Source organism: Pedococcus sp. P2_E5 (assembly GCF_056403895.1).
Map to the genome: position 1 here is coordinate 57,672 of NZ_JBFUEP010000003.1, position 57,266 is coordinate 114,937.

The 57,266-nt window shown below is 70.7% G+C and carries 55 protein-coding genes (2 of these 55 cut by a window edge); 36 read left to right on the plus strand and 19 right to left on the minus strand.

The genetic code is table 11. The annotated features are described in order from the left end of the window. The 3 genes in view from AC1DVZ_RS01640 to tkt are tightly spaced (at most 6 nt apart) and all read right to left on the minus strand, a layout consistent with a single transcriptional unit that may run on beyond the window. Positions 1-1,374, minus strand: the 5' portion of a protein-coding gene (locus AC1DVZ_RS01640) for a glucose-6-phosphate isomerase (protein WP_477616438.1). 297 nt of this gene lie to the left of the window's left edge; the window shows 1,374 of its 1,671 coding nt (coding positions 1-1,374); the start codon lies at positions 1,372-1,374; its stop codon lies beyond the left edge, outside the window. After that, entirely contained in the window at positions 1,371-2,516 is a 1,146-nt protein-coding gene (gene tal / locus AC1DVZ_RS01645) for a transaldolase (RefSeq protein ID WP_477616439.1), read from the minus strand. Before tal ends, AC1DVZ_RS01640 begins: the two co-directional genes overlap by 4 nt. A 6-nt stretch (positions 2,517-2,522) precedes the next feature. Beyond that, positions 2,523-4,682: a transketolase gene (gene tkt / locus AC1DVZ_RS01650; RefSeq protein ID WP_477616440.1), complete on the minus strand. Its 2,160-nt coding sequence runs from the start codon at positions 4,680-4,682 to the stop codon at positions 2,523-2,525. Positions 4,683-4,846: 164 nt separating this feature from the next. Between tkt and AC1DVZ_RS01655 the strand changes: the two genes are divergently transcribed. Further along, positions 4,847-5,797: a heme o synthase gene (locus AC1DVZ_RS01655; protein WP_477616441.1), complete on the plus strand. Its 951-nt coding sequence runs from the start codon at positions 4,847-4,849 to the stop codon at positions 5,795-5,797. Here the strand turns inward: AC1DVZ_RS01655 and AC1DVZ_RS01660 are convergent. The 5 genes from AC1DVZ_RS01660 to AC1DVZ_RS01680 form a co-directional block, all read right to left on the minus strand. Beyond that, the gene (locus tag AC1DVZ_RS01660; protein ID WP_477616442.1) at positions 5,784-7,100 is read right to left on the minus strand and encodes an MFS transporter; all 1,317 of its coding nucleotides are present in this window, start codon (positions 7,098-7,100) and stop codon (positions 5,784-5,786) included. The two genes, AC1DVZ_RS01655 and AC1DVZ_RS01660, sit on opposite strands and share 14 nt — an antisense overlap. After that, a complete protein-coding gene (locus AC1DVZ_RS01665; protein ID WP_477616443.1) occupies positions 7,097-7,678 on the minus strand; it encodes an ArsR/SmtB family transcription factor in 582 nt (193 codons plus the stop codon). The genes AC1DVZ_RS01660 and AC1DVZ_RS01665 overlap by 4 nt, the downstream gene beginning before the upstream one ends. 138 nt (positions 7,679-7,816) lie before the next feature. Then, positions 7,817-8,740 carry a COX15/CtaA family protein gene (locus tag AC1DVZ_RS01670; RefSeq protein WP_477616444.1) on the minus strand — a complete coding sequence of 308 codons (924 nt, stop codon included), beginning with the start codon at positions 8,738-8,740 and terminating at the stop codon, positions 7,817-7,819. Positions 8,741-8,976: 236 nt separating this feature from the next. Next, the gene (locus AC1DVZ_RS01675) at positions 8,977-9,732 is read right to left on the minus strand and encodes an ABC transporter permease (RefSeq protein ID WP_477616445.1); all 756 of its coding nucleotides are present in this window, start codon (positions 9,730-9,732) and stop codon (positions 8,977-8,979) included. Next, positions 9,729-10,439, minus strand: coding sequence for an ABC transporter ATP-binding protein (locus tag AC1DVZ_RS01680; protein ID WP_477616446.1), 711 nt, complete (start codon positions 10,437-10,439; stop codon positions 9,729-9,731). The genes AC1DVZ_RS01675 and AC1DVZ_RS01680 overlap by 4 nt, the downstream gene beginning before the upstream one ends. 168 nt (positions 10,440-10,607) lie before the next feature. Here AC1DVZ_RS01680 and AC1DVZ_RS01685 point away from each other — a divergent pair, with 168 nt between their 5' ends. From AC1DVZ_RS01685 to AC1DVZ_RS01745, 13 genes are all read left to right on the plus strand, one after another. Next, a complete protein-coding gene (locus AC1DVZ_RS01685) occupies positions 10,608-10,781 on the plus strand; it encodes a hypothetical protein (RefSeq protein WP_477616447.1) in 174 nt (57 codons plus the stop codon). Positions 10,782-10,894: 113 nt separating this feature from the next. Next, positions 10,895-11,089 carry a hypothetical protein gene (locus AC1DVZ_RS01690; RefSeq protein WP_477616448.1) on the plus strand — a complete coding sequence of 65 codons (195 nt, stop codon included), beginning with the start codon at positions 10,895-10,897 and terminating at the stop codon, positions 11,087-11,089. Between the two features lie 14 nt (positions 11,090-11,103). Then, the gene (locus AC1DVZ_RS01695; RefSeq protein ID WP_477616449.1) at positions 11,104-14,142 is read left to right on the plus strand and encodes a helix-turn-helix transcriptional regulator; all 3,039 of its coding nucleotides are present in this window, start codon (positions 11,104-11,106) and stop codon (positions 14,140-14,142) included. 151 nt (positions 14,143-14,293) lie between these two features. Next, the gene (locus AC1DVZ_RS01700; protein ID WP_477616450.1) at positions 14,294-15,109 is read left to right on the plus strand and encodes a helix-turn-helix transcriptional regulator; all 816 of its coding nucleotides are present in this window, start codon (positions 14,294-14,296) and stop codon (positions 15,107-15,109) included. Further along, complete coding sequence (gene sufB / locus AC1DVZ_RS01705; protein WP_477616451.1) at positions 15,106-16,527, plus strand: Fe-S cluster assembly protein SufB; 1,422 nt, start codon at positions 15,106-15,108, stop codon at positions 16,525-16,527. Before AC1DVZ_RS01700 ends, sufB begins: the two co-directional genes overlap by 4 nt. After that, complete coding sequence (gene sufD, locus AC1DVZ_RS01710) at positions 16,524-17,726, plus strand: Fe-S cluster assembly protein SufD (protein ID WP_477616452.1); 1,203 nt, start codon at positions 16,524-16,526, stop codon at positions 17,724-17,726. The genes sufB and sufD overlap by 4 nt, the downstream gene beginning before the upstream one ends. Then, entirely contained in the window at positions 17,723-18,079 is a 357-nt protein-coding gene (locus AC1DVZ_RS01715) for a non-heme iron oxygenase ferredoxin subunit (protein WP_477616453.1), read from the plus strand. Before sufD ends, AC1DVZ_RS01715 begins: the two co-directional genes overlap by 4 nt. 25 nt (positions 18,080-18,104) lie before the next feature. After that, the gene (gene sufC / locus AC1DVZ_RS01720; protein ID WP_477616454.1) at positions 18,105-18,863 is read left to right on the plus strand and encodes a Fe-S cluster assembly ATPase SufC; all 759 of its coding nucleotides are present in this window, start codon (positions 18,105-18,107) and stop codon (positions 18,861-18,863) included. A 29-nt stretch (positions 18,864-18,892) separates the two neighbouring features. After that, positions 18,893-20,191 carry a SufS family cysteine desulfurase gene (locus tag AC1DVZ_RS01725; RefSeq protein WP_477616455.1) on the plus strand — a complete coding sequence of 433 codons (1,299 nt, stop codon included), beginning with the start codon at positions 18,893-18,895 and terminating at the stop codon, positions 20,189-20,191. Continuing rightward, on the plus strand, positions 20,191-20,706 hold the full coding sequence (sufU, locus tag AC1DVZ_RS01730) for a Fe-S cluster assembly sulfur transfer protein SufU (RefSeq protein ID WP_477616456.1): 516 nt from the start codon (positions 20,191-20,193) through the stop codon (positions 20,704-20,706). The genes AC1DVZ_RS01725 and sufU overlap by 1 nt, the downstream gene beginning before the upstream one ends. After that, complete coding sequence (locus tag AC1DVZ_RS01735; protein WP_477616457.1) at positions 20,703-21,032, plus strand: metal-sulfur cluster assembly factor; 330 nt, start codon at positions 20,703-20,705, stop codon at positions 21,030-21,032. The genes sufU and AC1DVZ_RS01735 overlap by 4 nt, the downstream gene beginning before the upstream one ends. Next, a complete protein-coding gene (locus AC1DVZ_RS01740) occupies positions 20,966-21,577 on the plus strand; it encodes an acVLRF1 family peptidyl-tRNA hydrolase (protein ID WP_477616458.1) in 612 nt (203 codons plus the stop codon). The genes AC1DVZ_RS01735 and AC1DVZ_RS01740 overlap by 67 nt, the downstream gene beginning before the upstream one ends. Before the next feature lie 66 nt (positions 21,578-21,643). After that, positions 21,644-21,994: a hypothetical protein gene (locus tag AC1DVZ_RS01745; RefSeq protein ID WP_477616459.1), complete on the plus strand. Its 351-nt coding sequence runs from the start codon at positions 21,644-21,646 to the stop codon at positions 21,992-21,994. 67 nt (positions 21,995-22,061) lie between these two features. Here the strand turns inward: AC1DVZ_RS01745 and ypfJ are convergent, their stop codons facing one another. Then, on the minus strand, positions 22,062-22,988 hold the full coding sequence (gene ypfJ, locus AC1DVZ_RS01750; protein WP_477616460.1) for a KPN_02809 family neutral zinc metallopeptidase: 927 nt from the start codon (positions 22,986-22,988) through the stop codon (positions 22,062-22,064). 152 nt (positions 22,989-23,140) lie between these two features. Here ypfJ and AC1DVZ_RS01755 point away from each other — a divergent pair, with 152 nt between their 5' ends. From AC1DVZ_RS01755 to AC1DVZ_RS01800, 10 genes are all read left to right on the plus strand, one after another. Then, a complete protein-coding gene (locus AC1DVZ_RS01755; RefSeq protein WP_477616461.1) occupies positions 23,141-24,742 on the plus strand; it encodes an ABC-F family ATP-binding cassette domain-containing protein in 1,602 nt (533 codons plus the stop codon). 168 nt (positions 24,743-24,910) lie between these two features. Continuing rightward, the gene (locus AC1DVZ_RS01760) at positions 24,911-26,587 is read left to right on the plus strand and encodes a nitrite/sulfite reductase (RefSeq protein WP_477616462.1); all 1,677 of its coding nucleotides are present in this window, start codon (positions 24,911-24,913) and stop codon (positions 26,585-26,587) included. Next, positions 26,584-26,787 (plus strand): hypothetical protein, encoded by a 204-nt coding sequence (locus AC1DVZ_RS01765; protein WP_477616463.1) that lies wholly within the window; start codon positions 26,584-26,586, stop codon positions 26,785-26,787. Before AC1DVZ_RS01760 ends, AC1DVZ_RS01765 begins: the two co-directional genes overlap by 4 nt. Next, entirely contained in the window at positions 26,784-27,551 is a 768-nt protein-coding gene (locus AC1DVZ_RS01770; protein WP_477616464.1) for a phosphoadenylyl-sulfate reductase, read from the plus strand. The genes AC1DVZ_RS01765 and AC1DVZ_RS01770 overlap by 4 nt, the downstream gene beginning before the upstream one ends. Further along, the gene (gene cysD / locus AC1DVZ_RS01775; protein ID WP_477616465.1) at positions 27,548-28,480 is read left to right on the plus strand and encodes a sulfate adenylyltransferase subunit CysD; all 933 of its coding nucleotides are present in this window, start codon (positions 27,548-27,550) and stop codon (positions 28,478-28,480) included. Before AC1DVZ_RS01770 ends, cysD begins: the two co-directional genes overlap by 4 nt. Continuing rightward, on the plus strand, positions 28,480-29,832 hold the full coding sequence (locus AC1DVZ_RS01780; RefSeq protein ID WP_477616466.1) for a sulfate adenylyltransferase subunit 1: 1,353 nt from the start codon (positions 28,480-28,482) through the stop codon (positions 29,830-29,832). Before cysD ends, AC1DVZ_RS01780 begins: the two co-directional genes overlap by 1 nt. Continuing rightward, positions 29,829-31,160: a uroporphyrinogen-III C-methyltransferase gene (gene cobA, locus AC1DVZ_RS01785; RefSeq protein ID WP_477616500.1), complete on the plus strand. Its 1,332-nt coding sequence runs from the start codon at positions 29,829-29,831 to the stop codon at positions 31,158-31,160. The genes AC1DVZ_RS01780 and cobA overlap by 4 nt, the downstream gene beginning before the upstream one ends. Before the next feature lie 10 nt (positions 31,161-31,170). Then, on the plus strand, positions 31,171-31,896 hold the full coding sequence (locus tag AC1DVZ_RS01790; protein WP_477616467.1) for a sirohydrochlorin chelatase: 726 nt from the start codon (positions 31,171-31,173) through the stop codon (positions 31,894-31,896). Then, entirely contained in the window at positions 31,893-32,681 is a 789-nt protein-coding gene (locus tag AC1DVZ_RS01795) for an enoyl-CoA hydratase/isomerase family protein (RefSeq protein ID WP_477616468.1), read from the plus strand. Before AC1DVZ_RS01790 ends, AC1DVZ_RS01795 begins: the two co-directional genes overlap by 4 nt. Before the next feature lie 186 nt (positions 32,682-32,867). Continuing rightward, complete coding sequence (locus AC1DVZ_RS01800; RefSeq protein WP_477616501.1) at positions 32,868-34,736, plus strand: ABC transporter ATP-binding protein; 1,869 nt, start codon at positions 32,868-32,870, stop codon at positions 34,734-34,736. Between the two features lie 10 nt (positions 34,737-34,746). On the opposite strand, the gene AC1DVZ_RS01805 is transcribed toward AC1DVZ_RS01800, so the two are convergent. After that, positions 34,747-35,541: an SURF1 family cytochrome oxidase biogenesis protein gene (locus tag AC1DVZ_RS01805; protein ID WP_477616469.1), complete on the minus strand. Its 795-nt coding sequence runs from the start codon at positions 35,539-35,541 to the stop codon at positions 34,747-34,749. 32 nt (positions 35,542-35,573) lie between these two features. Here AC1DVZ_RS01805 and moaA point away from each other — a divergent pair, with 32 nt between their 5' ends. Then, positions 35,574-36,620, plus strand: a complete 1,047-nt coding sequence (gene moaA / locus AC1DVZ_RS01810) for a GTP 3',8-cyclase MoaA (RefSeq protein WP_477616470.1) — start codon at positions 35,574-35,576, stop codon at positions 36,618-36,620. 44 nt (positions 36,621-36,664) lie between these two features. Here the strand turns inward: moaA and AC1DVZ_RS01815 are convergent, their stop codons facing one another. After that, positions 36,665-36,874, minus strand: coding sequence for a hypothetical protein (locus AC1DVZ_RS01815; RefSeq protein WP_477616471.1), 210 nt, complete (start codon positions 36,872-36,874; stop codon positions 36,665-36,667). After that, positions 36,874-37,194, minus strand: a complete 321-nt coding sequence (locus tag AC1DVZ_RS01820) for a DUF3099 domain-containing protein (RefSeq protein WP_477616472.1) — start codon at positions 37,192-37,194, stop codon at positions 36,874-36,876. Before AC1DVZ_RS01820 ends, AC1DVZ_RS01815 begins: the two co-directional genes overlap by 1 nt. A gap of 121 nt (positions 37,195-37,315) precedes the next feature. On the opposite strand from AC1DVZ_RS01820, the gene fabG reads away from it, so the two are divergent. The 3 genes from fabG to AC1DVZ_RS01835 all read left to right on the plus strand — a co-directional run bounded on the left by fabG (position 37,316) and on the right by AC1DVZ_RS01835 (position 41,166). Continuing rightward, entirely contained in the window at positions 37,316-38,026 is a 711-nt protein-coding gene (fabG, locus tag AC1DVZ_RS01825) for a 3-oxoacyl-[acyl-carrier-protein] reductase (RefSeq protein WP_477616473.1), read from the plus strand. Positions 38,027-38,103: 77 nt separating this feature from the next. Continuing rightward, positions 38,104-38,862, plus strand: coding sequence for an enoyl-ACP reductase FabI (gene fabI / locus AC1DVZ_RS01830; protein WP_477616474.1), 759 nt, complete (start codon positions 38,104-38,106; stop codon positions 38,860-38,862). A gap of 45 nt (positions 38,863-38,907) precedes the next feature. Further along, positions 38,908-41,166 carry a tetratricopeptide repeat protein gene (locus tag AC1DVZ_RS01835; RefSeq protein WP_477616475.1) on the plus strand — a complete coding sequence of 753 codons (2,259 nt, stop codon included), beginning with the start codon at positions 38,908-38,910 and terminating at the stop codon, positions 41,164-41,166. Between the two features lie 22 nt (positions 41,167-41,188). On the opposite strand, the gene cphA is transcribed toward AC1DVZ_RS01835, so the two are convergent. Genes cphA through glgC form a run of 5 tightly spaced genes read right to left on the minus strand, consistent with a single transcriptional unit; the run spans position 41,189 to position 48,282 of the window. Beyond that, complete coding sequence (gene cphA, locus AC1DVZ_RS01840; protein ID WP_477616476.1) at positions 41,189-44,044, minus strand: cyanophycin synthetase; 2,856 nt, start codon at positions 44,042-44,044, stop codon at positions 41,189-41,191. Positions 44,045-44,082: 38 nt separating this feature from the next. Next, positions 44,083-44,952 (minus strand): cyanophycinase, encoded by an 870-nt coding sequence (locus tag AC1DVZ_RS01845; RefSeq protein WP_477616477.1) that lies wholly within the window; start codon positions 44,950-44,952, stop codon positions 44,083-44,085. Positions 44,953-44,968: 16 nt separating this feature from the next. Beyond that, a complete protein-coding gene (serB, locus tag AC1DVZ_RS01850; RefSeq protein ID WP_477616478.1) occupies positions 44,969-46,192 on the minus strand; it encodes a phosphoserine phosphatase SerB in 1,224 nt (407 codons plus the stop codon). A 9-nt stretch (positions 46,193-46,201) separates the two neighbouring features. Next, entirely contained in the window at positions 46,202-47,032 is an 831-nt protein-coding gene (locus tag AC1DVZ_RS01855) for an LLM class F420-dependent oxidoreductase (protein WP_477616479.1), read from the minus strand. Beyond that, the gene (gene glgC / locus AC1DVZ_RS01860) at positions 47,029-48,282 is read right to left on the minus strand and encodes a glucose-1-phosphate adenylyltransferase (protein ID WP_477616480.1); all 1,254 of its coding nucleotides are present in this window, start codon (positions 48,280-48,282) and stop codon (positions 47,029-47,031) included. Before glgC ends, AC1DVZ_RS01855 begins: the two co-directional genes overlap by 4 nt. 90 nt (positions 48,283-48,372) lie before the next feature. On the opposite strand from glgC, the gene glgA reads away from it, so the two are divergent. Further along, entirely contained in the window at positions 48,373-49,587 is a 1,215-nt protein-coding gene (gene glgA / locus AC1DVZ_RS01865; RefSeq protein ID WP_477616481.1) for a glycogen synthase, read from the plus strand. A 13-nt stretch (positions 49,588-49,600) separates the two neighbouring features. On the opposite strand, the gene AC1DVZ_RS01870 is transcribed toward glgA, so the two are convergent. Further along, positions 49,601-51,346, minus strand: coding sequence for an NAD(P)/FAD-dependent oxidoreductase (locus AC1DVZ_RS01870; RefSeq protein WP_477616482.1), 1,746 nt, complete (start codon positions 51,344-51,346; stop codon positions 49,601-49,603). A gap of 56 nt (positions 51,347-51,402) precedes the next feature. Next, a complete protein-coding gene (locus AC1DVZ_RS01875) occupies positions 51,403-52,170 on the minus strand; it encodes a hypothetical protein (protein WP_477616483.1) in 768 nt (255 codons plus the stop codon). Positions 52,171-52,202: 32 nt separating this feature from the next. Here AC1DVZ_RS01875 and AC1DVZ_RS01880 point away from each other — a divergent pair, with 32 nt between their 5' ends. From AC1DVZ_RS01880 to AC1DVZ_RS01910, 7 genes are all read left to right on the plus strand, one after another. After that, complete coding sequence (locus tag AC1DVZ_RS01880; RefSeq protein WP_477616484.1) at positions 52,203-53,021, plus strand: ABC transporter ATP-binding protein; 819 nt, start codon at positions 52,203-52,205, stop codon at positions 53,019-53,021. Positions 53,022-53,052: 31 nt separating this feature from the next. Further along, positions 53,053-53,520 (plus strand): NfeD family protein, encoded by a 468-nt coding sequence (locus AC1DVZ_RS01885; protein WP_477616485.1) that lies wholly within the window; start codon positions 53,053-53,055, stop codon positions 53,518-53,520. 11 nt (positions 53,521-53,531) lie between these two features. Further along, positions 53,532-54,719 carry an SPFH domain-containing protein gene (locus AC1DVZ_RS01890; protein ID WP_477616502.1) on the plus strand — a complete coding sequence of 396 codons (1,188 nt, stop codon included), beginning with the start codon at positions 53,532-53,534 and terminating at the stop codon, positions 54,717-54,719. Between the two features lie 288 nt (positions 54,720-55,007). Further along, positions 55,008-55,361 (plus strand): hypothetical protein, encoded by a 354-nt coding sequence (locus tag AC1DVZ_RS01895; RefSeq protein ID WP_477616486.1) that lies wholly within the window; start codon positions 55,008-55,010, stop codon positions 55,359-55,361. A 115-nt stretch (positions 55,362-55,476) separates the two neighbouring features. Further along, on the plus strand, positions 55,477-56,250 hold the full coding sequence (locus tag AC1DVZ_RS01900) for a sulfite exporter TauE/SafE family protein (RefSeq protein WP_477616487.1): 774 nt from the start codon (positions 55,477-55,479) through the stop codon (positions 56,248-56,250). Beyond that, entirely contained in the window at positions 56,250-56,969 is a 720-nt protein-coding gene (locus AC1DVZ_RS01905; RefSeq protein WP_477616488.1) for a TSUP family transporter, read from the plus strand. The genes AC1DVZ_RS01900 and AC1DVZ_RS01905 overlap by 1 nt, the downstream gene beginning before the upstream one ends. A 19-nt stretch (positions 56,970-56,988) precedes the next feature. After that, positions 56,989-57,266, plus strand: the beginning of a protein-coding gene (locus AC1DVZ_RS01910; RefSeq protein WP_477616489.1) for a TrmH family RNA methyltransferase. 550 nt of this gene lie beyond the right edge of the window; 278 of the gene's 828 nt are visible here — the first part of the coding sequence; its start codon is at positions 56,989-56,991; its stop codon lies beyond the right edge, outside the window.

Sequence of the window (57,266 nt, forward strand, 5' to 3'; positions counted from 1 at the left end):
GGGACGTTCGGTATGCCGTGCGAGCCCGGGCCGCACGTCCGCGAGGGCCGCGTCGGTGATCCGGTCGAGGTAGGCCATCACGGCGACGTAACCGCGCTCGGGGTCGAGCTGGTCGAACAGCGCGGTGAGTGCCTCGGTGACGGTGCTCGCACCGCCGAGCCACTCGCCGCCCAGGGAGCGGATCTCGACCGCTCCGTCAGTGGCGGCGGGAGCCTCGGCGCTGCCGATGCCCTGGTCCAGCAACGCGCGTGCTGCCTTCTTGGCGCTCTCCACGTCCGGCTGGTCGAACGGGTTGATGCCGAGCAGGCGCCCTGCGGCGGCCGTCGCGACCTCCCACAGGAGGAGCTGGGCGCCGAGCGGCCCGCTCACGGCCACCTCGCTACGGCTGGCGTCGGCCCCGCCCTCGGGATCTGCGCCCAGGGTGAGGTCGTCGTCGGAGTCGCCGACCAGTCGGGCGACGGTGACGTCGGGCGCCGGCCACGCCACCTCGGGGTCGGAGTCGCCCCCGACGACGACAGGCAGCACACCGGTGCCCAGCTTGCCGGTGCTCTCGGCGATGAGCTGCTCCGCCCAGTCCGCGAATCCGACGATGCCCGACCCGTCGTCGACGATGACGAACTTGTCGCGCAGGGGATCAGTGCCCGCCATCGCTGCCGCGAGGCGCAGACCGGGGTTGGCGTCGTCGTCCGCGCTGAGCACGTCGGCAACGGCTTCCGCGTCGTCGAGCAGCGCCTCGATGTCGGCACCCGCGAGCCCCGAGGGGACCAGACCGAAGGCGGTCAGTGCCGAGTAGCGGCCACCGACGTTGGGGTCGGCGTTGATGACCCGGTAGCCGCCCGCGCGCGACTCCTCGTCGAGCGGGCTGCCGGGGTCGGTGACGATGACGATGCGGGCCGTGGGGTCGATACCCAGCTCCCCGAACGCCGCCTGGAAGACGCGACGCTGTGAGTCCGTCTCCACCGTCGAGCCCGACTTGCTGGAGACGACCACGACGGTCCGCTCCAGGTCGGTGATGGCGTCCCTCACCATGTCCGGCTGGGAGGAGTCGAGGACGACCAGGTCGACGCCCGCCGTCGCGCAGATCACCTCGGGGGCCAGTGACGACCCACCCATGCCACACAGGACGACCCGGTCGACGCCCTCGCCGCGCAGCTGCTCGCGCAGCGCCGCGATCTCACCCAGCAACGGCCGCGAGGACCGGGGCAGGTTGACCCACGACAGACGGATGGCCGACTCCGACTCCGCCTCCGGGCCCCAGAGGGTGGCGTCCTGGGCGAAGAGCTTGCTCGCGAACTGGGCCTCGACGAGGTCGGCGACCTTGGTGGCGATGGCATCGGCCGCGGCGCCCGATGCCACCACGCCGAGTGAGCTCACTGGTCGCCCTTGCCCGACTGCTCCACGTCGGCACGAGCAAGGTCGAGGTCGGACTGGGCCTCGTCGAGCAGCTCGCCCCAGGACGCCTCGAACTTGTCGACACCCTCGCGCTCGAGCTGGGCGGTCACGTCGGCGTAGGAGATGCCCAGGCCCTCCAGGGCGTCCAGCACCCCGCCGGCGTCCTGGTAGGTGCCGGTGACGGTGTCACCGGTGACCTCGCCGTGGTCGACCACCGCGTCCAGGGTCTTCTCGGGCATCGTGTTGACGGTGTTGGGCGCCACCAGCTCGGTGACGTAGAGGGTGTCGGAGTAGACCGGGTCCTTCACGCCGGTCGAGGCCCACAGCGGGCGCTGCGCGTTCGCGCCGTCGTCGGCGAGGTTCTTCCAGCGCGGCGTCGCGAAGACCTCCTCGAAGGCCTGGTACGCGAGGCGGGCGTTGGCGACCGCGGCCTTGCCCTTGAGGCCCTTGGCCTCGTCGGTGCCGATGGCGTCGAGCCGCTTGTCCACCTCGGTGTCCACGCGCGACACGAAGAAGGACGCGACCGAGTGGATCTGGGACAGGTCCTTGCCGCCTTCACGCGCCTGCTCGAGCCCGGTGAGGAAGGCGTTCATCACGCCGCGGTAGCGGTCGAGCGAGAAGATCAACGTGACGTTGACGCTGATGCCCTCGGCCAGCGTCTGGGAGATGGCGGGCAGCCCCTCGACGGTGGCCGGGATCTTGATGAGGACGTTGGGGCGGTCCACGGCGGCGTAGAGCTCCTTGGCCTGGGTGACCGTCTTGGCGGTCTCGTGGGCCAGTCGCGGGTCGACCTCGATCGACACACGACCGTCGACGCCGTTGGTGGAGTCGTACAGCGGGCGCAGGATGTCGCACGCGTTGCGGACGTCCTCGGTGGTCAGCCCGAACACGGTCTCGTCGACCGTCTTCCCCTCGGCGGCGTACGTGCGCAGATCGGCGTCGTACCGCTCGCCCTTGGCGAGGGCGGCCTGGAAGATGGAGGGGTTCGTGGTGACCCCGACGACCCCCTTGGTGTCGATGAGCTCCTGGAGGTTGCCGGTCTCGATCCGCTCGCGGGAGAGGTCGTCGAGCCACACGGAGACGCCGTTGTCGGCGAGGGCCTTGAGTGCTGCGTTGTCAGTCATTGCTGGTCACTTTCCCTTGACAGTCTTGAGGGACTTCTTGGCCGCCGCCACGACGGCGGCAGGAGTGAAACCGAACTCGCGGAAGAGGGTCGCCGCATCTGCGGACGCGCCGAAGTGGTCGATCCCGATGATCTCGCCGGCGTCGCCGACGATGTCGCGCCAGCCCTGCGGAACGCCTGCCTCGACGGAGACGCGGGCCTTGACCGCAGCGGGCAGGACCTTCTCGCGGTAGGCGGGGGTCTGCTCGTCGAACCACTCGCGGCACGGCATCGAGACGACCCGTGTGGCGACACCGGACTGCTCCAGCGTCTCGCGAGCGGCCACAGCCAGCTGCACCTCGGAGCCTGTCGCCACGAGGATGACGTCCGGTGTGGCCTTGCTCGACTCGAACAGGATGTAGGCGCCCTTGGCGACGCCGCTGACCTTGCCGGCCACCGTGCGGTCGACGATCGGCAGGTTCTGGCGGCTGAGTGCCAACCCGGCCGGCCGCTTGTTCTTGAGCACGGCGACCCAGGCGGCGGCCGTCTCGTTGGCGTCCGCCGGCCGCACGACGTCGAAGGACGGGATGGCACGCAGTGCCGCGAGGTGCTCGATCGGCTGGTGCGTCGGGCCGTCCTCGCCGAGACCGATGGAGTCGTGCGTCCAGACGAAGGTCACCGGCGCCTGCTGGATCGCTGCGAGCCGCACGGCCGGGCGCATGTAGTCGGAGAAGACGAGGAAGGTGCCGCCGTAGGGGCGGGTCAGGCCTTCGAGGGCAATGCCGTTCAGGATCAGCCCCATCCCGAACTCGCGGATGCCGAAGTGCAGCGTGCGTCCGTACGGACCGCCGGACCATTCACGGGTCTGCTTCGACTTGGGGATGAAGGAGGGCTGGCCGTCCATGGTGGTGTTGTTGGACTCGGCGAGGTCCGCCGACCCACCCCACAGCTCGGGGACGGCGTCGGCCAGTGCGCCGAGAACCTTGCCCGAGGCCGCTCGCGTCGCGATGCCCTTGGGGTCCGCCGCAAAGGTCGGCACGGCCTTCTCGAACCCGTCGGGCAGGTCGCCGGCGACGAGCCGGTCGAGGAGGGCCGCACGCTCCGGCTCGGCCTTGCGCCACGCGGCATACCCCTTGTCCCACGCCTTGTGGGCTGCCTTGCCGCGCGCCCCGACCTTGCGGGTGTGCGAGATCAGCGGGCGGGGGACCTCGAAGGTCTTGGTCGGGTCGAAGCCGAGGAGCTCCTTGGTGGCCGCGATCTCCGGGTCGCCGAGGGCCGAGCCGTGGGACTTGCCGGTGTCCTGCTTGGTCGGTGCGGGCCAGGCGATGATCGTGCGGAGCACCACGAAGGTGGGCTTCCTGGACGTGCGGCTCTTCTCCAGGGTGGCAAGCAGCTGGTCGACGTTCTCGACGTACCCGCCGCCGGTGCCGTCGCCGCGCCAGTCGATGGTGACGACGTTCCAGCCGTAGGCCTCGTAGCGCTTGCCCACGTCCTCGGAGAAGGAGATCTCGGTCTTGTCCTCGATGGAGATCGTGTTCTGGTCGTAGATGACCGTGAGGTTGCCGAGCTCCTGGTGGCCGRCAAGGGCGGAGGCCTCGTGGCTGACGCCCTCCATGATGTCGCCGTCGGAGGCCATCACCCAGATGTGGTGGTCGAACGGGCTGGTGCCCGGCTTGGCGTCAGGGTCGAACAGCCCACGCTGGCGCCGCTGCGCCATCGCCATGCCCACGGCCGAGGCGAGGCCGGAACCCAGGGGGCCCGTGGTGATCTCGACACCCTTGGTGTGGTGCACCTCCGGGTGGCCGGGTGTCTGCGAACCCCAGGTGCGCAGCGCCTTCAGGTCGGTCAGCTCGAGGCCGTAGCCGGACAGGTAGAGCTGGATGTACTGGGTGAGGCTGGAGTGGCCGCACGACAGGACGAACCGGTCGCGGCCGAGCCAGTGGGGGTCGGACGGGTCGTGACGCATGACGTTCTGGTAGAGCAGGTATGCCGCTGGGGCGAGGCTCATCGCGGTGCCCGGGTGGCCGTTGCCGACCTTCTGGACGGCGTCCGCGGCGAGAACCCTGACGGTGTCGACGGCACGGACGTCCAGGTCGGTCCAGCCGGCCTTGCGCGCCACGGGCGGACGCAGCGAGCTGCTCCGTTTCCGGGCGGGCTGGGACTTGGCGGAACGAGTGGTGGTAGGCACGAATGGTTCTCCTCACACTGAGCTGCACAGGCGGCGCACGACGACGATCCGAGACTAGTCCCGGAGGTGATTCCCGTCGCATCCAGTCCCGTCCACAGGACACCGCCCGGCCGGGGATAGACTGGCCCGGCCAGCCGCCCCCTGCACCATCCACGAAGGACGCCGTGACCGCACTCGATCCGTCAGCCCGGATCTCCGCGTCTTCGGCCCCGGGGCGCAGACGCAAGGCAGCGGCCTACCTCGCACTCACCAAGCCGCGCATCATCGAGCTGCTGCTCGTGACGACGGTGCCGGTGATGTTCTTGGCGCACAAGGGAATTCCGTCGCTCTGGCTCATCGTGGCCACGCTCGTCGGTGGGGCGCTCAGCGCGGGCGCGGCCAACACGTTCAACTGTGTCTACGACCGTGACATCGACGCGGAGATGCACCGCACCAGCAACCGTCCGATGGTGACCGGTGAGATCAGCCCGCGTGAGGGTCTGGTCTTCGGGGTGGTCCTCACCGTCGTCTCGACCGTGTGGTTCGCCCTGGTCGTCAACTGGCTGTCAGCGGCCCTCTCGCTCGGCGCCATCGTCATGTATGCCGTGGGCTACACGATGATCCTCAAGCGCCGCACCGCGCAGAACATCGTCTGGGGTGGCGCGGCCGGCTGCATGCCCGTCCTCATCGGCTGGTCGGCAGTGGCGAACTCGGTGTCGTGGTCGGCCGTGATGCTGTTCCTCGTCATCTTCTTCTGGACGCCTCCGCACTACTGGCCGCTGTCGATGAAGTTCAAGGACGACTACGCCGCGGCCCACGTGCCGATGCTGCCGGTCGTCGAGAAGTTCGTCGTCGTGGCCCGCCAGATCGTGGCCTACTCCTGGGCGATGGTCGCCGTCTCGCTCGCGCTGGTGTGGGTCAACCCGATGGGCTGGATCTACCTCGGCACGGCACTGGTCACGGGGGTGCTGTTCCTGCTCGAGGCACACCGTCTGCTGCGGGTGGCCAAGACCGGCGCGGACCCCCAGGCGCTCAAGCCGATGCGCTTGTTCCACTTCTCGATCACCTACGTGGGCATCCTGTTCCTGGGTGTGGCTGTCGACCCGCTGCTCTACCTGCCGATCATCTCGCGCTGACGCCGACGCCGACGCCGACGCCGGAGTCGGTGTCCTCGTCCACCGGCCCGGGCATGTGGCGCAGCCCGCGCAGGGGACTCCACCACATCGACAGGCAGGCCAGCACGTGGATGGCCGCCATCACGGCGATCGTCGGTCGCAGGCCGAGCTGCGTGCCCATGACGCCGGCGGCGATCCCGGCCAGCGGCATCGTGCCGAGGTTGACGACCTGGGCCGTGGTGACCTGTCGGGCGACCAGGTGCTCGGGGACGTAGCGGTTGCGCCAGGCGCCACGGACGACGTTGCCGGCGACCACGCCGACACCGACCAGCAGCATCCCGGTGACCATGGCGACCAGGCCCGCGCCCGGCGCGCCGAGCGGCACCAACAAGGCGGGTGGCCCCGCCACGACCTGGAGGGCAAGGAGGGCCCGGGCGGACCCCAGCCGCCGCGACACCCAGGTGGCGATGGTGGCGCCGATGGCACCACCGACCGACCCGACCGCCAGCACGAGTCCGACCGCGCCTGAGGAGAGGTGCACGTCGCGCACGAGGAACAGCACGAGCAGTGCGCCGTAGCCGGTGAGCCCGAAGTTGCTCACCCCACCCACGACGGTGAAGAAGCGCAGGAGGCGGTCGCGTCGTAGGTAGTCGACGCCCTCGCGGATGCGTCGGCCCAGCGGTGCCACCGTCGGGTCGTCGGGACTCGACGGATCGGGAGCCGGCAGCCGCAGGCGCCAGAGGCAGACGGCGGAGACGACGAAGCTCAGGGCGTCCACCAGCAGACCCCCTGCGGCCGAGGCCACCTGGGCCACCAGGCCACCGACGCCGGGCCCCGCGACCTGCATGGCGGACTCGGTGCCGAAGAGGCGGGCGAAAGCGGACTCCTGCTGCTCGCGCGGGGCCACCTGGCGCACCAGCCCCGGGTAGGCCGCGCGGAAGAAGACGGTGCACACCCCGTTGCAGAACGCCGCCGCGGCCAGGTGCGGCAACGTGAGGACGTCGAACACCCAGGCGAGGGGGACGCTCGCCAGCGTGGCCGCGGCCGCGAGGTCGCTGGCCACCATGACGCGCCGGGCCGGAAGCCGGTCGACCCAGGCCCCGGCAGGGAGGCCGATGACCAGCCACGGCACCCACGCCGCCGCCGTGAGCACCCCCATCCAGCCAGGGCCCGCGTCGAAGCCGACGACTGCGAGCAGGGGCAGCAGGACCGAGGTGGTGGCGTTGCCGAGGACACTGACGCCCTCGCCGAACCAGAGCAGGCCGAAGTTCCGGTTGCGGGCCAGTGGGGGAGGCGGGGCAACCGGTGGGGTCGGGGTGGTCATGGCTGGGCCGGGAACCCTCGCGCGAAGACGAACACCGGCTCGCGATCGACGCCGTCATCGGGCACCTGGCGCCCGGACCAGCGCATGAGCACGTCGACCACCTCGTCGGCGACCTGCTGCAGCTCGTCGGGGGACAGGTGCATCCAGTTCTGCGTCGCGAAGGAGGCGGCGTCCCACTCGGGGGCGGAGGCGGCGTTGGCGTTCCAGTCGCGGGTGCGCTCGAACTGTCGCTGCAACGCCAGCGCCTCGGCGGCGTAGGCGGCGGTCACGGCGGCGGTGTCGTCGGCGAAGTCTGCCCGCGACCAGCGGGTGCCGGGGTCGACCAGCCGCCACCAGCGTTCGCGGCGGTCCTTGGCGAGCTCCGGCGCCTCCTCCACCAGGCCGCCCTCGTGCAGGACCTTGAGGTGGTGGCTGGCGCTGCCGACGGCCTGCCCGGTGCGGGCGGCCAGCGCGGACGCGGTCGACGGACCGTCGACCTTGAGGGCGTCCATCATCCGGGAGCGGAACGGGTTGGCCATCGCGGAGAGGGCCTTGGCCTCCGTGACGGTGCGTACTCCGGAGCGGGGTGTGGCTGGCATACGCACAAGACTACTTGTGCAATGGTAATTGCACAAGAGATCTTGTGGAACTGCGCTGGGAGTCGCAACCCACGGGGTGTGGCCCACGGTGGAGAGGCTGGCGCAGGGTGCTCCCTGACGACGTGCTGGGAAAGGCGATCAGTGTGACCGGACCCGGACCATGGCCCGGGTGAGCGCGACCACGAGCAGCGTGGCCAGGAGCATGTGCACGAGCACCACGACCCACGGCAGTCCGGTGAAGTACTGGGTGTAGCCCACGAGCCCCTGAGCCATCGTCACAGCGAAGACCACCGCCCAGGCCCGCCCCGGCGCGGGGGAGTCGGATGTCAGTCGGGCGGCGACCCAGACGGCGACGACCAGTCCCACGAAGAGCATCACGGCGTCGGCGTGCAGCCACGAGATGGTCCGCGGGTCGAACCCGAACCGAGCCGGCTCGTCGGCGTCGCCGGAGTGGGGCCCGGAGCCGGTCACCACGGTGCCGAGGACCAGCACCACCCCGGCAGCCGCGCAGGTGACCCACCCGAGCCGCTCGACGAGCGGGTGGACCGTGAGGGCACGTGCGCCGGCGCGCTCCTGGGCGCGGAACAGCAGGTATGCCGCGGCGGCCACCAGGCCCATCGACACCAGGAAGTGGGCGGAGACGGTGAAGGGGTTCAGCCCCGTCCGGACCGTGATCCCGCCGAGGACCGCCTGCACGCCCACACCCGCCAGGACGACGAAGGCCGGGACGAGCAGGTCGCGACGCCGCGCTGCCCAGCGCCACACGGCATACACCGTCGCGATCGCGGCGATGCTCACCACGCTGGTCAGGGTGCGGTTGCCGAACTCGATGTAGCGGTGCCAGCCCTCGGCCTGGTGGGGGACCGGGGTGTACGACCCGGGCACGCACTGCGGCCAGGTCGGGCAGCCGAGCCCACTGCCCGTCAGCCGGACCAGTCCGCCGGTGACGACGATGAGGACCTCGACCACCAGGTTGGCGAGCAGGATCCTGGGCAGCCACACCGCACCGGCGGAGGCCACCGGCGCGGCGGTGGCGGAGGTCGAGGCTGGTGCTGCGGTCACGCCACGAGGGTACGGCTCAGGGTGGACCCTGACGCGGTTGGGGGAGTCCCCTCATGGTGCGCGGGCTGGCCCCGGTGGCTCACTGGACCCATGGAGACCAACACGTGGCGGGCGGGGGTCGCGGCGGGGTACGCGACGCTCCTGGTGGTGGCGGTGGCGACCGCACGACCGTGGTGGCTCGTGGGTCTGCTGGCCCTGGTGACGGTGGTGTGCTGGACCAGGGCCGGCGCCACCAGTCAGTCGCTCCAGCGGAAGAACCGGCGCGCCAGCCCCGTCGCCACGAGCGCCCAGAGCGTCATGACGAGCCAGCCGCCGGGCAGCATCCGCCCCTCGACCAGCGCGGCGCGCAGGCTGTCGCCGAGGGCGGCCGAGGGCAGCAGGGCAACGGCGCCGGCGAACCGGTCCGGGAGCTCGGTGCCGGCGATGACCACGCCGCCGAGGGCGAGCAGGGCTACCCACAGCAGGTTGGCGATGGCCAGCACGCCTTCGGCACGCAGCGTGCCGCCCAGCAGCAGGGCCAGTGCCACGAAGGCCCACGTGCCCAGCACGAGGGAGAGCACCGCCGCAGGTATGCCGCGCAGCGTCGGCTCCCAGCCGAGCGCCAGCCCGAGCCCTCCGATGACGACGACCTGGACCGCGATGACGCAGAGCACGGCGACTGCCTTGGCCAGGACGAGCCCCGTGCGTCCGAGCGGTGTGACGCCAAGCAGTCGCAGCACGCCGTAGCGACGGTCGAAGCCGGTCGAGATGGCCTGACCGGTGAAGGCCGACGAGATCACGCACAGCGCGAGGACACCCGGGACGGCGAGGTCGACCCTGCGACCGTCGCCGAGCGAGAGGGACTCCGCGTGGACCAGGGCGACGAGGACGGCGGCCGGGAGCAGCACGGCGACGAGCAGCTGTTCGCCGTTGCGCAGGAGGGTCACCGCCTCGAACCGGGCCTGGGCCAGCACCCGGGCAGCAGGCGAGGCGGGGGCGGAGACCGCGGTCATGCGACGGACCTCCGGGTCAGGGCGAAGTAGCGGTCCTCGAGCCGGTCCCCACCGGTCACGGCATCGAGCGACCCCTGGGCGACCACGGCACCCGCAGCGACGACGACGATGTGGTCGGCCAGCCGCTCCGCCTCCTCGAACGAGTGGGTGGTGAGCACCACCGCCGCGCCCTCGTCGGCCAGGGAGCGCACGAGCTCCCAGACGTCGAGGCGCGCGTGGGGGTCCAGGCCGGCACTCGGCTCGTCGAGGAAGGCGACGTCGGGACGACCGACGAGGGCTGCGGCCAGTGCCACGCGTTGGCGCTGACCGCCCGACAGGCGGCGCACGGAGGTGCCGGAGAACTCGTCGATCCCGAGGCGCTGGACGAGGGGATCGAGAGGTGCGGGCGCGGCATACATCGACGAGAGGTGGCGCAGCAGGCGCAGGGGACGGGCGGACGCGGGCAGCCCGCCGTCCTGGAGCATCACGCCGACTCGTGCGCGGTGGGCCGGGCCGGCGTTCCACGGGTCGGTGCCCAGCACGCGGACCTGGCCCCCGTCGGGGCGACGCAGCCCCTCACAGCACTCGACCATCGTGGTCTTGCCTGCGCCGTTGGGGCCGAGCACTGCCGTCACTGCCCCCAGCTCGGCCTGCCAGGAAGCGCCGTCGAGGGCGACCACGCTGCCGTAGCGCTTGGCGAGACCGGAGACGAGGACAGCGGGTGGCACGCCCTGAGTCTAGGTCCGGGACGCAGCACCCCCTGAGGCGGGCCGGGCACCTCAGAACCGGCCCTGGTCGTGCAGGGATGGGCGACTTCCCCATGTGGAAGGGGGCCTCAGAGGCGAACCGTGGAGGCATCGACCCAGAGGAACACCAAGGCACCAAGGAGAACGGCCATGAGTCTCACCGCCCACCCGTACATCGTCCTCGCCGAGCAGCAGTGGAAGCAGGAGAGCCTGTCCGGCGCGAACCTGGCCCGACGCCAGCCGCGGCGCCCGCGCCGGCACCGCGACTGGCACCTGCCCCGGCCGCTGGGACAGACGGTTCGCCGCACTCCGCGGCCGGTCTGAGGCCGGTCTGAGGCCCCCTGAGGGCCGTAGGGCCACAGATAGGGCACTCGCCCCATGTGGCCGCCCGCCTCAGACGGGCAGGTTGAGAACACCACCACCAGAAGGAGCACACCATGAGCATCAACGCAGACCCGCTGTTCGTCGCCGCCGAGGTGGCCTGGCGCACCGAGAGGCTGTCGACCGGACCGGCCACCGGCGTCCCCGCACGGCACCACGGCCACGCCATCCGCACCGCCATCGGCCGGGTCGTCCACTCGCACCGCCACGGTCAGGGCGCCGCCCGCACCGGCTCGGCTCGCGTCGCCTGAGCGCGGCCGCCCCCATGGCGACCACGCTCGACGTCCGCGCCCACCGCGGCGACAGCCAGGCAGCGACGCCCCGCAACCTCGAAACCCACGACACCCTGTCGGACCCCTCCGACATAATCGGTGTCGTGGGTTTCGAGCGTTCGGCAGCCGGGTTGTTCGTCGGACGTGACGACGAGGCGACCAGGCTCGCCGCCCTCCTGGGCATCGACGGGCCGAGTGGCACCGGCCTCGTGCTGCTGTCCGGCGACGCCGGGATCGGCAAGACCCGCATCCTCGCCGAGGTCGCGGCGCGTGCCAGGGCCCAGGACTGGACGGTCCTGGTCGGGCACTGTCTGGGTGAGGCCGGCCAGTCCCTGCCCTACCTGCCGTTCATCGAGGTCCTCGGACGACTCGAGAGCACGTCGCCAGAGCTTCTCGACCGCGTCCTGTCGGCTCACCCCGGGCTCTCCCGGTTGGTCCCGTCCCGCCGCACCGAGCCCAACCCCGACGACCCCGCGGACGCGGCGATCGACCGGGGCGACCTCGTCGAGGCGGTCCACGCGGCGCTCGACGACCTGGCCTCCGACGCGCCGATCCTCCTCGTGGTCGAGGACGTCCACTGGGCCGACCAGTCCTCGCGCGACCTGTTGACCTTGTTGTTCACGCGAGGGTTCGCTCGGCGGGTGAGCATCGTGGCGTCCTACCGCAGCGACGACCTGCACCGGCGCCACCCGCTGCGGACCACCCTCGCTCACTGGTCCCGGCTGGCCGAGGTCGAGCGGCTCGACCTGGCCCCCCTCGCCGACGACGCCGTCCGCGAGCTGGTCCGCGGGCTGCAGACCCAACCGCTCCCCGAGGACCAGGTGCGCCAGGTGGTCGAGCGGGCCGAGGGCAATGCGTTCTTCGCCGAGGAGCTGGTGGCCGCGACGGCGCTCGGAGGGTCCGGACTGGCCGAGGACCTGTCCCGTCTGCTGCTGGTGCGCTTCGACCAGCTCGGCACGGCCGGTCAGCACGTGGTCCGGGTGGCCTCGGCGGCCGGCCGGCACGTGTCGCACCGGCTGCTCGCGGCGGTTGCGGGTCTCGGCGAGGCCGAGCTGGACGCGGGTCTGCGTGACGCGGTCGAGCACCACGTGCTGGTCCCCACGGACAGCGGGGGTTACGCCTTCCGCCACGCACTGCTCGGCGAGACGGTCTACGACGACCTGTTGCCCGGCGAGCGGGTGCGCGCCCACGAGAGGTATGCCGCGGCGCTGGCGCAGGACCGCTCGCTCGGGACGTGGGCGGAGCTGGCGCGGCATGCCAGCGCTGCGGGCCAGCGCGAGCAGGCGCGCGAGGCCAGTGTGCAGGCGGGGGACTCAGCCCTGCGCATGGCCGGGCCGGAGGAGGCCTTCCGGCACTTCAAGAACGCCCTGGCCCTGATGCCCGAGAACGACCCCGACTGTGACGCGCTCACCTTGCGAGCGGCCGCGGCCGCCACGGCGGTCGGGCGCGTCCTCAAGGCGCTCGAACTGCTCGAGGAGCGACTTGCCCGCCGGGGCCCACGCGCCGACCCGGCCGGGCGTGCCGAGCTGTTGGCCGCCCTGGCGACGACGGCGCGGATCACCGAGAGCACGCTCGACACGCTGGCGGCGACCAAGGAGGGCCTCGGCCTGCTCGACGGCGTCGACGAGGACCACCCCCAGATTCGGGCCCGGCTGCTCGCGGCCAAGGTGCAGGCCCTCGCCGACCGTGGCCGCGACGGCGAGGCGATCGCCGCCGTCGACGAGGCGGTCGCTGCCGCCGAGGCGTCCGGGCTGCACGACGTGGCCGACGAGGTGCGGGTGGTGGAGGCGCGCATCCTCGAGCGGGCCGGCGACCCCGAGACCTCACGGGCGACCCTCGAGCGGATCATCGCGACCTCCCGGACCCCCGGCGACCCGGCCGAGGTCCGGGCCTATCACCACCTCGGCTGGCTGCACCACCGTGCGGGACGGCTCGACGAGGCCGTCGACGTCTACCGGCGTGGGGTCGAGCGCGCCCGCGGCGCTGGTCGGCCGTGGGCCCCCTACGCCTTCGACGGGCGGTTGCTGGCGGGGATAGCTGCCTACGAGCGGGGACGGTGGGCGGAGGCCCTCGACATCCTCGACGTCTCGAGCGAGGTCCCGCCCGAGCCTGCCCGGTCCATGCTCATGGGCGCACGCATGTACGTCGCGGCGGCCAAGGGTGACTTCGCTGCGGTGGCGGGATTCGAGGTGTCCCGGGCGTGGTGGGAGCAGGAGGGGCTCGTCCCGCTGCTGGCGGGCAGTGCCGCCATCGACCTCTACGGTCACGCCGACGACCTCGCGTCGGCAATCAGGGTGCACGACGAGGTGGTCGAGGTGCTGACCCGCGTCTGGTACCCCCTGTTCCAGGGCCAGCTGCGGCTGGACGCCTTGTTGCTCGGCCAGCTGGGCAGCCACATCCAGCGGGTGCCGACCTCTGATCGGGCCGCCCTGGTGTCGCGGGGCGCCGCGCTCGCCGAGTCCGCCTCGCAGGTCTGGGACCAGGCGACGTCGCGCCCCGGCAACGACGGCCCGGAGTCCACCGCCTGGCGGGCCCGCGCCCGGGCCGAGGCACTGAGGCTGGAGTGGCTCGGCGGCGCGGACGTCGACCCCGTGCCACTCGTGGAGGCCTGGCAGGGCGCGGTCGACGCCTTCGACACCTACGGACACCCCTACGAGGCGGCGCGGTCACGGGCGCGCCTGGGCACCGTCCTCAAGTCGACCGGTGACCCCCGCGGCTCGGACGAGCTCAAGGCCGCGCTCGAGGTGGCCCAGCGGCTCGGGGCCGAGCCGCTGAGGGCCGAGATCCGGCTCGGCGGGGGAGTTCGGTCCGCCCCGAAGGCGGCCTCCCGGCAGGGCGAGGCGCTCACCACCCGCGAGGCCGAGATCCTCGCGCTGGTGGCCCTCGGCCGCAGCAACCGGCAGATCGGCACCCAGCTGTTCATCAGCGCCAAGACGGCCAGCGTGCACGTGTCCAACATCATCGCCAAGCTCGGGGTGACCGGGCGAGGCGAGGCCGTGGCCGTCGCGCGCGAGCGCGGCCTGCTGGGCTGACCGTCGCAACCACCGCACTCCTGGCCACCCGTGCGGCACGCCGTGGCGTTCGGGGCGGCTGCGCCCGCCACAGGTGGCCAGAAGTCGAGGGCGGCGAGGTTAGGTTCACCTTGCTTTCCATGGCGCGGGGTATTTACGTAACATCGGCGTTGTGAATATCCCGGTTCCCGTCGCGACGACCCAGGTGGCCCCTGCCGCCCTGGAGTCACGCACGCGCGACCGGATCCTCCAGGTGATCAGCGAACGCGGGCCCATCACCGCCGCGACGCTCGCCCTCGACCTCGGGCTCACCGCCCCCGCCGTCCGTCGTCACCTCGAGAACCTCGAGGATGCCGGCCTCATCGCCGCGCACGAGGTGGCCCCCGGTGTCCGCGGTCGCGGCCGTCCCGCACGCTCGTTCGTGCTGAGCGACGCCGGTCACCAGGGCCTCGAGTCCGACTACGACCACCTCGCCACCGAGGCGCTGCGGTTCATCTCGCAGGAGTCCGGCGAGGGCGCGGTGCGCCGGTTCGCCGAGTCCCGCGTCGCCGAGCTCGAGGGCCGGTATGCCGCCGAGCTGGCTGCCGCCGGCCCCGGCACCGCCGCTCGCGTGGACGCCCTCGTCGGCGCCCTCACGCGTGACGGCTTCGCCGCCTCGGCCCGCCCCGTGGGTGAGCCGGGCTCCGCGAGCCCGTTCACCGGCATACAGCTCTGTCAGGGGCACTGCCCCGTCCAGCACGCGGCGCGGGAATTTCCCCAGTTCTGCGACGCTGAGACAGATGCGTTCTCGCGCCTGCTCGGCGTGCACGTGCAGCGCCTGGCGACCCTCGCCCACGGAGACCACGTGTGCACCACCTTTGTTCCGACCAGCACTGCCATCCCCACCAGCAACGTCGCGACGAGCAACGCCCCCACTGAGCCCGCCATGCCCGACCACACCACAACTGTCACCACCCCTGTCACCACCACAGAAGGGTCCACGCGATGAGCACCAACATCGAGGAGCGCAACCCCGGTCTGAAGGACCTGGGCCGCTACGAGTACGGCTGGTCCGACAGCGACTCCGCTGGCGCGACCGCCAAGCGTGGCCTCAACGAGGACGTCGTGCGCGACATCTCCACTCGCAAGAACGAGCCGCAGTGGATGCTCGACCTGCGCCTGAAGTCGCTGCGCCTGTTCGGCAAGAAGCCGATGCCCAACTGGGGCTCCGACCTCACCGGCATCGACTTCCAGAACATCAAGTACTTCGTGAAGTCCACCGAGAAGCAGGCCACCACGTGGGACGAGCTCCCCGAGGACATCAAGAACACCTACGACCGGCTCGGCATCCCGGAGGCCGAGAAGCAGCGCCTCGTCTCCGGTGTCGCGGCCCAGTACGAGTCCGAGGTCGTCTACCACCAGATCCGTGAGGACCTGGAGGAGAAGGGTGTCATCTTCGTCGACACCGACACCGGCCTGCGCGAGCACGAGGACCTGTTCCGCGAGTACTTCGCGTCGGTGATCCCCGCCGGTGACAACAAGTTCGCCGCGCTCAACACCGCCGTCTGGTCGGGTGGCTCCTTCATCTACATCCCGCCGGGCGTCCACGTCGACATCCCGCTGCAGGCCTACTTCCGGATCAACACCGAGAACATGGGCCAGTTCGAGCGCACCCTGATCATCGCCGACGAGGGCTCCTACGTGCACTACGTCGAGGGCTGCACCGCGCCGATCTACAAGTCGGACTCGCTGCACTCCGCGGTCGTCGAGATCATCGTGAAGAAGAACGCCCGCGTTCGCTACACGACCATCCAGAACTGGTCCAACAACGTCTACAACCTCGTCACCAAGCGGGCGACCGCTGCCGAGGGCGCGACGATGGAGTGGATCGACGGCAACATCGGCTCCAAGGTCACGATGAAGTACCCGGCCGTCTTCCTCCTCGGCGAGCACGCCAAGGGCGAGACGCTGTCCATCGCCTTCGCGGGCGAGGGCCAGCACCAGGACGCCGGCGCCAAGATGGTCCACGCCGCTCCGAACACCTCGAGCACCATCGTCTCGAAGTCGGTGGCCCGAGGTGGTGGGCGCACGTCCTACCGGGGTCTCGTGCAGATCCTCGAGGGCGCCCACGGCTCTCGCTCGAGCGTGGTCTGCGACGCCCTGCTGGTCGACACGATCAGCCGCTCCGACACCTACCCCTACGTCGACATCCGCGAGGACGACGTGACGATGGGTCACGAGGCGACCGTCTCCAAGGTGTCCGAGGACCAGATGTTCTACCTCATGTCCCGCGGGATGACCGAGGAAGAGGCCATGGCCATGATCGTGCGCGGGTTCGTCGAGCCCATCGCGCGTGAGCTGCCCATGGAGTACGCCCTCGAGCTCAACCGCCTGATCGAGCTTCAGATGGAAGGAGCCGTAGGTTGAGCCTGCTGGCCCAGAAGAACCCCGAAGCGCCGGCGGGGTCCCACGAGGACTCCGCCGCCGCATTCGTCCCCGACCAGTCGCGGGCCGAGCGCAAGACCTCGTATGCCGTGGACGACTTCGCCGTCCCCGGTGGCCGAGAGGAGGCGTGGCGGTTCACCCCGGTGGACCGGCTGTCCGCGCTCTTCCACGTCGCGCCGACCCAGGCCGACAAGGTCAGCGTCGACATCCAGGCACCGGCCGAGGTGACCACCTCGCTGGTGGACCCGAGGTCCGCCGGCGTACTGGTGCCCGCCGACCGCGTCGCCGCGGTCGCGTGGGCCGGTGAGGCGCAGGCCACCCAGGTCAGCATCCCCGCCGAGGCCGAGCTCGCCGAGCCGGTGCGGATCACCGTGACGGCGACCGACCTCGCCCGCGTCAACGGCCACCTGGTCATCGACGCGGGGCACCACAGCAAGGCCACCGTCGTGCTCACGCACCGCGGTTCGGCCGAGTGTGGCGCCAACGTCGAGATCAAGGTCGGTGACGGCGCGGACCTCACCTTCGTCACGGTGCAGGAGTGGGACGACGACGCCCACCACGTCACCCAGAACGACGCCCTCATCGGTCGCGACGCCCGGTTGCGCCACATCGCCGTGACCCTCGGCGGCAAGGTCGTCCGGGTCTCGACGAACGCCCGCTACTCGGGTCCCGGTGGCTCCTTCGAGGGGCTCGGCGTCTACTTCGCCGACGCCGGTCAGCACCAGGAGCACCGCCTCTTCGTCGACCACGAGGCGCCGCACTGCCACTCCAACGTCGAGTACAAGGGCGCGCTCCAGGGCGACACCGCCCACACCGTGTGGGTGGGTGACGTCCTCATCCGCGCCAGCGCCGAGGGCACCGACACCTACGAGCTCAACCGCAACSTCGTGCTCACCGAGGGTGGTCGCGCCGACTCCATCCCGAACCTCGAGATCGAGACCGGCGAGATCGTCGGCGCCGGACACGCCTCGGCGACCGGTCGCTTCGACGACGAGCAGCTGTTCTACCTCATGGCGCGCGGCATCCCCGAGGACGTCGCCCGCCGGCTGGTGGTGCGCGGGTTCTTCGCGAGCATCGTCGCCCGCATCGGGGTTCCCGAGATCTCGGACCACCTCATGGAGGTCATCGACGCCGAGCTCGGCGCGGTGCCCGGCATCGGGGCGATCGAGGCCGTCGCGTGAGCGCCGTCTCCGAGATCGTGCCCGACGAGGCCGAGTTCGTGCGGGTCTGCCGCGTCGACGAGCTCCCCGAGCGGGGCGCGGCCGCCGCCGACATCAACGGCACGGTCATGGCGATCATCCGCACCGAGAGCGGCGAGATCCACGCCGTGGACGACACCTGCAGCCACGCCAATGTCTCGCTCTCCGAGGGAGAGCTGGACGGCTGCACGCTTGAGTGCTGGCTGCACGGCTCCCGGTTCGACATCCGCACCGGCGAGCCCTCCGGGCCGCCCGCGATCGTGCCGATCAACGTCTACCCCGTGCGGGTCGTGAACGACGAGGTCTTCGTCAGCCCGACCCCCCTCAACGTCTGACAAGAAGAAGGAAAACGAGAACCCCATGGCAACACTTGAGATTCGTGGCCTGACCGTCACCGTCGCCGTCGAGGACGGCACCAAGGAGATCCTGCGCGGGGTCGACCTCACCGTGAAGTCCGGTGAGACGCACGCGATCATGGGCCCCAACGGCTCGGGCAAGTCCACGCTGGCCTACTCGATCGCCGGCCACCCCAAGTACACGATCACCGGCGGCACCGTCACCCTCGACGGTGAGGACGTCCTGGCCATGAAGGTCGACGAGCGCGCCCGCGCCGGGCTCTTCCTCGCCATGCAGTACCCCGTCGAGGTCCCCGGCGTGACGGTCAGCAACTTCCTGCGCACCGCCAAGACCGCCATCGACGGCGAGGCTCCCAAGCTGCGCACCTGGGTCAAGGACATGAAGGGCGCGATGGAGGCCCTGCGGATGGACCCCACCTTCGCCGAGCGCAACGTCAACGAGGGCTTCTCCGGTGGCGAGAAGAAGCGGCACGAGATCCTCCAGATGGAGCTGCTCAAGCCGTCCATCGCGATCCTGGACGAGACCGACTCCGGCCTGGACGTCGACGCCCTGCGCGTCGTCTCCGAAGGTGTCAACCGCGCCAAGGAGAACAGCGAGGTCGGCGTCCTGCTCATCACGCACTACACGCGGATCCTGCGCTACATCAAGCCCGACTTCGTGCACGTCTTCGTCGACGGCCGGATCGTCGAGGAGGGTGGCCCCGAGCTGGCCGACCGCCTCGAGTCCGAGGGCTACGACCGCTACCTCGCCACCCAGGCCTGAGCGCCACGCCCAGCCACGCGGCATACGCCATGAGCGCAACGACCTTCAGCGACGGGGAGCTGGCCCGCATCCGGGCCGGGTTCCCGATCCTGTCGCGCACCGTCCGCGACGGGAAGCCGCTGGTCTACCTCGACTCTGGTGCCACGTCGCAGCGGTATGCCGGTGCGCTCGACGTCGAGCGCGCGTTCAGCGAGCAGGTCAACAGCGCGGTGCACCGCGGTGCGCACCAGCTGAGCGAAGAAGCCACCGACGCCTACGAGGGCGCCCGCGCGAAGGCTGCGCGGTTCGTCGGGGGAGCGGACGACGAGGTGGTGTTCACGAAGAACGCCACCGAGTCGCTCAACCTCGTGGCCTACGCCTTCTCGAACTCCGTCGCGGGACAGGTCAAGGACCCACGCCTCGACCTCGGCGAGGGTGACGAGATCCTCGTCACCGAGATGGAGCACCACGCCAACCTCGTGCCCTGGCAGGAGCTCGCCCGGCGCACCGGCGCGACCCTGCGCTGGATCGGGGTCACCGACGACGGGCGGCTCGACCTCGACGGAGTGCACGGTCCGGCCCTCGGTGAGCTCCTCACCGAACGCACCAAGGTCTTCGCGTTCACCCATGTCTCCAACGTGCTCGGCACCATCAACCCGGTGCGCGAGCTCGCTTCCGCCGCGCGGGCCGTCGGTGCCCTCACGGTCCTCGATGCCTGTCAGTCGGCGCCGCACCTCGCGGTCGACGTGGCCGACCTCGGTGTCGACTTCGCGGCCTTCTCCGGCCACAAGATGTTCGGTCCGACCGGGGTCGGGGTGCTGTGGGGTCGCGGCGAGCTCCTGCACGCCATGCCACCGTTCATCACCGGCGGCTCGATGATCGAGACCGTGCGGATGGAGACGACCACCTACGCCCCGCCGCCCCAGCGGTTCGAGGCCGGTTCGCCCAACTCGGCGCAGGCCGTCGGGCTCGGTGCCGCCATCGACTACCTCGACGAGCTGGGCCTGGACCGCATCGCGGCCCACGAGCACGCGCTGACCGAGCGTCTCCTGGCCGGTCTGGCGCAGCGGCCGTGGGTGCGCATCGTCGGCCCCGCCGAGGCGGTCGACCGGGTCGGTGCCGTCGCCTTCGACGTGCAGGGGGTCCACGCCCACGACGTGGGGCAGGTGCTCGACGACCAGGGCGTCGCCGTCCGCGTCGGACACCACTGCGCGTGGCCGCTGCACCGCCGGATGGGCGTGACTGCGACGACTCGCGCCACGCTCGCGGCCTACAACACCCCGGCCGAGGTCGACACCATGCTCGACGCCCTCGACCGCGTCCCGGCGATCTTCGGGGTGGCGAGCTGATGGACCTCTACCAGGAGCTCATCCTCGAGCACTCCAAGCGCCCTCTGCACGCCGGGCTGCGCGAGCCCTTCGAGGCCGAGGTCCACCACGTCAACCCGACCTGCGGTGACGAGGTGACGCTCCGCGTGCACGTCGAGGGCAGCGGCGCCGGCGCCGTCGTCAAGGACATCTCCTACGACGCGCTGGGCTGCTCCATCTCCACCGCGTCCACGAGTGTGCTGGCCGACGAGGTCATCGGGCACACCCTCGCCGAGGCGATGACCACCCACGAGGCGATGCGCACGATGCTCACCTCCAAGGGGGCCGACCCGGGCGACGAGGAGGTCATCGGTGACGGGGTCGCCTTCGCGGGGGTCAGCAGGTACCCAGCGCGGGTGAAGTGTGCTCTGCTGGGATGGATGGCCTTCACCGACGCGTTGCACCAGGCAGGCCACGACACCAACAGCAGTGACACGAACGGCAGCACGACCAGCAGCACGAGTACCGACACGGCAACCAGCAAGGACAAGTCATGAGTGAGACGACCACAGCCTCCCCCAACGTCGCGGACGTCGAAGAGGCCATGCGCGACGTCGTCGACCCCGAGCTCGGGATCAACGTCGTCGACCTCGGCCTGGTCTACGGCATCACGGTGGACGCGCAGAAGCACGCAGTCCTCGACATGACGCTCACCTCGGCGGCCTGCCCGCTGACCGACGTCATCGAGGACCAGACGCAGCAGGCCCTCGAGGGGCTCGTCGCGTCCTACCGCGTCAACTGGGTCTGGATGCCGCCGTGGGGCCCCGACAAGATCACCGACGACGGTCGCGAGCAGCTGCGCGCCCTGGGGTTCAACCTCTGACCGGTCCCAGGCCGAGAGTCGTCGACGTCGCCCCTGAACGGCTTGACGGCTGGCTGGAGCGGTTTGCCGCCAACAACGCGGACTCCGCGTCGCCCCAGCGCATCACGGGACGTGAGGAGTTCTCGCACGACCCCTTGGGCGTGCTGCTCATCCGACGCGGTGGGTATGCCGTGGGGCTGGCACGCGGGGCGGGGTTCACCGAGTCCAAGGTGGGCACGCGACACGTGCAGTCACGCACGGCCGCCGGAGGCTGGTCCCAGCAGCGCTTCGCCCGGCGACGTGGCAACCAGGCCGACGAGCTGGTCCGTGCGGTGGCCGAGCACACGCTGAGGATCCTGCCGCGCGGCATACCCGCTGGGCTGGTGGTCGGCGGCGACAAGGCGCTGGTCCGCGCGGTCCTGGACGACGTGCGGCTCGCCCACCTCGACGCCCTGCCACGCCGCGAGCTCTACGACCTGCCCGACCCTCGTCGGGCCGTCCTCGAGGACGCGCTCTACCGTGGCCGTGCGGTGCGCATCACGATCCAGGACGACCCCGAGGCCTGACCCGGTGGCGTGACCCGGTGGCGTGATCCGGTGGCGACATCGCCCGGGCTCAACCACCATGGGGGCATGGCCAAGTACGCCGTGAACCCCGATGCCGTCGCCCACCTGCGTGACCTGATCGACAAGAAGCAGTACGTCCTCGACAGCGACTGGGGCGAGGTGCAGCCGGACGCCGAGGCGCAGAACGCGTACCTCGAGCACCACTCGTGGGACGACTACGCCGCCTGGCACCTCGGGCTGACCGAGGGCGCCAATGACGAGACCAAGGCGCGCTACGCGTTCGTGGCCGGCGACCTCCGCCGGGTCCACCGGACGGCGCTCATCGCGTGCGTCTACCGTGCGTCGGAGTGGCGCCACAAGGACGTCGAGCTGGCCGCCCACGACCTCCTCCAGCGGCTGGACGAGGTGTCCGGCTAGGTCACCCGAGGTGTCCGGCTGGGTCACCCGAGGTGTCCGGCTGGGTCACCCGAGGTGTCCGGCTGGATCACTCGACCGTGGCGGCGGTGAGGGTGTCGCAGCGGTTGAGGTCGCCCGTCTCGTAGCCGGTGGTGAACCACTTCTGGCGCGCGGCGGCCGAGCCGTGCGTCCAGGACTCGGGACTCACCCGGCCCTGGGTCTTCTCCTGGATGCGGTCGTCGCCGACCGACGATGCCGCCGAGAGGGCGTCCTTGATGTCCTGGTCGGTCAGCGGCTTCAGGAACGCCACCTCGCCGCCCTTGGTGCTCTCACCCTTGGTCTCGGTCACGTGGTTGGCCCACACACCGGCGAGGCAGTCGGCCATCAGCTCGATGCGGACGCCGCCGCTCTGCTCACCCTTCGGGTCCTTCTGGGCCTCGTCGAGCAGCCCGAGGATGTCCTGGATGTGGTGGCCGTACTCGTGCGCCACGACGTACTCCTGCGCCAGGGGGCCACTGCTGGACCCGAACTGGGTCGAGAGGATCTCGAAGAAGCTGACGTCGATGTAGACCTGCTTGTCGAGCGGGCAGTAGAACGGGCCGACCTGGTTGGACGCCGTGCCGCAGGCCGACTGGGTGGACCCGTTGTAGACGATCGTCTTGGCGGGCGTGTACTCGCGCTTGTACCGCTTGAGCTCGTTCGTCCAGAAGACGTTGAGCGACTGGACCGTGGCGACGACCCGGCACTCGTCGCTCTTGTTGGCGTCCGCTCCGGTCTTGCAGTCCTTGAACGCGGCAGCGTCCTCCGTCCCGCCTGGCTGGACCGAACCCTGATCGGCGGAGCCGCCACCGGGGTTGGTCGGAAGGTCGCTCGGGTTGATCCCGAAGATCAAGGCGATGATGAGCAGGATGATGCCGCCGATGCCGCCGCCGACCACCGCACCACCGGGAGCGCCGCCACTGCCGCCGGACCCGACCCCGGAGGTGTCGATCTTGACGTCGTCGTTGAAGCTCATCTGGCCTCCGCGGTCGTGGGGGCGTGGGTGCCCCCGTGCAGCTGTACTGGTCGGACAACTCTGCCGGTTAGACTAGTGATCTCAGCCCCTGAGCGGCGCAACCGCAACTCGTCGGAGCGCCCACCCCCACCTGTGATGTCTGGAGTTCCGTCGTGATTGCCGCCAGTGGGATCGAGCTGCGCGCTGGGTCCAGGCTCCTGCTCGACGGCGCGACGTTCCGGATCGCCGCCGGAGACCGGGTCGGGCTCGTGGGCCGCAACGGTGCAGGCAAGACCACCCTGACCAAGGTGCTGGCGGGGCAGGGACAGCCCGCGGCCGGCTCGGTGACCTCCACCGGCGAGGTGGGCTACCTCCCGCAGGACCCGCGCACCGGTGACCTGCACGTCCTGGCCCGCGACCGCATCCTGTCGGCCCGCGGTCTCGACCGCATCATCAGGCAGATGCGCGAGGCCGAGGGCGCGATGGCCAGCGCCGACGACGAGACCCGAGACAAGGCCATGCGTCGCTACTCGCGCCTCGAGGGTGAGTTCACCGCCCAGGGCGGGTATGCCGCGGAGTCCGAGGCTGCGACCATCGCCAGTGCGTTGTCGCTCGAGGAGCGGGTCCTGGGCCAGTCTCTGGGCACCCTGTCGGGTGGACAGCGCCGCCGGGTTGAGCTGTCGCGGATCCTGTTCTCCGGCGCCGCCACGCTGCTGCTCGACGAGCCGACCAACCACCTCGACGCCGACTCCATCGGCTGGCTGCGCGACTACCTCAAGGGCTACCAGGGTGGGCTGGTGGTGATCAGCCACGACGTCGAGCTGCTCGACGCCGTCGTCAACCGGGTCTTCCACCTCGACGGCAACCGCGGCGAGCTCGACCTCTACAACGTCGGCTGGAAGCCCTACCTGCAGCAGCGCGAGACCGACGAGCGGGCCCGCAAGCGCGAGTACGCCAACGCCACGAAGAAGGCCGCCGCCCTGATGGAGCAGGCCGAGAAGATGCGGGCCAAGGCCACCAAGGCGGTCGCGGCCCAGAACATGATCAAGCGCGCCGAGCGGCTGATGGCCAGCGTCGAGGGGGAGCGGACCAGCGACAAGGTCGCCAAGCTGCGCTTCCCGGATCCTGCGCCGTGCGGTCGCACGCCCCTTCGCGCCTCGGGCCTGTCCCGGTCCTACGGCAGCCAGGAGGTCTTCACCGACGTCGACCTGGCCATCGACCGAGGGTCCCGCGTGGTGGTGCTGGGCCTCAACGGTGCCGGCAAGACGACCCTGCTGCGCATGCTCGCGGGAGTCGACACCCCCGACACCGGCCAGGTCGAGCCCGGCCACGGCCTCAAGCTCGGCTACTACGCCCAGGAGCACGAGAACCTCGACGTCACGCGCAYGGTCCTGTCCAACATGAAGTCGGCCGCGCCCGACTCGTTCGGCGAGACCGAGGTCCGCAAGGTCCTCGGGTCGTTCCTGTTCAGCGGCGACGACGTCGACAAGCAGGCCAGCGTGCTGTCCGGTGGCGAGAAGACCCGGCTCTCGCTGGCCATGCTGGTCGTCTCCAGCGCCAACGTGCTGCTGCTCGACGAGCCCACCAACAACCTCGACCCGGCGTCGCGCGAGGAGATCCTCGGCGCACTGCGCACCTACAAGGGTGCGGTGGTCCTCGTCACCCACGATGAGGGCGCGGTGGAGGCGCTCGAGCCCGAGCGCATCCTGCTGCTGCCCGACGGGGTCGAGGACCACTGGGGCCAGGACTACCTCGACCTGATCTCCCTCGCCTGACCCCTCAAGTCTGCTAGCAGACCTTGGGCGTCTCAGCGCACGTTGCGACCTCTGCTGAGCGAGCGAAATGCTGCTAGCAGAGGTGAGGAATCCCTGCTTGGCGGGTGGGCATTGAGGTCGAATAATGGACGGTTATGCAATCCATAACAGGATTGGCACAATGGTTGGGTGACGCAGACCCCCACGCGCCCCCAGCGGCAGGCAGGCAAGGCCACTGGCGCCTGGGCCGACGGCGACCGCACGCCACTGAACGCCAACGAGGAGTTCAAGCAGGCCGATGACGGCCTCAACGTGCGAGCGCGGATCGAGGACGTCTACTCCAAGGAGGGGTTCGCCTCCATCTCGGCCGAGGATCTGCGTGGGCGGATGCGCTGGTGGGGGCTCTACACCCAGCGCCGGCCCGGCATCGACGGCGGCAAGACCGCCACCCTCGACCCCAGCGAGCTCGACGCCGAGTTCTTCATGCTCCGGGTCCGCAGCGACGGCGGCGCGCTCGACGGCGACCAGCTCCGCACGGTCGCCCGGATCAGCACCGAGTTCGCGCGTGACACGGCCGACATCACCGACCGGCAGAACATCCAGCTGCACTGGATCCGGGTCGAGGACGTCCCCGAGATCTGGAAGCGCCTCGAAGCCGTCGGCCTGACCACGGCCGAGGCCTGCGGCGACACCCCTCGCGTCATCCTCGGCTCCCCGGTGGCCGGCATCGCCGCCGACGAGGTGCTCGACGGGAGCCCCGCCGTGCGCGAGATCCTCGAGCGCTACATCGGCACCCCCGAGTTCTCCAACCTGCCGCGCAAGTTCAAGACCGCCATCTCCGGCAGCCCGAGCCTGGACGTCGCCCACGAGGTCAACGACATCTCGTTCGTCGGTGTCCAGCACCCCGAGCACGGTCCCGGGTTCGACGTGTGGGTCGGTGGGGGACTGTCCACCAACCCGATGTTCGCCCAGCGCCTCGGCGTGTGGGTCTCGCTCGACGAGGTGCCCGAGGTCTGGAAGGGCGTCGTCTCGATCTTCCGCGACCACGGCTACCGCCGGCTGCGCAACCGTGCCCGGCTGAAGTTCCTGATGGCCGACTGGGGCCCGGAGAAGTTCCGCGAGGTCCTCGAGACCGAGTACCTCGACCGCACCCTCACCGACGGGCCCGCGCCGCTTCCGCCGTCCGCCCACCGTCGTGACCACGTCGGCGTGCACGCCCAGCAGGACGGCAGCTTCTGGGTCGGGGTCGCCCCCATCGCCGGCCGCGTGAGCGGCACCACCCTGTATGCCGTCGCGGAGCTGGCCTCGCGCCACGGCTCGGGTCGCGTGCGGCTCACCGCCCACCAGAAGCTGCTCGTGCTCGACGTCCCCCAGGGTGAGGTCGCGGCGCTCACCGCGGGCCTGGACGACGTCGGCCTGCCGACCTCGCCCAGCGAGTGGCGGCGCGGCCTGATGGCCTGCACCGGCATCGAGTTCTGCAAGCTGGCCCTGGTGGAGACGAAGGCCCGGGCCCACACGGTCATCGCCGAGATGGAGCGTCGGCTGCCCGACTTCGACGTGCCGTTCTCGATCCACATCAACGGCTGCCCGAACTCGTGCGCCCGCACCCAGGTCGCCGACGTGGGCCTCAAGGGCATGGTCCAGACCGACGACGACGGCAACCTCGTCGAGATCTTCCAGGTCCACCTCGGCGGCGGGCTCGGCACCGAGCCACAGCTGGCCCGCAAGACCCGTGCCCTCAAGGTGCGCGCCGAGGACCTGCCCGAGTACGTCGAACGGCTCGCGGGACGGTTCGTCGCGCAGCGAGAGGGCGAGGAGTCGTTCGCGCACTGGGCCCATCGCGCCGAGGAGGACGACCTCCGATGAGTGACGAGCCCCGCGCCGGCGTCATCTACTACTGCCCGTTCTGCGCCGAAGAGGACCTGCGTCCGGTGGAAGAGCCCCGGGGCGGCTGGCGTTGCAACGCGTGCGCCCGGGTGTTCACGGTCCAGCTGGCCGCCCTCGACACCACCCGGATCCCGGGCCGCCTCCGGGAGGAAGCCGAGCTGCAGGGAGGTAAGCCATGACCGCCGTCACCAGCGACACCCGCCCAGCCGACGCGCTGCGCGCACTGGCCGACGAGGGCGGTGCCCGGTTCGCCGCGCTCGAGGCGAGCGGCGTCGAGACGTCCGGCGACGCGGCATACGAGCACCGTGTGGAGCTGGCCCGTGAGTCCCTGCGCTGGGCGCAGGAGACGTTCGGCGAGCACCTCACGGTCGCCTCGTCGATGGGCGACGAGGTGCTGGTGCACCTCGTGGGCACCACGATCCCGGGCGCCGACGTGTTCTTTCTCGACACGGGCTACCACTTCGCCGAGACGCTGGGCACCCGCGACGCCTACGAAGCCATGCTGCCCATCACGATCCGCACCATCCTGCCCCTGCTCACCGTGGCCCAGCAGGACGCGAAGTACGGCGAGAAGCTGCACGACCGCGCCCCCGACCAGTGCTGCGCGATGCGCAAGGTCGAGCCGCTCAACCGGGCCCTCTCGACGCACCAGGCCTGGGTGACCGGCATGCGACGGGTGGACGCCCCGACCCGCACCGACATCGGCATCGTGGGGTGGGACGAGCGGCGCGAGATGGTCAAGCTCAACCCCATCGCGGGGTGGACCGACGACGACGTGGACCGCTACGTCGAGGAGCACGGGGTGTTCCTCAACCCGTTGCGGCAGGAGGGCTACGCCTCGATCGGCTGCGCGCCCTGCACCCGTCCCGTCGCCGTGGGCGAGGACGCCAGAGCCGGCCGCTGGGCAGGCAAGGACAAGACCGAATGCGGGCTGCACACATGACGACGACCACTGCCGCGCGGGCGCTGCCCGCCGAGTACACCCTTGACCACCTGGACCACCTCGAGTCCGAGGCGATCCACATCTTCCGCGAGGTCGCGGGGGAGTTCGAGCGCCCGGTGATCCTCTTCTCCGGTGGCAAGGACTCGGTCGTCATGGTGCACCTGGCGCTCAAGGCCTTTGCTCCGGCGGCGCTGCCCTTCGCCCTGCTGCACGTCGACACGGGGCACAACTTCCCCGAGGTGCTCGACTACAGGGACGCCACCGTCGAGCGGCTGGGAGTGCGACTCGTGGTGGCCCACGTGCAGGACTACATCGACGACGGCCGGCTGCGCGAGCGCGCCGACGGCACGCGCAACCCGCTGCAGACGGTGCCGCTGCTCGACGCGATCGAGGCCGGCAAGTTCGACGCCGTCTTCGGAGGCGGGCGACGCGACGAGGAGAAGGCCCGCGCGAAGGAGCGCGTGTTCAGCCTCCGTGACTCCTTCGGCGCCTGGGACCCGCGCCGCCAGCGGCCGGAGCTGTGGGACCTCTACAACGGCAAGCACGCGGTCGGCGAGCACGTGCGCGTCTTCCCCTTGTCCAACTGGACCGAGCTCGACGTCTGGCGCTACATCGAGCGTGAGGGCATCGCGCTGCCCGACCTCTACTACGCCCACGAGCGCGAGGTGTTCGCCCGCGACGGCATGTGGCTCGCCCCGGGCGAGTGGGGTGGGCCGAAGTCGGGGGAGGGCGTCCAGACCCGCACCGTCCGCTACCGCACCGTGGGCGACATGAGCTGCACCGGCGCGGTCGACTCCGACGCCACCGACGTGGCCGGCGTGATCCTCGAGCTGGCGGCGTCGCGGCTCACCGAGCGCGGTGCGACGCGGGCCGACGACCGGATGTCCGAGGCCGCCATGGAGGACCGCAAGAAGCAGGGGTATTTCTGATGGCCACGACCCAAGCACAGACACCGGTGACCACCGTCGAGGACCCGTCCGCCCCGGCGCGCCGCCACGACCTGCTCCGGCTGGCGACGGCCGGCTCGGTCGACGACGGCAAGTCGACGCTGGTCGGGCGGCTGCTCTACGACACCAAGTCGGTGCTCGCCGACCAGCTCGACGCGGTCGAGCGGGTCAGCCGCGAGCGGGGCCTCGATGCCGCGGACCTCGCGCTGCTCACCGACGGCCTTCGGGCTGAGCGGGAGCAGGGCATCACCATCGACGTGGCCTACCGCTACTTCTCGACGGCGACCCGGTCGTACGTCCTCGCGGACACTCCCGGCCACGTCCAGTACACCCGCAACATGGTCACCGGAGCCTCGACCGCCGAGCTGGCACTGATCCTGATCGACGCCCGGCACGGCGTCGTCGAGCAGACGCGGCGTCACCTCGCGGTCACGGGGCTGCTGGGAGTCCGTCACGTGGCGGTCGCCGTCAACAAGATGGACCTCGTCGACTGGTCGCAGCAGCGTTTCGACGACATCGTCGCCGAGTTCGCCCGTCACGCAACGCGTTTCGGCATCGAGGACGTCGCGGCCGTGCCTGTCTCCGCCCTGTTCGGCGACAACGTCGTGGACCGCTCGGACCGCGCTGCGTGGTACACCGGACCTACCTTGCTGGAGCACCTGGAGTCGGTGCCGGTCGGCACCGATCCCTCGGCCCAGCCCTTGCGCATGCCGGTCCAGTACGTCATCCGTCCCCGGAGTGCCGAGCACCATGACTACCGCGGGTATGCCGGTCGGCTGGCTTCCGGCGTGGTCCGCCCCGGCGACGAGGTCGTCGTCCTGCCCGGCGGTGGCCGCACCACCGTGGCCGGGATCGACCGGGCCCGTGGGGACGGTTCCCTCGAGGCGCTCGAGGTGGCGTTCGCCCCCCAGTCCGTGGTGCTGCGCCTCACCGACGACATCGACGTCTCGCGCGGGGACCTGCTGGCCACCGCTGACGAACCCAGCCTGACGACGCGCAACCTCGCAGGCACCGTGGCGGTGCTGTCCGAACGCCCCCTGCGCCAGCGCGACCGCGTCCTGCTGCGTGTCGGAACCCGCACCGTGCGTGCGCTGGTGGACGACATCGTGGACCAGCTCGACATCGCGACGATGGAGCACCGGGCCGCGCCCGACGGCCTGGCACTCAACGCCATCGGCCGGGTCCGCATCCGCCTCGCCGACGACATCGCCGTCGACGACTACCGAGCGCTGCGCCGCACCGGTTCCTTCCTGCTGATCGACGAGGCCGACGGCTCGACCCTGGCGGCGGGCATGGCCGACGCCCCGGACCGCAACGTCGGAGAGGGCATCTGATGACGGCGCCCAGCTACCCCCTGACGCTCGACCTGACGGGGCGCCGGGTGGTCGTCGTCGGGGGCGGGCCGGTAGCCGCCCGCCGCACCGCCGGACTTCTGGAGGCCGGGGCAACGGTGGACCTCATCGCGCCGTTCGTCTGCGAGGACCTGGCGGCGTTGGTCTCGGCCGGGCGTGTCGACTGGCAGGAGCGCGACTACCTGCCCGGCGACCTGACTCTGAAGGTTCGTCCGGGCCAGGACCCGGAGGATCCTTCAGAGTMGTCGTCGGCGGCGTCAGACCCCGCGTGGTTGGTGCACACGGCGACCGGCGACCCGCTCGTCGACGCCCAGGTCGCCCGCGAGGCCGATGCGGCGCGCATCTGGTGCGTCCGGGCCGACGACGCCACGGCTTCGACCGCCTGGACACCTGCTGTGGCGCGGGGAGCCATCGGCACGGCCAGCGACGGGCTCGTCGTCGCCGTCAGCGCCGGTGGCGACCCCCGCCGCGCGACCGCGGTCCGCGACGCCGTGCTGGCCGCCCTCGACAGCGGCACCCTCCCGGTGCGTCGGGTCCGGCGTGACGGCTCCGGGGAAGGCGCGCCCGCTGCGGTCGGCAGGGTGGCCCTCGTCGGTGGCGGGCCCGGCGCCGACGACCTCATCACCGTCCGTGGTCGCGCCCTCCTGGCCGCTGCCGATGTGATCGTGACCGACAGGCTCGGCCCGCGCGGGCTGCTCAGCACCGTGGCGGCCGACGTCGAGGTCATCGACGTCGGCAAGACCCCCGGCAACCACCCCGTCAGCCAGTCCCGCATCAACGAGCTCCTGGTCCACCACGCCCAGCTCGGCAAGCGGGTGGTGCGCCTCAAGGGCGGCGACCCGTTCGTCCTGGGCCGTGGTGGGGAGGAGGCGCTGCACTGCGTCGAGCACGGTGTCCCCGTGGAAGTCGTCCCCGGGGTGACCTCCGCGGTGTCGGTGCCGGCCGCCGCAGGAATACCCGTGACCCACCGCGGGATAGCAGCGTCCTTCGTCGTGGCCTCGGCCCACGAAGGCGCCGAGCACGTGCTGGCCGCAGCGGCCGATGCCGCTCCCGACGCCACGCTCGTGCTGCTCATGGGCGTCACCCGGCTGGCCGAGACGGCCGCGGCCCTGATCGCCGCCGGCCGCCCCGCCGACACTCCGGTGGCGCTGGTGGAACGCGGCTGGACCCCGGAACAGCGCACGACGACCACCACGCTTGCCGATGCCGCCCGCGACGCGGTGGCGGCCGGAGTGCGGGCCCCCGCGGTTGTGGTGGTGGGCCAGGTCGTCAGCCTGCGGGACCGGCTCGGCGACCTGTCGGGGGAGTAGCGTCACCCGCGTGACCACCGAATCCGACATCGTCCTGCTGGCGCACGGGTCGCCGGACCCACGGCACGCCCAGGGCGTCGAAGCCCTCGCCACGCACGTCCGCGCGCTGGTCCCGCACCGGCCGGTCCACACGGCATACCTCGACCACCACCCGCCCAGCCCGAAGGACGCGGGAGTGGCCCTCGGCACGCACGCCGTCGTCGTGCCGGTGCTGCTCACCCCCGCTTTCCACGCCAAGGTCGACGTGCCCACGGCCGTCGACGACCTGACGCAGGCCTCCGGCTCACAGGTGTCCCTCGCGTCCCCACTCGGCCCGCACGAGCTGCTGCTCGACGCAGCCGAGGAACTCCTTGCCGCACAAGGGATTTCGCCCGATCCCACAACCGCCGTGCTCCTGTATGCCGCGGGCTCCAGCGACAGTGACGCCGTCGCCACCGTGGGACGCACCCTTGCCGAACACCCCCGCGAGGGGTGGGGTCCGTGGGGCGTGGCAGCGCTCGAGGGTGGCTCGAGCATCGACCAGGTGCTGCGACGGCTCCCCGACGAGGTCGACCGGACCGTGGTGGTGTCGTTCATGGTCGCCGAGGGGATCCTGCGCGACCGGATGGCGCAGCACTGTGGACGCGCCGGGGTGTCCATGGTGGCGGGGGCCCTGGCTCAGACATCCGCCGTGGCGCACCTCGTGCTGGAACGGGCGGACAGCGTCCTGGAGAGGGCGGATAGCCTGCCCGCGTGAGCGATGCAGCCAAGCCCCACCCGCACCTGACCGTCACGCGCGACGGCGCCGTCCTCACGGTGAGCCTCGACAACGCGGCCCGTCGCAATGCCCAGACGCCCAGCCTGTGGGCGGCCCTGGCAGCCGTTGCGGCGGACCTCGACCCCTCTGTGCGAGTCGTCGTGCTGCGCGGCGAGGGACCCTCGTTCTCGGCTGGGCTCGACCGGGGCATGCTCGCCCCGGGCGGGGTCCCGGGTGAGGTCGACATGATCGCGATGGCGGCCGACAGTGCCGAGGCTGCCGCAGAGGTCATCGAGGACTTCCAGCGAGGGTTCTCGGCCTGGGCCGCGGTGCCGGCGGTGGTCGTGGCCGCCGTCCAGGGACACGCGATCGGTGCCGGGTTCCAGCTGGCGCTGGCGGCAGACCTGCGGGTGGTGGCCGACGACGTGCAGTTCGCCATGAGGGAGACCTCGCTCGGCCTGGTGCCCGACCTGGCCGGGACGACGCCCCTGGTGTCGCTCGTCGGCGTGGCGCGGGCGCTGGAGATCTGCGCCACCGGCCGCTTCGTGGGGGCATCCGAGGCCGTCGCCATCGGGCTGGCCAACGTCGCCGTGCCGGTGGAGGCCCTCGAGGCCACGACGGCCGACCTGGTGGCCGCCCTCCTGGCTGCCCCCGAGGCCGCCCTGCGCGAACTGAAACCGTTGCTGCACAGCGCGGCGTCGACCGATCGCGACACCCAGCTGCGCCTCGAACGCGAGGCCCAGGGGCGGTTGCTGCACGGCCTCGCAGGGCTGCTGTCTCGCTGAACACCCCTCCGTCCGGCGTCGCGGTCGCCGGTCCGGTCTGTGCCCACGGGGTTGCGCGCTCGGCGCAATGTCGGTGGCCCGCGCCATCATGGGGAATGCGCCGTCGCGAGCACGGTGTTCCACCGCCATGAGCAGAGGAGACGTCAGCGTGAGCAGAGGAGAGGTCAGTTGAGCCACTCGGGCTGGATGGCCATGCGTTCGCTGACCCGCGACGACTCCGTCAAGGACCGCAAGCTGGCGCCCGGCACCGCCAAGCGAGTCGGGTCCTACGCGCGACCGTTCCGACGCGAGATCGGACTCTTCCTCGTCCTGGTGATCATCGACTCGGCTCTCGTCGTGGCCACGCCGCTCCTGCTCAAGGAGCTGATCGACAAGGGCATCACCCCGCGTGACCGTGGGGTCGTCATCGAGCTGGCCCTCGTGGTGGCCGCCCTCGCGGTCGTCAGCGGGGCGCTGACCCTCGTGGAGCGCTGGTACTCCAGCCGCATCGGTGAGGGCCTGATCTACTCCCTGCGGGTCGAGGTCTTCTCCCACGTGCTGCGGCAACCCATCGCGTTCTTCACCCGGGCCCAGACGGGAGCCCTGGTGAGCCGCCTCAACAGCGACGTCATCGGTGCGCAGCAGGCGTTCACGTCGGTGCTCTCGAGTGTGGTCAGCAACGTCGTGTCGCTGGTCCTGATCATCGTGACGATGGCCACGCTCTCGTGGCAGCTGACCCTCGCGTCGCTGGCCCTCGTGCCGTTCTTCCTGTTGCCGGCGCGGCTCATGGGCAGGCGCCTGGCCGGGCTCGCCCACGCGCAGATGGGCCTCAACGCCGACCTCGGCTCGCGGATGACAGAGCGCTTCAACGTCGCCGGCGCGTTGCTGGTCAAGCTCTTCGGTGAGCCGGCCCGCGAGGACCGGGAGTATGCCGCGCAGGCGGCCGGCGTGCGCGACATGGGCGTGCGGATCTCGATCAACCGCAGCATCTTCTTCGTCGCCCTGACACTCGTGGCGTCACTGGCGACGGCGATGGTCTACGGGTTCGGCGGCCTGATGGCCGTCAGCGGCGAGCTGTCGATCGGCACGCTCCTCGCCCTGACCGCGCTGCTGGCCCGGCTCTACGGCCCCCTCACGTCGCTGTCCAACGTGCGGGTCGACGTCATGACCGCGTTGGTGTCCTTCGAGCGGGTCTTCGAGGTGCTCGACCTGCAGCCGCTGGTGACCGAGCGTCCGGATGCCCGACCGCTGCCGCTGAGCCCTGTCCGGGTCGAGGTCGAGAGCGTGGCGTTCCGCTACCCCTCGGCCGACGAGGTGTCACTCGCCTCGCTGGAGAGCGTTGCCGCCGGCGACCGCAAGGGTGGTGGTGTCGTCCTGCGCGACATCAGCTTCGAGGCGCAGCCAGGACAGCTGGTGGCCCTCGTCGGTCCCAGTGGGGCAGGCAAGTCGACGATCACTGCCCTCCTTGCGCGCCTCTACGACCCCTCCACCGGCACGGTGCGCATCAACGGCGTCGACCTGCGCGAGGCCACCCTGGCGTCCGTCGCCCAGACGGTGGGCATGGTCACCCAGGAGGCTCACCTCTTCCACGACACGATCCGCGCCAACCTGACCTACGCCGCGCCGGACGCCACCGACGACCAGCTCGTCGCGGCTCTCAAGGCGGCCCAGGTGTGGTCGCTCGTGGGCTCGCTCCCGGAAGGGCTGGACACGGTGGTGGGCGACCGCGGCCACCGGTTGTCCGGCGGCGAGAAACAACGCCTGGCGCTGGCGCGCCTGTTGCTCAAGGGGCCGGGGTTGATCGTCCTCGACGAAGCCACCGCCCACCTCGACAGCGAGTCCGAGGCGGCGGTCCAACGGGCGCTCGACACGGCTCTGCGTGGCCGCACGGCGATCGTGATCGCGCACCGGCTGTCCACGGTTCGCGGGGCCGACCAGATCCTCGTCGTCGACGAGGGACGCATCGTCGAGCGCGGCACCCACCGCGAGCTCATCGCGCGTGGTGGCCTCTACAACGACCTCTACACCACGCAGTTCGCCGACCAGGAGACGCGCAGCAGCGACGTCCCCGCCTGAGGCAGGGCGCTCAGGCGTCCTCCTCGTCCCAGATGCGGACCTTTTTGGGTCTGGCGTCAGCGGACCGCGGCGGCGCGTCGTCACCCTCGAGGTACTCGCGGCGGGCGCCGAACCAGACCAGCACGAACCCCGCCACCATGGCGAACCACCACTGGAACGCGTAGGCCTGGTGCGGTCCCAGGTCCGTGTCCGGTGGCTCCAGAGCAGTGGGCCGAGCCGGTGCTGTGCCGTCGGGCATCCGCTCGACCTCGAGCACGACGTACGCGCCGAGCAGCTGCGCTCCCACCTGCCGACCGGCCTCGGCCACGTTGATGCTCGCCACCTGACCGGCGGGGAGGTTCTTTCCCAGGGAGGGCTCCGACCGGCGCAGCCAGCCGGTCACCGTGACCGTCCCGGTGGGCGAGGGCACCACGTCCGGCAGGGTCTCGGCGGTCTTGGCGTTCATCACCCAGCCACGGTCGACGAGCACCGTCGCACCCGAGGTGTCGACGAAGGGGACCAGCACCTCGTAGCCGTAGGTGCCGTCGAACGGACGGTTGCGGACCAGCAACGTCCCGTCCGCGGCATACCGGCCCTGCATGGTGACGCGGGTCCACTCCTCGGAGAGGGGCATGGGCGCAGTGCCCAGCACCTCGGTCACCGGACGGGGCCTGGCGTCGTAGTGCGCGTGGATGCGGTCGGCGCGCGCAGCCTTGGCCTCGTAGCGGTGCCACTGCCACTGGCCGAGGAAGTACGCGGCCACCGCAAAGGCCAGGGCGACCCCAAAGGCACCCAGCCACCGACGCGATGTGAGCACCTTGACCACTGCTTCACGGTACCCGGCTTAGGCTAGGGACCATGACCGGCCTTCCTTTCCCCAGTGTGCGCGGCCAGAGCCGTGCCCCCGAGGGGACCGTGGGCCTGCCCGACCAGCTCGGCCGGGTGGCTCGCGACCTGCGCGTGTCGGTCACCGACCGGTGCAACCTTCGGTGTCGCTACTGCATGCCGGCCGAGGGGCTGCCGTGGCTGGCCAAGCCCGACATGCTCACCGACGACGAGCTCGTCCGCGTGATCGGGGTGTTCGTCGGCCTGGGCATCCGGCAGATCCGGCTGACCGGGGGAGAGCCCCTGCTGCGCCGCTCCCTCGTCGACGTGGTGCGACGCGTGGCCGCCCTCGAACCGCGGCCCAAGATCGCGATGACCACCAACGGCGTCGGCCTCGACCGCCTCGCCCAGCCGCTGGCCGATGCGGGCCTGGACCGGGTCAACGTCAGCCTGGACACCGTCGACCCACAGGAGTTCGCCGACCTGACGCGACGCGACCGCCTCCACGACGTCGAGCTGGGACTCAAGGCGGCCGCCGCCGCTGGTCTGGCACCGGTGAAGGTCAATGCCGTCGCGATGCGAGGCATCAACGACCACTCGGTCGCGGACCTCCTGCAGTGGTGCCTCGACCGGGGCTACGAGCTGCGGTTCATCGAGCAGATGCCGCTCGACGCCCAGCACGGCTGGGACGCCTCMACGATGATCAGCTCGGAGGAGATCCGCGAGCGGCTGGGGGAGCGGTTCGAGCTCACGGCGCTGCCCGCGGCCGACCGCGGCAGTGCCCCTGCCGAGCGCTTCCTCGTCAACGGGGGACCCGTCACTGTCGGCATCATCGCCAGCGTCAGCGCCCCGTTCTGCGCCGCCTGCGACCGCACCCGGTTGACGGCCGACGGCCAGGTGCGCAACTGCCTGTTCTCCCAGAAGGAGACCGACCTGCTCGGGCCGCTGCGAGGCGGCGCGAGCGACGACGAGCTGGCGGCCCTCATCCAGGGCGAGATGTGGCGCAAGGCCCCGGGGCACGGCATCGGCACCGCCGGGTTCGTCCAACCGGACCGTCCGATGTCCGCCATCGGCGGCTAGGTCGCTCCAACCCCGGCCGCTCGTGTACGGGCGGGACGGTGAGCTCAGCCCGCCGTCTCGGGGATCGCGTCGGCGGGGACGGTCTCGACGAGGAACCCGCGGATCGAGAGGAACTCACCGAGTGAGGTCCGGTGGTCGTCGCAGGCCAGCCAGACCTTGCGGCGGTCGACCGTGTGGAGCTTCGGGTTGTTCCACAGGTGTGCCCACGTCGCCGCGTTGCGGCACGCCTTGGCACTGCAGACCAGCGAGTCCATCAACGGTCGATCTGCTCGGGGCCGTCGCCGCGCGGGGTCACCGGTGCCGACGACCCCTGCTGGCGCGGCCGCACGGCGTTGGCCAGGACCACCGCCACGTAGGGCAGCACGATGGCGGCGATGGCCAGGCTGCCCCACAGCCACCAGGGAGCGCCCTGCGTCGCCGTCACCGCCGCACCGATGAAGCACGCCGTGCGGATTCCCATGGTGATCAGGTAGCGGCGGATCCGCCCTGCCTGCTCCTCGGCCAGCGACTCCGGCACGGACGTCACCGACTGCACGACGGGCTCGTCGTGGCGGTGGCGGTGGACGTGCGGCACATGTCCACGATAGGCGTCGCCGGATGCGGTGTACCCATGGGTAGTCGATAAGGTCGCGACCGGAGGCGCAGCGCGGGTGCGCGCCCGCCGGACGCACCGTCGAGACACACGGAGGACATCCATGGCAGGCCGCAACGTGCTGGTCACCGGAGGCAACCGCGGGATCGGATTGTCCATCGCCACGGCCTTGGCCGAGGCAGGCGACAACGTCGTGATCACGCACCGCTCCGGGGAGCCGCCCGAGGGGCTGCAGGGGGTGCGCTGTGAGGTGACCGACTCCGCGTCGGTCGACCAGGCCTTCACCGAGGCGGAAGCGATCTGGGGCGGCCCCATCGAGGTGCTGGTGGCCAACGCCGGTGTCACCCGCGACGGCCTGCTCATGCGGATGAGCGACGAGGACTTCGACTCGGTCATCGACACCAACCTCGCCGGTGCCTTCCGGTGCGCACGGCGCGCTGTGAAGGGGATGATCAAGCAGCGCAAGGGCCGGATCATCTTCATCTCCAGTGTCGTCGGGCTCTACGGCTCGCCCGGACAGACCAACTACTCGGCGAGCAAGGCCGGTCTCGTCGGCCTCGCCCGGTCGATCTCGCGCGAGCTCGGCGGCCGCGGGATCACTGCCAACGTCGTCGCGCCCGGTTTCATCGAGACCGACATGACGGCCGAGCTGCCCGAGGACCGCAAGAAGGCCTACCAGGCCACGATCCCCGCCGGCCGGTTCGCCCAACCGGAGGAGGTCGCCGCAGCGGTGCGCTTCCTCGCCGGTGACGACGCGGCATACATCACCGGCGCGGTGATCCCGGTCGACGGTGGCCTGGGCATGGGCCACTGAGCCCTGCCTGCCCCCGCAGAACCCATCCGCGACGCACCCCGACCACTCGAAACACTCCCCAGCGAAAGGCACCAGACATGCTGCTCGAGGGCAAGAAGCTCCTGATCACCGGAGTCCTCATGGACTCCTCGATCGCGTTCCACGTCGCGAAGATCGCGCAGGAGCAGGGTGCGGAGGTGGTGCTCACGTCGTTCGGCCGCACCTTCAGGATCACCCAGACGATCGCCAAGCGGCTGCCGACGACCCCACCGGTCATCGAGCTCGACGTGACCAACCCAGAGGACCTCGACAGCCTCGCTGGGCGGCTGGGCGAACACGTCGACCGCCTCGACGGGGTGCTCCACTCGATCGGGTTCGCCCCCCAGGGCGCCTTCAACTTCATGGAGGGCACCTTCGAGGACGTCTCGACCGCGATGCACGCCTCGGCCTACTCGCTGAAGTCCCTCGCCGTTGCCGCGCTCCCACTGATGAGCGCCGGCGGCAGCGTGGTCGGCCTGACCTTCGACGCCAAGTTCGCCTGGCCGGTCTACGACTGGATGGGTGTCGCCAAGGCGGCCTTCGAGTCGACCAACCGCTACCTCGCCCGCGACCTCGGTCCCAAGGGGATCCGCTGCAACCTCGTCGCGGCCGGCCCGATCCGCACCACGGCCGCCAAGTCGATCCCGGGGTTCCAGACCTTCGAGGACACCTGGAACACGCGGGCCCCCCTCGGGTGGGACGTCAACGACGCCGTTCCGGCCGCCCAGGCCTGTGCTGCGCTGATGTCGGACTGGTTCCCGGCGACGACCGGCGAGATCGTCCACGTCGACGGCGGCGTCCACGCGATGGGGCAGTGACCGCCCCCGCTGGCCCGCCGACCAGCCGCTACTAGGCTCGGATGCATGACGTCTGAGCCCGCCGCCGAGCCCGCCTCCGAGACTGTTTCGGAGCCCGCCTCGGTGTCGGCTTCCGGGCCAGTTCCGGCACCCGCCGTCGCTGTGACGGAGGTGCGGGTGCTCGACGGACCCAACCTCTACTTCGCCAAGCCCGCGATCAAGGTCAGCCTCGAGCTGCCGGGCTACCTCTCGGCCGACGAGAGTGTTCTGGCCGCCCTCGCGGCCCGCATCGAGATGCGCAGCGCCCGTCCCGGGGCTCCCGGCACCGAGCAGCGCCAGCGGTTCGTGATGCGTCTGGTCGAGCGCGCGGTGCGGCTGCTCGCCACGGCGAGCGGGACGACCCGGTTGGGCGTGCGGGTCCGTCCGGGCAGCTCGCCGGCCAGTGTCGTGATGGCTTTCGTATGGCGCCGCCGCACCCGGGCGCGGGCGCTGGGCCTCGGAGTGGGCCCGGTCCTGCAGGCCTGGCTCGACGGCGGTGACGTCATCGAGCACGAAGGCCTGGTCATCGAGCAGACCGAGCCAGGTGAGCGTCCCGCACTCCTCAAGCCGCGCATACCCGTGGCGTCGATCACCGGCACCAACGGCAAGACCACGACCACCCGACTGCTCGGCCACATCGGGATGACCGCCGGGCTGCGCACGGCCTGGTCGTCCACCGACGGCATCGTCGTGCAGGGCGAGGTGGTCGAGGCCGGCGACTACTCCGGTCCCGCCGGCGCACGGGGCGTCCTGTCGGCGCCCGGCGTCGAGCTCGGCATCCTCGAGACGGCCCGGGGCGGCATGCTGCTCAAGGGCATGGGGGTGAGTGCCAACGACGTCAGCGTCGTCACGAACGTCTCGGCGGACCACCTCGGGCTCCAGGGCATCGACACCGTGGACCAGCTCGCGGAGGTCAAGGCGATCGTCACCAAGGCCACCAAGCCCCGCGGCTGGGTGGTGCTCAACGGTGAGGACCCCCGCGTGTGGGCGATGCGCAACGGCATCAAGGCCAGGCCGTGGGTGTTCACCCTGCGCTCCGACGCTCCCGCCATCCGTGAGTCCCTCGACAGCGGTGGCCGCGCCATCACGGTCCTCGACGGGTCCATCACCGTCCTGGAGAACGGCCAGGACCCCGACCGGCTGGTCAGCATCCTCGACGTCCCGGCCACGCTGTCCGGACTCTCGGAGCACAACATCGCCAACGCCCTCGCCGGCGCGGCCGCTGCCCTCGGCCTGGGTCTGCCGCGCGAGGCCGTGGTCGAGGGACTGCGCACCTTCGCGCCGGACGACAAGCTCAACCCCGGCCGGATGAACACCTACACGCTGCGGCGTGGGGACAGTTCGGCCATCACGGTCATCGTCGACCTGGCCCACAACGAAGCAGGGCTCGAAGCCCTGATGGACGTCGCGCATGGTCTGAAGGTCCCCGGAGGTCAGGTGCACCTCGGGTTGGGTCTCGCGGGGGACCGCACCGACGACCTGCTCGAGTCGATCGGTGAGGTCGCAGGCCTGCGAGCCGATCGGATCGTCGCGGCGCACAAGGAGCACTACCTGCGCGGACGCACCATGGAGGAGCTCGAGTCCCACCTGCGCACCGGCCTGGCGAGAGCCGGAGTGTCGGACATCGAGTCCTACGACACCGAGCTCGCCGGACTCCAGGCCCTCGTGCCGGGCGCCGCCGACGGCGACGTCGTGGCGCTGATGTGCCACGCCGAACGCGCGCAGGTCGCTTCCTGGCTCGCCGAGCAGGGTGCCACGCCCGACAGGGCCGTCGACATCCGCAGCAAGGTCGTCGCGGCGCGGGGCGAGCACGAGTTCGAGGGCGAGATCGCTGGGTTGTGGGAGCTCGCCGACGACCAGTCGCGCATCGACGCCATCGCGCTCCTGCGCAGCCAGCGCCCGTCCGACCCGAGGCTGGTGTTCGAGCACGCGAGTGCGCTCGACGCGGCCGGCAAGGAGCAGGACGCCATCCCGCTCTACCGCGACTCCCTGGCGTCAGGTCTGCGCGAGCCCCAGCGACACCGGGCGCGCATCCAGCTGGCGTCGAGCCTGCGGGTGGCCGGGCAGCCCGAGCTGGCCTACTCGCTGCTCACGGAGCTGAGCGTGGAGCGACCCGGCAGCGTGGCCGTCGAGGCTTTCCGCGCCCTGGCCGGGGTCGACAGCGGGCACGCCGAGTCATCGGTCGCCGACCTCATCGAGGTGCTGCTGCACCACGCCGGTGACGAGGACGCCCTCGCCTACCAGCGTGCGCTCTCGGCGTATGCCGCGGAGCTGCGCGAGCGCTGAGCCGCGCGAGCGCTGAGCCGGCTCAGGTCGTGGCTGGCTCGACCTCGGAAGCCTCGGCTGCCGCCGCCTCGTCCCCGGACAGCTGGGCTTCGGACTGCATCTCGACCGTGTCGAGGTCCGGGTCGCCGATGCCCTCCTTGTTGTGGGCGCCGGCCTGGGCGTGCTTGGTCATCTGCTCGAGCTCACCCAGCACCTCGGCATGCTGGTCGACGCAGAGCACCACGACGTCGCCCGGGTTTGCTCGCGCCATGCAGTGCCTGACGGCGTCGACCTCGTTGAGGACGATCTCCACCTGGCGGCAGCGCACGCCCTCCTTGCCGATCTCACCCTTCGCGCCCTCGGCGATGAGGTCTGCCGTCTGACCCACGGGGCGACCCCGCTTGCGCTCGTCCTCACGGACGACCACGACGTCGAAGTGGCGCGCCGCGAGGGCGCCCAGCTCACGCATGTCGTCGTCGCGACGGTCTCCGGCCGTCGACACCATGCCGATGCGCGACACCTTGCCGAGGTCGGACTGGCCGGCCTTCTGCGTGGCGTAGCTCTCGACGAACTCGCCGAGCACCCGCATGCCGGGGGCGTTGTGGCAGTAGTCGACGAACACGTCCACGTTGTGCACGTTGACGAGGTTCATCCGACCGGGGGAGAGGTAGTAGCTGGTGGTGAAGGTGCGCAGACCCTGACGGATCTCGTGCAGCCCGGCACCCGCAGCGAAGGCCGCGCCGGCCGCGGCCATGGCGTTGGCGACGTTGAACTTCGCTGTGCCACCGAACGTGGACGGCAACAGGTGGGTCCACGCGAGCTGCATCGAGCGACGGCCGTGCTTGATGACGATCATGTCGCCGCGGTCGGAGTGGTCGAGGACGACGGCGCGGCCGCCACGGCGGCAGTAGTCCTCGATGAACTCGCGGACCTTGCTGCCCGGGGGCTGCAGCGAGAACCACACGATGCCGCCGGAGCACTTGCGACGCATCTTGCGGACGAGCTCGTCGTCGGCGTTCAACACGGCAAATCCGTTGCGGGGCACCGCCTCCACGACGACTGCCTTGACGTCGGCGAGCTGGGCCAGGGTGTCGATCCCCTTCATGCCCAGGTGGTCGGGGGCGACGTTGGTCACGACGGCGACGTCGTTGCGGTCGTAGCCGAGCCCCTCGCGCAGGATCCCTCCACGGGCGACCTCCATCACGGCGAAGTCGACGCGCGGGTTCTGCAGGACCATCCGCGCCGACCGGGGACCGGAGGCGTCTGCCTTGTAGACGAGGCGCTCGTCGATGACGATGCCGTCGGTCGAGGTCATGCCGACCTTGTGTCCGATGCCCTTGAAGATGTGGGCGATCATCCGGGACGTGGTGGTCTTGCCGTTGGTCCCGGTGACCGCCACGATCGGCACCCTCGACGGCGAGCCGGGTGGGAAGAGCAGGTCCACGACCGGTTTGGCGATGAACTGCGGCTCGCCGACGGTCGGGTGGGTGTGCATCCGGAATCCCGGTGCCGCATTGACCTCGCAGATGGCGCCGCCGGTCTCGCGGACGGGGGAGGCGATGTCGGGACAGATGAAGTCGATGCCGGCCACGTCGAGGCCGATCATGCGGGCGGCCTCCTCGGCGATCTCGACGTTGTCGGGGTGCGCGTCGAAGGTCCGGTCGACCGAGATGCCGCCGGTCGACATGTTGCCCGTGAGCGCCAGCTTGACCATCTGGTCCTTGGGCGGCACGCCATCGAGCTCGAAGCCCTGGTCTCGCACGAGCGCCGTGGCCGCGTCGTCGACCTTGATCCGGGTGAGCACCTTCTCGTGGCCGACACCACGGCGTGGATCGGCGTTGGTCATCTCCACGAGCTCGGCCACCGTGTGGCTGCCGTCGCCGATGACGTGGGCGGGCACGCGCTCGGCGATGGCCTGCATCTTGCCGCCGACGATGAGGCAGCGGTAGTCGCGACCCATGACGAGCGACTCGACGATGACGTAGCCACGTCGCGACTCGCCCTCGGCGATGGCGAAGCTGGTGCGGACCTGCTCCTCGGTCGTCAGGTCCAGGCACACGCCACGCCCGTGGTTGCCGTCCAGCGGCTTGACGACCACGGGGTAGCCGATTCGCTTGGCGGCGGCCACGGCACCGTCGGCCGTGCGCACGGTCTCCTGCTTGGGCACCGGGAGGCCGGCAGAACCCAGAAGGCGGGTGGTCATGTCCTTGTCGCCGGCGATGTCGACAGCCAGGGCACCGGTCTTGGAGGTCATCGTCGCGCGGATCCGCTGGGCGTGGACGCCCTGGCCGAGCTGGACGAACGAGGCTGCGTTGAGCCGGATGTAGGGGATGTCGCGCGAGATGGCTTCCTCGAGGATCGCCCCCGTGGACGGGCCGAACGCCGTTCGCTGAGCCCGCCGCAGGAAGAGGTCCAGCTCCTCGGCGAAGTCGAAACCCTCCTCGGCCTGCACCAGGTGGTTGACCAGCCTCACGGCGAGCACCCCGGCCGCCAGGCCGACAGCCTCGTCGGCGTAGTCGTAGATGACGTTGTAGACCCCGGTCTGTCCCTTGACCGCGCGCGTCTTGCCGCGGCGCAGGTCGTGCCCAGCCTCCTGCTGGAGCTGGAGCGAGACGTGCTCGGCAACGTGCCCGAGCCAGGTGCCCTCGCGCATCCGCTCGATGAACCCGCCCTTCACACCGCGTGAGCAGGTGTGGTTCTCGAGGTTGGGCAGGAGCTCGACGAGCCGGTCGGTGAACCCGGCCAGCGTGTCGGTCGGGTAGGCCTCCAGCACCCCCAGGTCCACGACGAGGTGGATCGCCGGGCTGTACGACCAGATGTTCCCGCCGCGGTAGACCCGGGACTCGACGATCGAGAGCTCGGGTGCAGCGGGGCCGGTGGGGGTGGGGCGATCTGCCATGGGATCTCCTTGCGGGTCGGGCAGTGCGAGGCGGTGGGTCAGGCCTTGGCCGTCGCGAGGGCCACCGCGACATCGGGGTGCTTCTCGACGAAGTCGACGAGGCGAACCTCGGAGAGGTCGAACGTAGCGCCTGCCGGGAGTGAATGCACCACAGCGCCGGAGACCATCAAGGGGGCGCCCCTGCGGGCGTCCGGGGCGTCGGAGTCGGCAGCCCGGCAGTCGAGGACGAAAGCGACGCCGCTGCCGTGGACGGTGAAGGTACGCCGGTCGCGCACCTCGATCGCGGTGTCCTCGTCGATACCCACACCGATGAGGTTGGGCGACGCAGCGACCATGGACATGAGCCGGCCGTACCTGGACCGCTGGGCGAAGTGCTGGTCGATGATGACACCGTCGATCAGGCCGAGCCCGGCCGTCAGCTGGCCGTAGCGCTGCCGGGGTGTCACGCCCTCCTCGCCCATCGAGATCATGAACTGGCTCATGATCGAGGCGCCGGCCGACGTCCCGCCGATGACGGCGCCGCGGTCGTGGGCCCGCGCGAGGGCGTCGCCGAGCGGCGTGCCCGGGAACCGCTGGCTCAGCTTGAGCTGGCTGCCGCCACTCATGAAGATGCCGGTCGCCTGGTCGAGCAGGGCGACGAGGTTCGCGTCGTTGGCGGACGCCCGGTTCGGAGGGTTCACGACGTCGATGTCGGGAGCTCCAAGCCGGGTGAACACCTCGCGGTAGGAGGCGACGACCTCGTCCTCGAACGACGACGCGGTGGGGATCAGCACGATCCGTGAGCGCCTGCCCCCAGCCAGCCGGACGAACCGCCGCAGCACCGTTGCCTTGCCGACCCGGTCCTCCGCTCCGCCGATGATGAACAGGGTGGGAACCTTGCGGACCTTGCGGACCTGCGTGCTTGCCATTGCGTCAGCCTAGGAGTCAGGGGGTGGGGATCGGCGGAGCGGGGGTCGGCGTGCCGTCCGCCTCGTCGGCCTCCTCGATCTCCTCCCGGGTGATCCCGAGCAGGTAGAGCACCGCGTCGAGGTAGGGCACGTTGACCGCGGTGTCGGCCTGCTCGCGCACCACGGGCTTGGCGTTGAACGCGACGCCGAGGCCGGCCGCCTGCAGCATGTCGAGGTCGTTGGCACCGTCACCGATGGCGACCGTGCGAGAGAGGGGCAGGCCCGCCTCCGCGGCGAAGCGGCGAAGCGCGTCCGCCTTGCCCGCCCGGTCCACGATGTCCCCGACCAGGCGTCCGGTGAGTATGCCGTCGCGCACCTCGAGCCGGTTCGCGTGGGCGTGGTCGATGCCGAGTTCACGAGCGAGGTCCTCGACGATCTCGATGAAGCCTCCCGACACGATGGCCACCGTGAAGCCCAGCCGCTTGAGGGTCCGGACGAGGGTGCGCGCACCGGGCGTGAACTGGACGGCGGCGCGCACGTCCTCCAGCACGCTCACGGGCAGCCCCTCCAGGGCTGCGACGCGTTCACGCAGGCTGTCGGCGAAGTCGAGCTCGCCGCGCATCGCAGCGGCGGTGACTGCCGCGACCTCGGCCTCGCGACCGGCGTGGCTGGCCAGCAGCTCGATGACCTCGTCCTGGATGAGGGTCGAGTCCACGTCCATGACGACKAGCCGTCGGCCGCGGCGCGCCAGACCGCCGGCGGCGACGGCGATGTCGAGGCCGTGGATGCTCGACTCGAGGGCGAGCTCACGTCGGAGGCGGTCGACGTCCGCGCCCGACACGTCGAACTCGACTGTGGTGACCGGATAGCGCGACAGCCGTCGGATGCGGTCGATGTTGGCGCCGTGCGAGGCGATTCGTGCCGTGATGGCGGCCACGCCGCTGGCCCGCAGTGGCGCCCCGAGGACGACCACGGCGGCTCGTCCGCTGCGCCGCTGCATGCTGTCGCCGGTGCCGACCTTGATCTTGACCTTGAGGTCGAGGTCGCGACCCACCGAGGTCAGCACGGACCGTAGCCGCGCCTCGGCGTCTCCCGCCGACAGCAGCATCGCGAGGGTCAGGTGCCCACGAACCACCACCTGCTCGAGGTCCAGCACCTCCGCACCGACGTCCGCGATGGCGTCGAAGAACGTGCTGGTGACGCCCGGCCGGTCTTCCCCGGAGATGGTCACGAGCAGGGTCTGCGCGGTCTGGTCGGGCACCGCGCCAGACTATCGACGCCGATCAGCCGCCTGGCGGGAGTCTCGCCATCCGACCAGGTCGCGGATCGGCCCGAGGTCGTACTTCGGACCGCCGATGCCGACGGTGAAGAGCCGCGTGCCCACGGCATACAACGCCTCTGCGCCGGCGGCGTAGTCGGCGACCTGCTCGGGGTGGCGACCCGGCCTGGCGGAGACACCGGAGGATCGCTCGATCTCGGCGGGGTCGCGCCCGATCCTGGCGCACCACTCGTCGAGGACGGCGTGTTTGTGGGCGATCGTCTCGGGGCGGCCGAAGCCGTGCCAGATGGTCGCGTGCTCGGCGACGATCTTGAGGGTCTTGCGTTCGCCGCCACCACCGATCAGGACCGGGATGTCGCGCGTCGGGGCCGGGTTGAGCTTGGCCCACCGCTGCTTGACGAGCGGCAGGTCGCGGGCGAGGTTGTTCAGCCGTCCGCCGGCCGTCCCGAACTCGTAGCCGTACTCGTCGTAGTCCTTCTCGAACCAGCCGGAGCCGATGCCCAGGATGAGCCGGCCCCCACTGATGTGGTCGACGGTGCGGGCCATGTCGGCGAGCAGCTGGGGGTTGCGGTAGCTGTTGCACGTGACAAGGGCGCCGATCTCGACCCGGGACGTCGCCTCGGCCCAGGCACCCAGCATCGTCCAGCACTCGAAGTGCGCACCGTCCCGCTCACCGTAGAGCGGATAGAAGTGGTCCCAGTTGAAGACGACGTCGACACCGATCTCCTCGGCCTCCGCCGCGGCCCGGCGGATCGACGCGTACTCGGCGTGCTGGGGCTGCAGCTGGACCCCGATGCGGATCGGGCGGTGGACTTCCGTCACGCGGTGACTTCCTGGAACTTGGCGATCACCGTCAGCCCCGACTCGGTGACCATGAACCCGCGCTCACGGTCGTGGTCGTGGTCAACACCGATCGAGGTGTCTTCGGGCACCACGACGCCCTTGTCGATGATGGCGCGCTTGATCACGCAGCCGCGTCCGACCTCGACGCCGTCGAGGAGCACGCTGTCGTCGATGGTGGTGCCGCTGTGGATGTGGCAGCGCGGTGACAGCACCGAGTTGGTGACCGTCGCCCCGGAGATGACGACACCGGGGGAGACCGCCGAGTTGTGCGCCTCGCCGAACTTCCCGGCCGCACCGTGGACGAGCTTGGCGGGTGCGAGCGGGCCGTAGTCGGTGTAGATCGGCCAGTCGTAGTTGTAGAGGTTGAAGACCGGGTGGATGGACACGAGGTCCATGTGGGCATCCCAGTAGGAGTCCATCGTCCCGACGTCGCGCCAGTAGGCCTGGTCGCGGGGGGTGGCCCCCGGGATGACGTTGTCCTTGAAGTCGTAGACGTAGCCGTCGCCGCTGTTGACGAAGTCGGGCACGATGTCGCCGCCCATGTCGTGCTTGCTGCCCTCGCGGGTGTCGTCGCGCGTCACGGCGTCGATGAGCACGTCGGTGTTGAACACGTAGTTGCCCATCGAGGCCAGCACCTCGTCGGGGGAGTCGGGCAGGCCCTTCGCGTCCTTCGGCTTCTCCTTGAAGGCACCGATCTTGCGCCGGTCGTCGTCGTCGACCTCGATGACGCCGAACTGGTCGGCCAGGGCGATCGGCTGGCGGATCGCGGCCACCGTCACGCCGGCGCCGGTCTCGATGTGCTGCGCCACCATCTGCGAGAAGTCCATCCGGTAGACGTGGTCGGCACCGACGACGACGACGATGTCCGGCTTCTCGTCGTGGACCAGGTTGAGGCTCTGGTAGATCGCGTTGGCCGACCCGAGGTACCAGTTCTTGTCGATGCGCTGCTGGGCGGGCACGGGCGCGACGTAGTTGCCGAGCATCGTGGACATCCGCCAGGTCTTGGTGACGTGGCGGTCGAGGCTGTGCGACTTGTACTGCGTCAGCACGACGACCTTGAGGTAGCCGCTGTTGACGATGTTGCTCAGCGCGAAGTCGATGAGCCGGTAGATCCCCCCGAACGGCACCGCCGGTTTCGCACGGTCGGCGGTCAGCGGCATCAGCCGCTTGCCCTCCCCACCCGCGAGGACGATGGCCAGAACCTTGGGTCCACCCGACTTGTACGCCATGTGCCGACCCTAGGGACTACTGCGCCTCGCGGCGACCCCTGTCCGGCTGTCGTCTCTCAAACAGGAGCGGACGGGGCTACGCTCGCCAAGGTGAGAGTCGACATCCTGACCAAGGAGTACCCGCCCAACATCTACGGTGGCGCGGGGGTGCACGTCGCAGAGCTGGTGCGCGCGTTGCGCGACCGCGGCGACATCGATGCCCGGGTCCGAGCCTTCGGTGAACCCGTGTCCGAGGAGGGCACGACGGGGTATGCCGACCTGCCGGACCTGGGTGCCGCGAACGCGGCCGTCCGGACGATGGGCGTCGACCTGGCGATGGCCGGTGACTGCGTCGGGGCCGACCTGGTCCACTCGCACACGTGGTACGCCAACTTCGGCGGGCACGTCGCGTCGCTGCTCGGGGGCATGCCCCACGTCGTGAGCGCCCACAGCCTCGAGCCGATGCGTCCGTGGAAGGCCGAGCAGCTGGGTGGCGGCTACCGCGTCTCGTCCTTCATGGAGCGCACCGCCTACGAGGCGGCCGACGCCGTGATCGCCGTGAGCGAGGGCATGCGCCAGGACGTCCTGCGCAGCTATCCCTCCATCGACCCGGACCGGGTCAAGGTCGTCCACAACGGCATCGACTCCCAGCTGTGGCAGCGCCACCGTGACGACGACACAGTGCGCCGGCACGGGGTCGACCCCGACGGGAAGTCGGTCATCTTCGTCGGCCGCATCACCCGGCAGAAGGGCCTGCCCTACCTGCTGAAGGCGGCCGCCCAGCTGCCGCCCGACGTGCAGCTGGTGCTCTGCGCCGGGGCGCCGGACACCCCCGAGATCATGGCTGAGGTGACGAGCCTGATGGACGAGCTCAAGGCGACCCGCGACGGCGTCGTCTGGATCCCCGAGATGCTTCCACGCGGAGAGGTCGTCGCACTCCTTTCTGCTGCAACGGTTTTCGCATGTCCATCGATCTACGAGCCGCTCGGAATCGTCAACCTCGAGGCGATGGCGTGCGAGCTGCCCGTCGTGGCCACCGCGACGGGCGGCATCCCCGAGGTCGTCGTGCACGGCGAGACCGGCTGGTTGGTGCCGATCGACCAGAAGCAGGACGGCAGCGGCATACCCCTCGACGCGGACCGGTTCGTCGCGGACCTCGCCGCCGCGTTGACCAACGCCGTCAGCGACCCCGCCCGGGCGGACGCGATGGGGCTGGCCGGACGCAAGCGGGCCGTCGACTCGTTCTCCTGGGCGACCATCGGGGAGCGCACCAACCAGGTGTACCTCGAGGTGCTGCGCCAGCGGCTGCTGGCGGCCCAGCCCTAGGCGGGATGCAGGCCTAAGGGACCGGGGTCGCCACCAGGTGGTCTTCGGTCGTCGTGGTGTCGTCGGTCGTCGGCACGTCCTCGGTCGTCGGGGTCAGGTAGGCGTGCACGAGGGGAACGACCGACGCGCCCTCTCCACTGGCTGAGGCGACCCGCTTCATGGAGCCCGCACGGATGTCGCCGGCCGCGAAGATCCCCGGCACTGTGGTGGCGAGGTTCGGCGGGGGCACGCCATCGGTCCACTGGTCGCGCGGGACGTCACGCCCGGTGAGCACGAAGCTGTGCTTGTCACGAGCCAGCGCGGGCGGCAGCCAGTCGCAGCGCGGCTCGGCCCCGAGCAGGAGGAACAGGCCCCGCGCCTGCTTGGTCGTCCTCCTCCCGGTGGTGGTGTCCTCGAGGCAGAGCCACTCCAGCTGGCCCTCGCCACCACCGTCCACCACGCGGGTGCAGGGCAGCACGGTGATGCGCTCGTTGTAGGCCATCTCGTCGATGAGGTACTTCGACATCGTCTCCTCGAGCCCGCTCCGCCGGACGACGATCGTCACCGACCTCGCGAACCGAGCCAGGTGGAGCGCCGCCTGACCGGCGGAGTTGCCACCGCCCACCACGACGACGTCGTAGCCCTCCATCTCGCGGGCCGCCGTCATGGCCGCGCCGTAGTTGACGCCGGCGCCCACCAGTGCGTCGAGCGAGGGGACGCCCAGCCTGCGATAGGCCACACCGCTGGAGATGAGGACGGTCCTGGCCCGGACGTCGCCGCCGCCGGTGCGCAGGAGGTGGGGAGCCTCGTCGGTCCCGGGTTCGAGGGAGGTGACCTCCCAGCCGGTCAGGAACTCGGTCCCGAAGCGCAGGGCCTGGTTGCGGGCGCGTTGGGCCAACCGCATGCCGGAGATGCCCCGAGGAAAGCCGAGGTAGTTGCGGATCATCGAGCTGGTGCCGGCCTGCCCGCCGATCGCCTCGGCCTCCAGCACGACGACGGACAGTCCCTCCGACGCTCCGTACACGGCGGCGGCGAGACCGGCTGGGCCGGCGCCCACGACCGCCAGGTCGACGACCTCGTCGATCTCGAAGCGGCGCGGCGGTCCGTTGACGGCGATCGCGACGTCGCGCACGCTCGTGGCCTGGATCGGTGTCCGGTTGGCCGCCGTGACCACGGGCCAGCGCAGCTCGTCCACGCCGAGCTGCGCGCGGATCCCCGCGAGGTAGTCCTGCAGCGCCGGCTCGTCGGGATGCCACACCCGGTTCTGCATGCCCATCCGGTCCAGGAAGTCGCGGATCGCCATGGTGAGTCCGTCCTGGGTCGGCGAGATCACCTTGGCGACGACGACCTCGGGCTGTGGGACCGTCGAGGTCCACTCGGAGAGCAGGTCTGTGATCGCGTTGTGGAACTCCTCGTCGCGCTTGCCACGCGGCATGAGCAGGTAGGCGTCGTACTTGCCCTTGGCCATGCCGGCCCGGAGTCCTGGCCCATCCGCGAGGAAGTACTCCCAGGGCGCGGCCACGACACGGCGGGCGGTGGGGACCACCAGGCGCCAGCGGTGGAAGGCTTCGTGGACGCTCTCGACGTCCGGCAGCCGCGAGTCCGTGACGAACAACGCCACGTGGTCTCCGCGGTCACGGATCTCTCCGGCGATGGACTCGGCCTCACCACAGGCACGAGCGGTGCGCAGGTCGTAGTCGCGCTGGTACCTGCTCTGGAACTCCTCGAGCAGCGTGTCGGCGTGGTGCTCCGACACCAGGATGATTGCGGGGTCCGCCATGCCGACCGAGTTTAGTGGCCGACACTCTCGGTCACAGAGTGGTCAGGCCCGAGTGGTCAGGCCGGTCGCCAGCCGGCCAGCACCGCACACGCCGCGTTCGTCGCGTCGGCGAGGGCACGCTCGGAGGCCCGCTGCAGGCGCAGCAGGACGCGGTGCCTCGACGAAGCCTCGGCCGCGGTGAGGGCCCCGTCGCCCGCGCCGAGCGCCACGTCGACCACCGAGTCGATGGTGCCGGCGAGGGCGATGACGCGCGCGGCCCGTCCCGGCAGCCCGGGCGGAAGTCCCCACCGACCCCCGAGCGCCGCGTCGGCGAGCTCGCGGGCCGCGCCCGCGCCGAACGGCTGGCCGCCGATCGCATCGATCGCTTCGGTGGCCGCGCGGATCTCCTCACGCAGGTGACGTTCGAGCTGCGAGGGCTCGAGCGCCTCCACCCGGTGTCGCGGCACGGGATCGGCGTCGTATGCCGTCCAGTCCACCCGGGTGCCGACGTCCAGGCCTCCCTCGGTGCCGGTGCCGTACGTCGAGATGGTGGGCACCAGAAGGCCCCCGAGACCGGGCACGAACACACACTCACCGACCGCGGCGGCGGCGCCCTGCGCGTCGGGGGAGGCGCCCGGCATACCCACCAGGTCACCGGGAGCGGGCAGTGCGACGAGCACCGCCTGCTCACCGAGGTCGTGCCACAGACCGAGGCGGTCGAGGTCGCCGGCGACGTGGTCGATGTCGGGGAGGGCGCGGGCGAGGGACCGCTCGAGGGCGCTGTCCGTGGCCCACGCGTGCGTCGTCCACAGCGAAAGCCGCACGGACGCAGGGAGTTCGGGCATCGCACCAGCCTAAGCCGATAGGGTCCGGTGCCATGAGTGACGTCCTTGAGTTCGCAGGAGTGAGCGTCGTACGGGGTCAGGCGACCCTGCTCGACGACGTCTCCTGGGAGGTCGAGGAAGGGCAGCGCTGGGTCATCCTCGGCCCGAACGGAGCGGGCAAGACGACCCTGCTCCAGCTGGCTGCCGGCCGGATGCACCCGACCCGCGGCGTGGCCGGAGTGCTGGGCGAGGTGCTGGGGGCGGTCGACGTGTTCGAGCTGCGGCCCCGCATCGGGCTGGCCTCGGCGGCCCTGGCCGAGCGGATCCCGTTCGACGAGGTCGTGCACAACGTCGTGGTGACGGCTTCCTACGGCGTCGTCGGCCGGTGGCGGGAGAGCTACGAGACGTTCGACCACGCTCGAGCGTCCGAACTGCTGGTCGCGCTGGGCGCAGACCACCTGGCCGACCGCACCTACGGCACCCTGTCGGAGGGCGAGCGCAAGCGGGTGCAGATCGCGCGAGCCCTGATGACCGACCCCGAGCTGATGCTGCTCGACGAACCAGCCGCAGGGCTCGACCTCGGTGGGCGCGAGGACCTCGTCCGCCGACTGGGCGTCCTGGCAGGTGACCTCGAGGCTCCGGCCCTGATCCTGGTCACCCACCACGTCGAGGAGATCCCGCCCAACTTCACCGACGTCCTCCTGCTACGCGAGGGACGCATCGTCGCGCAGGGTCCGGTCGAGATCACCCTCACCGAGGCCAACCTCTCGGCCACCTTCGGCATGCCCCTGGAGCTGGAGCGTCGAGGAGAACGGTGGACGGCCCGGTTGCGTACCGGCGAGGGAACGTCGGAAGCATCCCCTTCGTCCTAGAGTTGCCTGACCACTGAGAGGGAGGGGTGTCATGGACTGGTTCGCGGAGAATCCGTGGCTCGCATGGCTGGGACTGGCTCTGATCCTGGCGGCCATCGAGGCCGCCACGGTCGACTTCGTCTTCCTCATGCTGGCCGGAGGTGCGGCTGCCGGAGCGGCGGCATCCGCGGTCGGCGTGGCCTTCCCGGGTCAGGTGATCATTGCCGTCGTCGTCGCAGGGCTGCTCCTGCTGCTCGTGCGGCCGATCATCACCAGGAAGTTCATGGTGGCCGAGGCCAGCCACGGAATCGGCGCGCCCGGTCTCGTCGGCCGCAGCGGGCGGGTCCTGCAGGCAGTGACCGCGACCGACGGTCGGGTCAAGGTGGGCGGGGAGACCTGGTCCGCACGCACGCCGCAAGGCGGCGCCACATGCCAGCCCGGCCAAGAGGTCCGGGTTGTATCCATCGAGGGGGCCACCGTGATCGTCACCGGCATCACGGCGAGTCAGAAAACGGAGTAGACGTGGACGGCATTGGAGCAGGCTTCATCGTCCTGCTGATCCTGGTTGCCTTTGCGCTGATCGTGCTGTTCCGCACGGTGCGCATCGTGCCCCAGCAGACTGCCCTGATCATCGAGCGGCTCGGCCGCTACGCACGCACGCTCGAAGGCGGCATCCACTTCCTGGTGCCGTTCGTCGACAAGGTGCGCGCGAACGTCGACCTGCGTGAGCAGGTCGTGTCGTTCCCGCCCCAGCCGGTGATCACCTCGGACAACCTGGTCGTCAACATCGACACGGTCATCTACTACTCGGTCATCGACGCGAAGTCGGCCGTGTACGAGATCGCCAACTTCATCCAGGGCATCGAGCAGCTCACCGTCACCACCTTGCGCAACGTCATCGGCTCGCTCGACCTCGAGCAGACGCTGACCAGCCGCGACCAGATCAACGCCCAGCTTCGTGGTGTCCTCGACGAGGCGACCGGCAAGTGGGGAATCCGCGTCAACCGCGTGGAGCTCAAGGCCATCGACCCGCCGCACTCCGTGCAGGAGTCGATGGAGAAGCAGATGAAGGCCGAGCGTGAGCGCCGTGCCCAGATCCTGTATGCCGAGGGCACCAAGCAGTCCGCGATCCTCACCGCCGAAGGTGAGAAGCAGAGCCAGATCCTGCGCGCCGAGGGTTCCGCCCAGGCTCGCATCCTCGAGGCCCAGGGCCAGGCCCGCGCCATCCAGCAGGTCTTCGACGCCATCCACCGTGGCAAGCCCACCCAGAAGCTCCTGGCCTACCAGTACCTCCAGGTGCTCCCGCAGATCGCCCGCGGCGACGCCAACAAGATGTGGATCATCCCGAGCGAGCTCACCGACGCCCTCAAGGGCATCGGCGGCATGCTCGGGCGTGGTGAGGGCGGCGGGCCGTTCAGTGGCGGGTCGGACGACGACGAGGGCTGGGTCGATCCCGGTCCCCTGAAGGATGCCTTCGACGAGACCCAGCTCGAGGACCCGATGCAGGCCCTCGCCGAGGCCCGCGGGATGGCCGGCAAGGCGAGCCAGGAGGCGACCGAGCACGCCGCGCCGGTGAAGCGCGTGCAGCCACCCATGACGCCCCCGGCGGACGCGGTGCCTGAGTTCGAGCCCCCCGTGGCCCCGACACCGCCCGCAGTCGAGCCGCTTCCGCCGGTGGACCCCGAGCGACCCGAGGAGCCGAAGCCTCCGACGTCCTGACCCGCAGGCACCTGAACCGCACGACGCAGGTATGCCGCCCGCGCACCTGCGCGGGCGGCATACCTGCGTCGTGGCGCGTTTTTGGGGCGACGGGGCGCGGCGACTGAAATGTCTTCGGGGCCTGCTCCTTCAGCAGCAACTGACCGTTTCCGTGCGTCTCGGTCCACAGGTGGGGTGCCTCCACAGGTGTCGTCCACAACCGTGGCTAGTGCCGCTGGAGACCTGGCGGGCACCCGCAGACCCTGATCCGACCGACCAGAGGACCGCTACGCGACGGAGGTGAGGGCCGTGCTGCTGTCCCGTGGCAGGCACACGTGGGCCTCGCACCACGCGGCGCTGGCGCTGTCGGGGCTCCCACTGGTCGACTGCGACCTGAAACGCATCGACGTCTGCTCGCCCGTTGACCGCACGTTCACGCGCAGCGGCCTGACGACACACCCCTTGTCCGATGGAGAAGAGGGCCGCGTGGTCGGCGGCGCGCGGTCGGTGTCTCTGCCGCTGGCGTTGTCCCAGGTGCAGGGACGCAGTCTGCGCGCTGCGGTGGTCCGCCTGGTGTGGAGCGACCTGCGTGACTCGCACAGGGTGGCGACGCTGGTTCGGCAGGCTGCCCATCGGGCCGGTCAGGGGCCGGTGCCTCGGTAACGGCGTGGCCGGGGTCTCAACCTGTCGATGGCCACTGGACCTTCCGTGCCCGCTGACACCTTCAGTGCGGCGAGCCCGAAGCGGGCGCTGGGGCGGTCGTCGCTAGGGTGACGTGGTGTCCGTTCTTGAAGCCCTCGGGATCTTCCTCGCAGGGCTGGCGGCGGGGACGATCAACACGGTGGTCGGGTCTGGCACCCTCATCACGTTCCCCACGCTGCTGTTCTTCGGCTACCCCCCGGTCGTGGCCAACGTGTCCAACACCGTCGGTCTGGTGGCCGGGGGAGTGACGGCCGTGCACGGCTACCGGGGCGAGCTCGACGGCGCCGGGCGGACGCTCCGGCGACTCGCACCAGCATCCCTGCTCGGCGGCGTCATCGGTGCGGTGCTGCTGCTGGTGCTGCCCGCGGAGGCGTTCCAGGCGATCGTGCCCGTCCTGATCGGCCTGGGGCTGGTGCTCGTCGTCCTCGGTCCACGGCTGCAGGTCCGGGCCCTTGCCCGCCACGAAGCCGGCATCGGGCAGGCCTCGTGGCACGCTGCGGCGCTCACAGGAGGAGTGCTGGTCGCCGGCATCTACGGCGGCTACTTCGGCGCTGCCCAGGGCGTCATCCTGATGGGTCTGATGAGCGCCCTGTCCAGTGAACCGATCCAGCGGCTCAACGGGTTCAAGAACGTCCTCGCCACCATCGTCAATGCCGTGGCCGCCATCACCTTCATGGTGGTGGCGTGGGGCCGGATCGACTGGATGGTGGCGCTGCTCATCGGGGTGGGCGCGTTCGCGGGCGGTTTCCTCGGCGCGAAGGTCGGACGCCGACTGCCGCCGCTCGTGCTGCGCGCCGTCATCATCGTGGTCGGCCTCGTGGGGATCATCAAGATCGTCTGGTTCAGCTGATGCACTGGACCCCGGTCCTGCTGCTCGGTCTGGCCCTCTTCGCCGGTGCCTTCGTGCAGTCGTCGATCGGCTTCGGCATGGCGGTGGTCGCGGCCCCCTTCCTCGTGCTGTTCGCACCAGGCTTGATGCCAGGCGCATTGCTCGTCACCAGCTTCTCGCTGCCGGTGGTTCAGCTCGTCCACGGTCCGCGCGACATCGCGTGGCGGTCGCTGTCGTGGGCCCTGGCAGCGCGACTGCTGGTCATGCCGTTGGGAGTCGCCGCGGTAGCGCTGCTGTCCGTCCGGGCGATCTCCGTGGTCACGGGCGTGCTGATCCTGCTCACGGTGGCCGCGTCGGTCTCGGCCCTCGAGGTGCGACCCACCCCGGTGAACTCGGCTGTCGCCGGGGCCATCGCGGGGTTCTCCGGCACCGCCGCCTCGATCGGCGGCCCGTTCCTCGCGCTGGTGCTCCAGCACGAACGCCCCACGCGGCTGCGCGCCACGCTGTCGGTCTTCTTCCTGGTGGGAGCAGCCATGGCCGTCGCCGGGCTGAGCGTCGCGGGGGAGTTCACCCGTGAACAGCTCGTGGCCGGCCTCGCGTGGATCCCGTTCATGGCCCTCGGGTATGCCGCGGCCGCACCGGCCCGCGCCCGGCTGGACCGCGACCGGTTGCGTCGGGCCGTGCTTGCCTTCTGTGTCCTGGCCAGCGTCAGCGTGATCGTGCGCGCCCTCGTGTCCTGAGTGATCTAGCCTGCTCGCCGTGCCCCTCGCCATCACCGACCCAGCCGACCCGCGGCTGGCCGACTACGTCTCGCTCACCGACGTCGCGCTGCGGCGCCGCACCGAGCCGGAGCGCGGCCTCTACATCGCCGAGTCGGAGAAGGTCATCCGGCGGGCGCTGGAGGCTGGACACCGACCCCGCAGCTACCTCATGGCACAGCGGTGGCTGACCGACCTGTCCGACCTGGTCGAGCGGGCCGAGGCCGAGGGTGTCCCGGTCTTCGTCGGGGAGCACGACGTCATCGAACGGCTCACCGG

Coding starts and splice junctions, on each gene's coding strand:
- tal (WP_477616439.1), bottom strand. CDS start 2,516: ATGACTGACAACGCAGCACTCAAGGCCCTCGCCGACAACGGCGTCTCC.
- AC1DVZ_RS01660 (WP_477616442.1), bottom strand. CDS start 7,100: ATGACCACCCCGACCCCACCGGTTGCCCCGCCTCCCCCACTGGCCCGC.
- AC1DVZ_RS01665 (WP_477616443.1), bottom strand. CDS start 7,678: ATGCCAGCCACACCCCGCTCCGGAGTACGCACCGTCACGGAGGCCAAG.
- AC1DVZ_RS01675 (WP_477616445.1), bottom strand. CDS start 9,732: ATGACCGCGGTCTCCGCCCCCGCCTCGCCTGCTGCCCGGGTGCTGGCC.
- AC1DVZ_RS01685 (WP_477616447.1), top strand. CDS start 10,608: ATGAGTCTCACCGCCCACCCGTACATCGTCCTCGCCGAGCAGCAGTGG.
- AC1DVZ_RS01690 (WP_477616448.1), top strand. CDS start 10,895: ATGAGCATCAACGCAGACCCGCTGTTCGTCGCCGCCGAGGTGGCCTGG.
- AC1DVZ_RS01695 (WP_477616449.1), top strand. CDS start 11,104: ATGGCGACCACGCTCGACGTCCGCGCCCACCGCGGCGACAGCCAGGCA.
- sufB (WP_477616451.1), top strand. CDS start 15,106: ATGAGCACCAACATCGAGGAGCGCAACCCCGGTCTGAAGGACCTGGGC.
- sufC (WP_477616454.1), top strand. CDS start 18,105: ATGGCAACACTTGAGATTCGTGGCCTGACCGTCACCGTCGCCGTCGAG.
- AC1DVZ_RS01725 (WP_477616455.1), top strand. CDS start 18,893: ATGAGCGCAACGACCTTCAGCGACGGGGAGCTGGCCCGCATCCGGGCC.
- sufU (WP_477616456.1), top strand. CDS start 20,191: ATGGACCTCTACCAGGAGCTCATCCTCGAGCACTCCAAGCGCCCTCTG.
- AC1DVZ_RS01735 (WP_477616457.1), top strand. CDS start 20,703: ATGAGTGAGACGACCACAGCCTCCCCCAACGTCGCGGACGTCGAAGAG.
- AC1DVZ_RS01745 (WP_477616459.1), top strand. CDS start 21,644: ATGGCCAAGTACGCCGTGAACCCCGATGCCGTCGCCCACCTGCGTGAC.
- ypfJ (WP_477616460.1), bottom strand. CDS start 22,988: ATGAGCTTCAACGACGACGTCAAGATCGACACCTCCGGGGTCGGGTCC.
- AC1DVZ_RS01765 (WP_477616463.1), top strand. CDS start 26,584: ATGAGTGACGAGCCCCGCGCCGGCGTCATCTACTACTGCCCGTTCTGC.
- AC1DVZ_RS01770 (WP_477616464.1), top strand. CDS start 26,784: ATGACCGCCGTCACCAGCGACACCCGCCCAGCCGACGCGCTGCGCGCA.
- cysD (WP_477616465.1), top strand. CDS start 27,548: ATGACGACGACCACTGCCGCGCGGGCGCTGCCCGCCGAGTACACCCTT.
- AC1DVZ_RS01780 (WP_477616466.1), top strand. CDS start 28,480: ATGGCCACGACCCAAGCACAGACACCGGTGACCACCGTCGAGGACCCG.
- AC1DVZ_RS01800 (WP_477616501.1), top strand. CDS start 32,868: ATGGCCATGCGTTCGCTGACCCGCGACGACTCCGTCAAGGACCGCAAG.
- AC1DVZ_RS01815 (WP_477616471.1), bottom strand. CDS start 36,874: ATGGACTCGCTGGTCTGCAGTGCCAAGGCGTGCCGCAACGCGGCGACG.
- fabG (WP_477616473.1), top strand. CDS start 37,316: ATGGCAGGCCGCAACGTGCTGGTCACCGGAGGCAACCGCGGGATCGGA.
- fabI (WP_477616474.1), top strand. CDS start 38,104: ATGCTGCTCGAGGGCAAGAAGCTCCTGATCACCGGAGTCCTCATGGAC.
- AC1DVZ_RS01835 (WP_477616475.1), top strand. CDS start 38,908: ATGACGTCTGAGCCCGCCGCCGAGCCCGCCTCCGAGACTGTTTCGGAG.
- cphA (WP_477616476.1), bottom strand. CDS start 44,044: ATGGCAGATCGCCCCACCCCCACCGGCCCCGCTGCACCCGAGCTCTCG.
- AC1DVZ_RS01845 (WP_477616477.1), bottom strand. CDS start 44,952: ATGGCAAGCACGCAGGTCCGCAAGGTCCGCAAGGTTCCCACCCTGTTC.
- glgC (WP_477616480.1), bottom strand. CDS start 48,282: ATGGCGTACAAGTCGGGTGGACCCAAGGTTCTGGCCATCGTCCTCGCG.
- AC1DVZ_RS01870 (WP_477616482.1), bottom strand. CDS start 51,346: ATGGCGGACCCCGCAATCATCCTGGTGTCGGAGCACCACGCCGACACG.
- AC1DVZ_RS01875 (WP_477616483.1), bottom strand. CDS start 52,170: ATGCCCGAACTCCCTGCGTCCGTGCGGCTTTCGCTGTGGACGACGCAC.
- AC1DVZ_RS01880 (WP_477616484.1), top strand. CDS start 52,203: ATGAGTGACGTCCTTGAGTTCGCAGGAGTGAGCGTCGTACGGGGTCAG.
- AC1DVZ_RS01885 (WP_477616485.1), top strand. CDS start 53,053: ATGGACTGGTTCGCGGAGAATCCGTGGCTCGCATGGCTGGGACTGGCT.
- AC1DVZ_RS01905 (WP_477616488.1), top strand. CDS start 56,250: ATGCACTGGACCCCGGTCCTGCTGCTCGGTCTGGCCCTCTTCGCCGGT.